A 44,651-nucleotide genomic window follows, 5' to 3' on the forward strand; every position below is an offset into this window, starting at 1 on the left:
AATATAACAATCAGAGAAGACAACGAAGATTAAATAGACTATCTCCAGTCAGTTTTAGACATCAACAACTAGCTTCTTAAGCACGGAAAAACTAGTTAATAGCTCAACATGAACACAAAAGAAAGAGCTATTTCCAAAAGGAAATAACTCAGGTTTTTTACATCTCCACTTTTTGGGGTCTTGACCAACTGATCTCAGGTTTTTTCAGTGTGTTGAAATATGAATGAAGAAATTTTGAAAACTAGAACACTAAGTGAATAATTTATTGAAAAAGTTGAGTTTTGTTTGAATCGGTAAGTTGTACCCTTCTCTATTTCTTCATGAATAATGGTCCTGCTTGCAAATTTCTAATTATTATTAAAGATCTGCTTTTTTAATTGAACTTCTATTTATTGAATTCTTAGTCTAAGGGTTTAATTAACATGATTAATATTGATAACTAAAATTTAAATTTCTAAAAAATTAGCGACCTAATGACGTTTTAATAACACTTTACATCCAATCAAAGGTACAATAGCAATATCGAAAATCAAATTAAGGATGGTAAGGAATGAAGAAACAGCAATCAATTTTATTTTTCACCTGGATTGTAAGTATTATTGCAACACTAGGTAGTTTATCATTTTCAATTATTAATCATTGGACACCATGTTCATTATGCTGGTATCAGCGAATTTTTATGTACCCGATCGTTTTTATTATTGGAATCGCTTTTTATAAAAATAAAATAAAAGATGTAATTTATGTTTTACCTTTATCATTAATAGGTATGTGTATTTCAATCTATCATATTTTAATTCAAAAAGTTCCCGCACTGAAGGAAACAGCAACGCAGTGTGGTCCGGTCCCTTGTACTGGAGATTATTTAAATTGGTTTGGATTCATTACAATTCCAATGTTAGCATTTGTTGCATTCCTACTTATTAATATTTGCTGCATAACTCTTTTACGAAAATCAAATTAAAATAATTCAAGCTGCTCGGTAGAAGATGGTCCAAATTCAATACCTAGCAGCTTCATTAATTGTTTTGCATTATCAGCTGCATCTCCACCAGAATTATTATTAAACAGTATACAAATTTCTTTTGTGTTTTTTGATAACTGCTCAATTCTTTCTACCCATTCGTATAATTCCTCTTCATTATATCGGTATAAATAACGTACTTCACGCCAATTATCTTGTCCATTGTGATTCCATCCATATATATTTCGACCATGGAACCGGATTAAAGTTAATTTCGGATTTGTCGGATGTAACACGATTGGTATGCTACCATTACCTGCTTGTGGCTCATCACAAATTGAATGAATCCATCCTTCATCCTCCATAAACTTCAAAGTTTGATCATAAAAACTCGGATAAAACCAAGTCTGATTTCGAAATTCTAAAATTGCAGGAAGTCCTTTAAGTTTACTTTTCAAGGTTCTTAATATTTCAACATTTTCTTTTTTACAATTAAACCATGGTGGAAACTGAAATAAGATCCCTTTTAACTTATTCGCTTCAATTAAAGGCTGAATAGATTCCAAAAATGGCGTCAACAGTAAAATTTGCTCCTCTTTCGAATAATTTTGCCTTGAATGGCCAGTAATTCCACCATATGCTTTAACGATAAATGAAAAGTCAGCAGTTGTTTGATTTACCCATTTTTGATAGTTTGATTGTGGCATAATACTATAATAGGAAGAATCAATTTCAACAATTGGAAAATGCATACAATATTGTCTCAATTTTTTTGAAGAGTGAATCCGATCAGGGTATAAACTATCATGATCGCCCCACCCAGTAACTCCAATTTTTATTTCCATACTTCTCTCCCATTAGTTCTTTCATTACTAATTAATTATTTCTAATTTTCATTAAAATAAACGAATTAGTTTGATATAATGACTACAGTATAATCTTATTTTAGTAGAAATTGGAGTATAGTGTAAATGATTAACGAGACAGTACAAGAACTTAAAAATAAAATTACCGAACTTGAAGAAAAAGTAAAATCGTATGAAACAATTTTAAATACAATAACTTCCGGATCTATATTTTCAAATGAAACTCGTGAATTATCTTATTCGAATCATTTAACTAGAAATACAACCTTATATCATACAAATAATGATACAATTCCATTACATACTAAATTTTCTAACTTTTTATTTAATAGTAGAAGAACTTTGCAATCGATCTACGATGCATTACCGCACCATATATTATTTATAGATAAAGATGGTATCATTACGCTATACAATCAGCAAGTTGCGATTGATTTTAAAATTACTAAATGCGAATTAATCGGACGACATATTAGAGAATTATTAAAAATAGACGATAAAGAAATTTGTTTATTACAAACACTTTATTCAGGCGAAGAATTTTATAATAAGGAAATTTTAAATATTAATTATGGCATTATCAATACTCGCATCATCCGTGATTTAAATGGAGAAATTTCAAGAGTAATTGGTGTTTTTCATAATTTAAACGAGGCAAGAGATTCTGAAAAGCTAGCATTGTCAGGTAGAATTGCTGCAGGTATAGCACATGAAGTCCGCAATCCACTTACAACTGTTAGAGGTTATTTGCAATTCTTGCAAGAAGAAGCTCCACCTAGGTATAAACAATTGTTTAATGATTTATTGATTCCAGAATTAGATCGAGCAAATGGAATTATTACAGACTTTTTATCGATAACAAAGAATGCGAACTATAAACCAGAGCCAATTAATATTAATGATTTTTTATCAAATCACATAAAACAGCTATTATTTAGCGAGACCGTTTTAAATAATGTTAAAATTGAATATTACCTATCTGAGGAATTAATAGGAGCACATATTTTCTTTGATAAAAACCAACTTGTCCAAGTAATTTTAAATTTATTTCATAATGCACTAGATGCAAAAAAAGAAGGTCAGCTTACAATTATCATTGCAACTTATATTGATAAAGATTTTATTTATATTGCAGTAAAAGATGATGGATCTGGAATTCCACCTTCAGATTTACCATATATATTTGATCCGTTTTTCTCAACTAAAGATGACGGTACTGGACTAGGTTTATCTCTAACTAAAAAACTGATTCAAAATCATAACGGGACCATTTCTGCAATAAGCGGTAATAATGGAACTACTTTTACGATTACATTACCAATTAAATAGCTTTATTCATAAAAAAAGACCAAAACATCAAAGTTTTGGTCTTTTTTATTAAACAGATAATATGATTTTTCCAGTTGATTTTCTACTTTCTAATAGATCATGTGCAAGCTTACCATCTTTTAAAGGAAACACAGTAGGTTGTTGTACGATTAATTGTTTCGTTGCAATCCAATTAAATAGCTCGCTACTTCTACGTAGTCTCTCTTCTTTCGAAATTAGTACATTCCACAAGTCTCCACCAGTTAGCGTTTTTGAAGTATCCATTAACATTCTTGGATCAATATGAACTGGATCTCCTCCAGCCATTCCATAAAATACAACTGTACCGTGAACTTTTGTTGCTTCAAAGCTATCCATTATTGTAGAGCCCACTGATTCATATACAACATCTACACCATTTTTTTCTTTTGTAAACTCTTTTATTTGTGAAACCCAATTATCAGTATATAAAAATACTTCTTTCGCACCGATTGATAAAGCTTTTTCTCTTTTTTCTTGTGATGAGGTTAAGCCGATTACCTCTCCACCTTTTAAAAGAATCATTTGAGTCAATAATTGGCCAACACCACCTGCAACTGCATGAACAAGTGCAACATCACCTGCTTTTATTTTATAACTATCATTAATTAAATAATGTGCAGTTAACCCTTGTAGCATAATAGACGCAGCAATTTCAAAGTTAATTTCATCTGGTATTGGTACAATATGCGATTCCATTGCAGCAACATACTCTGCATTCGAAAAAGGAACATCAGCAAACGCTACGCGATCTCCTACTTTATAGTCTTTCACATCAGAACCGACTTCGGTAATGATTCCAGAGCCTTCATAACCTAGAATATATGGAGGTTCACCTGCTAAATGATAATTTCCTTTACGACGATAAATATCTGCAAAATTAACCCCTACAGCCTTCATTTCAACTAATACTTCATCGTTTGAAATTTTAGGTGTTGCTATTTCTTCGTATTTTAATACGTCTGATTGACCAAATTCTCTAAAAACAAGTGCTTTCATTTACATACTTCCTTACATTTAAAATTCAAAGACAAAATCTTCATCTGTTAATTTTTCCACTGTAACTGCTTTTACATACCCATTACCTTTAACAGAGAAGAAATCATGATTTTTAGTATCCGTTTTTAAACCGTTTAAAACAATTGGATTAATATCTTCTTCATCAAAATAAGGATCAAATCCTAAGTTCATTAACGCTTTGTTTGCATTATATCGAATAAACTTATTAACTTCATCCACTAAACCAATTGAAGAATAAATTTCATCTGTATATTGTAACTCAATTTCATATAATTGAACTAATAATGACATTGTTTCATTGTAAAGTCGAGTTTTTTGTTCATCAGTAAATTGGTCATAAATTTGTTGCGCTAATAGTCCTACAAAAACACCATGAATACTTTCATCACGTAAAATTAAATTAATAATCTCTCCACTAGCAGTCATTTTACCTTGACCAGCTAAGTATAACGGGTAGAAAAATCCACTATAAAATAAGTAACTTTCTAAAAATACACTTGCAACCATTGCCATATACAACTCTTCATCCGAAACATCACGCTTTAATAGATTTAAATAATAAGAAGAAATTAATTCCGATTTTTTAGTTAAAATTGGATGCTCGTCTACCCATTTAAACAAATCTTCAATTTCATCTTCAGTAGCAAGAGTTGTAAAAATATGCGAATAGCTTTTCGCATGTACTTCTTCCATCGCACCCATAAAGGCTAGCACACTTTTAGCTTGTAAATTTTTAAGATGAACTAAGATTAAAGGCATACCTTCTCCGCCTTGCTTAGTATCTAATAATGTTAATCCGCCTAAAACCTTTTTAAATGCCGATTGCTCCTCTTTTGATAATGTATTCCAAGTATTTTTATCAGATGAAACGACAATTTCTTCTTCAGTCCAAAACTGCGATAGATTTTGCTTCCAAAATACTAAACTAAAATCATCCTCTTTTTTATTCCAGTTAACAGCTTTCATTTATATTTCCCCCTAATCATAAAGAAAGCTCGATGATATAGAACAATATGCATAAAGCATTCTATATTCGAGCTTTTCATTTAGATCATCAAGTAATTTATTTAGATTCAGGTTTAGATTATTCAACTCTTTATATACTAAAGTTCAATACTACTTTTTTATACTGAACAACTAATGCATTCTTCTACACTCAATTTACGAGTACGTGTGTAATATAAACTCTTTAATCCTTTTTTATTAGCATAAATATAGTATCTAGCAAGCTCTCGCGTTGAGATATCACTGTTTACATATAAAATTGTACTAATACCTTGATCGACATGCTGCTGAATTTCAGCAATTAAGTCAATTAACTTAAATTGGTTAATATCATATGCCGATTTATAATACCAGAAACTATTTTTTGATAAATATGGCATCGGATAATAAGTTGTTGAATTTGCGTAAGTTCTAGACTCTATAACATTTACAATCGGCATAACCGATGAAGTAGCATTTTGAATGTAGCTAATCGATTGAGTAGGTGCGATTGCTAAACGATAGCTGTTATATAATCCATACGCTTGTACTTGCTTACTTAATGTAACCCAGTCAAATTCATTCGGGATATAGATTCCATTAAATAATTCCTTTACTTTGTCTGTTTTAGGTTCAAATGATTTTGAAGTATACTTTTCAAAATAAGTACCTTTAGCATATTCACTCTTTTCAAAATCCTTAAACGTTTTACCAGTTTCCTTAGCAATTAGCATACTTTTTTCAATAGAATAAAAGTTTACCATCATAAAGAAAGTATTCGCAAAATCTTTAGCTTCAGTACTTTCATATGAAATTCCATTTTTCGCTAAAAACCCATGCAAATTCATTGCACCTAGACCAACAGAATGAAGTTCTTCATTTGCCTTTTTAACTGTAGGTGCATTCTCTATTTCCGTCATATCTGTTACAGCTGTTAATGCCTCAATTCCAACATGTACAGATTCTCTGATCGCTTTATTTTCCATTACATTTACAATATTTAATGATCCTAAATTACAATTCACATCACGTTTAATCGCATCTTCTTCACCATAGTTATTGATGACTGATGTTTCTTGAAGTTGAAAAATTTCTGTCTCATATATTCAATCAGGCCCGCTACGACCTAACCCGTTCTCTTATGAACTGCTACATGTCACCATGCAGGATAGACTATATCATCACCTTCAGCTCAACCTGGTAAGGTGCTCTGCTTTTCCACTCGCTTCGAGTGTACTCTACTCGCTTCTTCACTGGAGTTTTTCATCCAGCTATGCTTTCGATAGTCGTTAGGCATTTACTTATCTTAATCTTTCAGAAAGTCTCTTATAGGTAGGAAATTTATTGCGACCTTGTCTCCTGATGGGTTTCTTTAGACATTCCTAAATATTGTGCTACATTTTGATTAATGAATTAACACTTAATACCTATAAGACACTTACTATAAATAGTTTAGATTAACGAATTAAGATAAGATTTAGCACGGTAGATTACCTATTATAAGGCTTCTCCCGTTTAACAGAGTTTTCGACTAGAATTTCTTCTAGAAGGTGCTAGCTATTAACACAAATTAGACATTTTAATTTCGCCAATATCCTTCAATGCATGCTGCTGATTAGCATTACTCTTATACATCAAATATGGATAACCAGATTCTAACTGAATCGCAGCAATTTTTACTAAAAGATCTCGAGCATTTAAGTCTAGCTTTTTCTTTTTAATACGCTCATTATTTACTAACTCTTCATATCTTTCATCTATATCAAAGTCATCTAAATGAATTCCATATTCTTTATACACTGTATATGGTGCGAATACGTAGAATGGTTCATTTTTTTCTGCTAGTTCAAAGAATTTATTTGGAACTATTAAACCGATTGATAGTGATTGAATTCTACTTTTCTCATCAGCATTGATTTTTTTTGTATCAAGAAATTCAACTACGTCCCAGTGGAAAATATTTAAATAGGTTGCACCAGCACCTTTACGTTGTCCAAGCTGGTTAGCATATGAAAATGAATCTTCTAATAGCTTCATAACAGGAACAACACCACTTGCAGCGTTATCAATTTCTTTAATTTGCTCTCCACGAGCTCTAAGTTTTGATAGATTTAATGCAACACCACCGCCTATTTTTGACAGTTGCATTGCCGTATTAATTTGAAATCCTATTGAATTTAAACTATCGTCCATTTCTAATAAGAAACATGACACCAATTCGCCTCTTCTACTTCTTCCAGCATTTAAGAAAGTTGGAGTAGCTGGCTGATAGTTTTGTTGAATCATCATTTTTGCTAATTTCAATGCTTTTTCAATATTGCCTCTTCCTAAATATAGTGCAACGATCGCAATTCGATCCTCATATCCTTCTAAATAATGCTTTCCATCATTTGTTTTTAATGCGTAATCTTTAAAGAATTTTGATGCGGCCATATATGATTGAAAAGTAAATCCTGCATTGTATACTAACTCATATAATTTTTCTATTTCATCAAAGGAGTAATCCATCTCAACATTATAATAGTAGTTTTCTTGAATCATATAGTTTAAGCGTTCTTTTAATGAAGAAAACTGAATCTTTTTATCTTCAACTTCTTTCAAGAAACAAAGAAGCGCTTCTTTATCTTTTGCGAGATCAAAAAAACCATCTTTTTTAATCGTCAATTCATTATTCAGCTCAATATGTCTCAAGCTTTTCCACTCCCTCAATAAAATATTGTACATCTCGACTTGTCCCTGACAGTTCAAACTTTGATAACACTGGAACTTGATAGTCTGATGCTATTTTATCTGCACTTGCTGCAAAAGAATCTCCCCAGTTTTTATTACCACTTGCACTGACTGCTTTTAAATACTTTGAATTACTCTCCAAAAAAGTACTTACGTTTTCAGGTACGTTACCAAATCCTGTAGTATAGGTTACGAGAATATACGGTACTTCAATTGTTAGTCCATCTTTTATTTGGATTGACGGCATTCTAACTTTATTGACAAATCGCTTAACATTGCCAGTCATTGAACTGTAAACTATCACCATATTATCACCCTCGTTAATATGTAAGAATATTGAAAATACTTATATTATATACCTACATATTGTATTACCTTTTTAGAACAAACACAACATATAGGTACTGAATTTAGAAAATAAACATTTCGACAATATGTCTCGAAATAAAACAATATATGAAATTTAACAAATTATGGAGAAGAGTGCAATAAAGTGTAAAACAATTTTTTTGTCAAATGAGGTCATAACATTTTCACAAAAAAAGTACTCATTAAGACCTTGCGAAATAAGAAAAAAAGCTAAAAAAACTTTTTTTTTTCGCAAACTTTTAATGAGTACTCGATTAAAATAATATTATTTTGACTTTAGATTTTAACAAAAATTGTTAACTTCTAGCTTCTTCTAAGTAAGTATAAATTGCATGGCCACCATGCTGTGCAATCCCACGAAAGTGCTTAAAGTCCTCTCGATTAACAATTATTTGTCTAAATGTTAAAAAATCATCTTTTGTAACACTAATTTCTGATATCTCACCTTTTACTAGCTGATCAATCAAATTGATAAATTCATTTTGTTCCATACTATCACCCTTTATTATTTTGATCGCCACAAGAAATAAACTTCAAACCTTACATTAACAAAGAATGTACTTAATGGAAACTAAATAGTTACATCAAGAATTTTTTCCGTAACAGCTAAATTCATATTTTTATTATTTACTAAAATTACTTCACTTTTTCCATCTTTTAAAACTAAGAATGCTTTAGGAATTACTTCTACTCCAGTTCCGATACTCGCAAACTCGTATGATGAATGTGCTTCACCTAGCGCTAAAATCATTTCAAAAAATGGTACTAAAATAATTTTTTCAAAATATAAAATCGGATCACCTATAAGAGTATTACTACTAACCAAATTTTTAATTTCATTTGAAATTTCTACTTCAAACTCTTCAAACCATTCTTTCAACAAACTAACCTCCTGAAAGTGCTACAACCATTTTTGCCTTTCAAAAGGTTTTTAAACATAATTTCTTATGAAAAAAGACAAAATTGTAAAAAAATTTAAATTTTCTCTTTACCTTTAAACCGTTTTCATGCATTATAGAAGGTGTCAAGTCAAAACTTTGTTAGGAGATATGCTCATGAAAATTGCAGAAGCAGGAAATATCATTGAGTTTAAACAGGGATTGAAAGGTAGAGTACAAAAAGTAAATAAAAATTCTGTCATTGTTGACATATCCATAATGGAAAACTTCAGAGATTTAGAAATGGAACCGCTAACAGTCGTAAACCATAAAAATTATAAAATACTAAAAACAGCTGAATAGTTTAATAATAGTAATATCAGCTTATATTCATATTTTAAAAGGTTCGAACTACATAAATTTCAATTATATTAAAATTTTATTAGAATTCTTTACCAAATCAGTCTCAGGTCCCGTGTATATCACGGGACTTTTTTTTATGATTACAAATGATAATGTGATAAGTAATGATCACGATAAAAATCTAGTACCATTCACTCTTTAGTAAAGGAGATGGCTATTTTGTTTCTTTGTCCAATTCTTTAAACGATTTTACTTTATCATGTGGCTGTTGGTTCGACTTTCTTTCATTCCAAAATCGTTCCTTTTCTTTTTTTGATTTTGTCATTTTCTTTCCTCCTAAAATTAATCAATTTCTTGCCATCTTATCATTTCACAAAAAATGAAAATCTATGTTAATTATTTTTAGAAGGATTGAGCAAGAAAATCGTATAAAACGTTTAGATCTTTTTCTTTTTTTTTTAAAAGAGTTGAAATGAACATGTTTTTTCTCCAGAGAAATAACGACGTCTAAAGATTGAAAATTCGGATTATATTTTTTTATCACTTTATCACTATACATAGGAAGGAAGGTAATAAATGAACTTTTTAACAAAGTTTAGTTTAAAAAACTCTGTAGCAATTTTTATTATTTCGTTTTTATTAATATTTGGAGGACTATATTCCTATTCAAAATTAAAAGTTGAAGAGCTTCCAAATATCGAGTTTCCAGCTATTTCTGTTCAAGTTGTTTACCCTGGTACAGCACCAGATGATATAAATGAGCAGATTACAACAAAACTTGAAAATTCATTTAAATCAATTGAAGGAATTAAGACACTTTCAAGTTCTTCTTTCGAAAGCGTTTCTGTAATTAATGTAGAATTCCCATTTAATACGGATATGGATAAAGTTGAACAACAAATTAACACAACATTAAAGGATGCTGGATTACCTGAAAATGTATCAACAAAAGTAGACCGTTTTTCGTTTGGTTCATTCCCTATTTATTACATTTCAATGTTTTCAAAAGATGGTTCAAATATCGAAACAACTTTAAATGACGAAATTGTACCAGCTTTAAATAAAATTGAAGGCGTAAACAGCGTTTCGATCGGTGGAGGAAAATCTACTTCATTATCAATCGAAGTTGATAAGCAAAAAATTGCAAACTTAGGTCTTTCATTAACAAGTATAAAAGATCAAATTAATGCAAAATTCCTATCCTTCCCGGCTGGAAAAATAAATGATGGCGATATTAAAATTCCAATTCGTGTTGAAGAAAAATTAGACACACTTCAGAAACTAAAGGATTTAGAATTACAACCTGCATCTTTTACTTCTACTACACCAAATCAAAATGCTCAAACTCCAAAAGTTTTATTAGGAGACATCGCTAAAATTGAATCAGTAGACTCTAAAGACGAATTAATTCGTTATAATGACAATGATGCTATATCAATGGCAATAACGAAAAAACAAGATGCAAATACAGTTGAAGTAGCTGACAAAGTAATAAAGGTACTAGATAAGCATAAAAATGAAATTTCATATAAAGTGGGTTATAGTTCTGCTGAAGGTGTAAAGTCATCTGTTGAATCTTTAATTAAAGAAGGCTTATTAGGCGCAATATTTGCCTCATTAGCAGTATTGATTTTCTTACGTAACTTCAGAGCTACATTTATTGCTATTATATCAATACCTTTATCATTATTAATTACATCGATTTTCTTACTTAAATTAGATATAACGCTAAATATTATGACCCTAGGTGGTATGGCAGTTGCAGTAGGACGTGTAGTTGACGATAGTATCGTTGTAATTGAAAATATTTTCCGAAGAATACGTAAATCTAAAGAAGGCATTTCAAATTATTTAATTTTATCTTCTACAAAAGAAATATTAAAAGCAGTCACATCTTCTACTATTACTACAATTGTAGTTTTCTTACCTTTAGGTGTTGTCGGTGGATTTACTAGTAAAATATTCCTACCATTTGCTTTAACAATTGTTTTTTCCTTACTAGCTTCATTGTTAGTTTCGATTACAATCGTACCAATTTTAGGTCGCTATGCTTTTAAGAAAGTGCCACCTGAAGAAAAAGAAGATAAAATTCAAGTTTGGTACGGTAATGTGATCGAAAAATCATTAAATCGCAAATGGATTGTTATTGTACTAGCTATTGTATTACTTGCAGGTTCTTTCTCTTTAGTAGGTAGACTTGGGTTCACATTTATTCCAAATGAATCTTCACGATCAATCATTGCTTCATTAGAACTGCCATCATCAACATCATTAGAAAAAACAAATGAAGTTTCATTAAAAATGGAAAAGATGTTCTTAAATATGAAGCAAGTTAAAGAAGTTTCTACTGGTGTTGGTAGCCGTGACTTTATGACTGGACTAAAAACTGAGAATAAAGCTAGCTATTTTATTAATTTAAAACAAAGTGCAGATGTTGATCAATTCATTAAAGATACAAAAAGTAAAATGGAGAAAGTAGCAACATCTGAAGTTCAAGGTGCTAAAGTAGGATTACAAGAAAACTCATCTGGTGGTCCACCATCAAATAATAACGTGGACATCAATTTATATTCTAATAACTTAGTTGCACTACAAGAAAGTGCAAAAAAAGTTGAAGACTATATGAAAAAGAATGACCACCTAAAATATGTTACGAATAATTTCGCAGAAAAACAAAAACAAGTTATTGTTTCAGTTGATGAGAAAAAAGTTTCTGAAAATGGACTTTCCGCTGGAATGATCTTAGGTTTAGTTGCTGACCAAACAAATCCAGTCAATATGGGAACATTAAAAATTGATGGTAAAGATCAAAATGTACAATTAACTTACAATAAAGAACTCCAATCTGTAGAGGATATTAAAAATATTAAATTGTTTGGTAAATTAGTACCAATCAAATTATCAGATGTAGCCCAAGTTAAAGCAGTTGAAACATATTCAGCAATTCAAAAATTAGATGCTAAAGTATTTGCTAAGGTTTCTGCTCAAATAAAAGGAAAAGACATTGCAAAAGTAACAAATGAAGTAATCAATGATGTAAAAAAAGATGTAGACTTGCCAACTGATGTAACTTTAAAAGGTGGTGGCGGTAGTGATGATACTACTCAAACATTTAAAGATCTAGGTGTTGCAATGGGAGTTGCAATCGGATTAGTTTATTTAACCATGTTAATTACTTTTGGCAAAGCTCGAATTCCATTTATTATTTTATCTGCATTAGTATTTGTACCAATCGGTTCATTTGTTGCACTATTCCTAGCTGGCGAACCACTCTCAATTAGTGTAATGATTGGTTTACTAATGTTAATTGGAATCGTAACAACTAATGCAATCGTACTAGTCGATCGAATCGGACAAAATTTAGAACAAAAACGATTACCTCTTCGCCAAGCAATCATCGAGGGAGGTAAAACACGTCTAAGACCTATATTAATGACCGCATTTGCAACAATAGCTGCTTTACTACCTTTAGCATTAACAAAGTCTAGTGGTACACTTATTTCGAAAGGATTAGCTATTACAGTAATTGGTGGTTTAACTTCATCAACATTATTAACGCTAGTATTTATTCCGGTTGTATATGAACTGTTCTTTTCTAAGAAAACAAAGAAGCATGCTAAGTCTGAAGATACTGCCAAAGTTGTTAATAATTAAATTTGATAAATAGTAAAAGAGAAAGGGGGCAATCCTTTCTCTTTTCATGCTGTTGAAAAAAAAAATTGTCAATTAATTGTTGGAATTATCATTGATAAGTAAGTTGAATCTTGATTTCCACTACAGTGTGCTCGCTTTCCATGGGGCGAGACCTGAGCCTCCTCGGCTACGCCTGCGGGGTCTCAGCCTTCCCGCTAATCCCATAGGAGTCGAGCACCCTTCCGTTCCAATCATGTTCCATATAAAAAATAATAATCTTAAAAATAAAAAAATAGTCAATTGAACGAATGGATTACCCTTTACTAATCAAGTGTAACTTATGATGACGACTTACACATCTTTACAAATAATGATCGTTAAAAAAGAAGAAATTTTAATTTTTGCAAGTTAGTTAAAACATTTATAAACAAACCAAAAACACTTGGTTACCAATAAGATGTCAGATAAAACAATAATAAATAATCTATAAATTCATAGAAAATCATATAATGTTTGTATTTTTCAATATTGACTACTATATATTTCAACCTCTGAAAAGAGAAAGGTAATAATCCTTTCTCTTTTTGTGTTTTTTAATTGGTTCTACTAGAAACTTTCTAACGCATTTATTTCTAGATAAAAAAACTCCGACTTTTAAAAAGTCGGAGTAATTCCTTATAAGTTTTGATCGTTAACTCCTGCTAGCCATTTTCTAACAGGTTCTAGTGTTTCCTCAATACAGCCATCATTAAATGGTGATTCAAGTTTAGCCTCTTTAACTAAGCCTAAAAATGATTTACTTCCTCCTAATTGGCAAAGTCCAACATAATCAGACCACGCAGAATTTCGATCTTCATGCATTTTATTCCAGAATTGTAATGCACAAATTTGAGCTAATGTATAATCAATATAATAGAATGGTGATTGGTAAATATGCCCTTGTCTTTGCCATAAACCACCTTTTTCTAAATAACTATTTCCGTCATTTGCTCGATGAGGTAAATATTTTTCTTCTAGGCTCTTCCAAAGTCCGTGGCGTTCCTCAGGTGTTAAATCAGGATTTGCGTAGATTTCATGTTGGAATTCATCTACTGCCACACCATAACTAATAAAAGTAATTGCACTACTTAAATGTGTAAAATAATATTTTTGTGTATCCTCTTTAAAGAATTCTTCTTGCCAAGGCCATGTGAAAAATTCCATACTCATTGAATGAATCTCACACGCCTCAAAAGTTGGCCAGTTATACTCAGGTGTTTCAAATTTACGACTTTCATAAACCTGGAATGCATGCCCAGCTTCATGTGTTAGTACGTCAATGTCACCAGATGTTCCGTTGAAGTTCGAGAAAATAAAAGGAGCTTTATAGTTTGGAATATAAGTACAGTATCCCCCACCTTGTTTTCCTTCCTTAGCAACTAGATCTAGTAAATTTTCCTTTAACATAAAATTGAAAAACTCACTCGTTTCTTTCGATAATTCATCATACATTTTTTTACCATTCTCAATAATCCACTCAGGATTACCTTTAGGCGTCGCATTACCAGTTACAAATTCGAATTTATCGTCATAGTAATAAAGTTGTTCTACACCGATTCGATTAGCTTGTCGTTCTCTTAATTCGGTAGCGATTGGAACAATTGTTTCAAGAACTTGTTCTCTAAACTTCTTAACATCATTTGCATCGTAATCCGTCCTCATCATACGAGCATATCCTAGTTCAATAAAGTTTGAGAAACCCAGTTTGTTTGCTATACGAGTTCGAATTTTTACTAATTTATCGTAAATCTCATCAAATTTATCTTGATTCTCCGAGAAGTATCCAAAGTATGTATCGTAAGCTGTCTTTCTAACCTCTCGATCTTTATCCTCGAAATGTGCTGAAATTTGTGCTAACGTTTTCACTTCACCATAAAACGGAAGTTTAGCAGCCGCTACTAACTTAGCATATTCAGTCGTTAGTTTATTTTCTTCTTGTAAATCTGGAATTACTTCTTCACTTAAAATTTTCACTTCACATTCAGCTAAAGCAAATAATTGACGGCCATATTTTTCTTCAAGTTGCTCTCTAAATGGTGAACCGATTAATGCTTTATAATATTGTTGCCCATATGATTGAACAATTGGAGTGTTCTCATCAAAAAACGCTTGCTCATCCTCATAAAACTGATCGTTTGTATCAACTGAATGGCGAACTGCACATAAATTTTCCATTGTTGAAAATTCATTTCTTAAATCATTGATTTCATTCATTGCTAATTCTTGTTCATAGACCGTTGAAGCATCATAAAAATTTTGTAATGAACGTTTAAATTGTTCCCCAAAGTTCTTAATATTTGGTCTAGAATACTGGTAATCTTGAAAACCCATGTTAATCCCTCCATTTTTTGTGATATTGCTATTATATAAAAAATCTTCTTGTAAAAAAACCTAAATTTAAATAAATTTCTGAAAATTTAAAAATTATTTACTTAGAAACATAAAATTTAATTCCAGAGAAATAGTTTTTAACAGCTTAAATAAGTGTTAATTCAATATATTTTTAAATAGATAATTGTTTAAAAATAAAAAAAGCTCCATCAAATGAGAGCTTTTTTAATTAGACCCATGGTACCCAATTTTCTTCAATAAGTGAATTAGGAAATTTTTTTCTTCATTAGATAGATCACTCATTTGCTCATGTAAAAATTCTTCGTGCACCGGAAAAATTTCTTCCATCAGTTTATTTCCACTTTCAGTTATTTCAGCATAGATTACTCGACGATCTGCACTACAAGGATTTCGATAAACTAGACCTTTTTTCTCAAGTTTATCTACTACATAAGTAATACTTCCACTTGCAATTAATATTTTTTCTCCAATATGTTGAAGTGGTTGGTTTCCTTTATGATACAACAGCTCAAGAACTGCAAATTCAGTTGGATTTAAATTAAAACTAGCAATCGATTTATTTGCAGAATCATTTATTTTTCTATGAGCTCGCGATAATACAATAAATAGCTTTAAAGAAAGCTCTATATCTTTTCTATTTGTCTCTTCCATAATAATACTCCTTCAATTTCTTTTACATTGTTCATTCTATATTATTATTTTACACTTATAAATCAATCTTAAGATTATTTCAATGAAAATGACTTATTTAATTCAGTTAGCAATTTTTTTTGGTATGAAATAATTAACTCGTCCAATTCTTGACTGGCCTTTAAGGTTAAATGTTCGTTTAACCCTTTAGTTTCCGCAAAAAATACCATTTCTTCCCTTTTTAATGAAATAGATAATAATAAACGGCTGAGTTGATATTCATTCATTAGACAGATTCCCTTCTACAGGATGTTTTTTAACAAACCTTTTCATTCAAACTCGAATTAATTCTATTATTCATTCTATCTAAATTATTTAAAATAGATACAATATGAAACCTACTAAGCAAAATTACCTAGTAGGTTTATTTTTTTTATGAAATAGCGCTTTTATCGTTCTTACTTTATAAATTAGACGACTTTTTATTAAATCCTGCTTAAAATGATTAATTTTGATTTAAGTGATATTCTATAGGCAACTTTATCTAAAGTTTAGTAATTTGTAGCTATGAACAAATAGTATTGTTCAATTCCTATAAATACTGTATACTCTAAAAAAAATTTATATTTAGCATAAGCTACTAGAAAAGATCCTAATTCAATAATAGTATAATTTTATTATAAAATAAAAAAGCTGAAATGTAATGGAATTTATTTACCACTACTATTTCAGCTTTTTCACTTCTATTTAGTTGCCTGCTTTTATTTTATGACCTTGAATCATCATTAGTTTTACTTTATAACTTATTAGAAATTCTATTCCTTCTAGCCACTTCTTCGTTTCTAGTGGGCTTCTTCCCCAAACAGTGATCCCGTGATTCCTAACAAGAACAGCCCCAAAATCCTTTGTTAAAAATGGAGTGTATGCACGATTAAAAGTTTCCATGTCTTGTGCATTCTCAATGATTGGAACTATTATTTTATTTTCAAAATAAGAACTCGTTAATATATGAATCATTTCATTATTTTCAAGTTCTACCTGCCCCTCATCACCAAATAATTCAGAAATTACATTATTATCTACAGTATGTACATGGAGCACACAAGTAGCAGATGTTTTTTCGTAGATATTTGCATGAACCAATGTTTCAAGTGATGGCTTTAATACCGTATCAAATACTGGTTCACCCAGGTTATTAACTACAATAAATTCTTCATCACAGCGCGCTCTCTTATCCTTCTCATCCGCAGTTACAAGAAACAATAATGGATCGTCTGAAATTTTCATTGACAAGTTTCCACTAGTACCATAAAACCAATCTCTTTTAGCCAAATCACATTTAATATTCGCAAGCTTTTTCCATTGTTCTAAAAATAAACTCATATTTACACCTCCACTTATTTAGACTATCTATTTGGACACCGTAAAAATTCAAACTATTCATACTATTTAATAAAATTATGTCATGTGTCGGTCTTCATTGTCAATAGTTCTAAGTAAATGAACAATCACCAATTTTCTACAACTTTTTTCCATTTTTGATAGTAACTAATGATTTAATACTTTTTTTACATCTTGATTTGACAGCACTCCTATTTTATTACACAAATACGTAAAAAATAATACTTTCCTACTCATTTTGTTGTTCCTTTCTTTCCCTAGGGAAACTTTTTTGTATTTAGTAAATCATATGTCTTTTTATAAAAAGTGTGAGGAAAATCTACTATAAAATAGAGCAAGATTCTGCTTACTTTATTAGCGGATTTTAGTCCGAATCTTCTCCAAAATAATCCACCCTAAATTGATTTCGCCTAATAATTAGATAGATGGATCGCTTCTTTTTTTCATTCATTTTCTATTTCGCTTTTGAAAATTTAGTAATCTCAATATTTTATGATAAAATAAATCGATAATAATTTAGAACGAGGTATATCAATGAACATTGTTTTAGCAACATTAAATGCAAAATATATCCATACTAATTTGGGTATTCGATACATTAAAGCGTATGCTCAGCCTGAATATGATATTGAGCTTGCAGAATATACAATTAAAGACCCAAGCCTTAATATCATCACTGACTTATATAAACGCAAGCCAAAAATTCTTGGCTTTAGCTGCTATATTTGGAATATCGAACAAACAATTGAAGTAATCCGTATGTATAAAAAAATTGATCCTTCAGTTATTATTTTTGTTGGCGGACCAGAAGTAAGCTATGATGTGAATTATTGGTTAGATCGCGTAAAGGAAATTGACATTATTACGATCGGTGAAGGAGAAATTACCGTTAAGAAATTAATTAAAGCTATTGAAAATGGGAATGATTTCACTTCCATAAATGGCATTGGTTATCGAGATGAAGGAAAAAATATCATTAAACCACAAACCGAAAAATTAGATTTAACAACTATTCCTTCCCCTTATCGCTTTAAAGAAGATTTACCATTTCTAAGTAAAAGAATTCAATATATCGAAACAAGCAGAGGTTGTCCATTTAATTGCCAGTTTTGTTTATCTTCTATTGAAGTTGGGGTTCGATATTTTAATCGAGAGGTTATTAAAGATGATATTCGTTACCTTATGGCAAACGGAGCGAAGGTTTTTAAATTCGTAGACAGAACTTTTAACATAAGTCGTAGTTATGCAATGGATATGTTCCAATTTTTAATTGATGAACATGTCGAAGGAACAGTATTCCAGTTTGAAATTACTGGTGATATTATGCGACCAGAAGTTATCGAATTTTTAAATCAAAATGCACCTAAAGGCTTATTCCGATTTGAAATTGGTGTTCAATCTACAAATGATGCTACAAACGAACTAGTTATGAGAAGACAAAACTTTGAAAAGCTATGCAGAACTGTCACACTTGTACGGGATGGAGAAAAAATAGATCAACATTTAGATTTAATAGCTGGTTTACCAGAAGAGGATTACAATTCATTCCGTCAAACATTCAATGACGTTTTTGCTTTAAGGCCGGAAGAGTTGCAACTTGGGTTCTTAAAAATGCTAAGAGGCACTGGAGTACGATTAAGAGCACATGAACATGATTACGTATATATGGATTATGCTCCGTATGAAATATTAAGTAATAATGTACTATCTTTCGATGATATAGTAAAAATTAAGCAAGTTGAAGACGTACTCGAAAAATATTGGAATGATCACCGTACAAATAGTACGATTGAATATTTAATTAAAAATGAATTTGAAAGTCCATTTGATTTCTTCCAATTATTTGGTTCATATTGGGAAGAAAGAGGGTGGTCAAGAATAGGCCACCAGCTTGAAGATTTATTTAAGCGTCTAAATGAGTTTTTAACTCAATATCAAATTAAAAACGATACGATTGTTAAAGATATTATGAAGATTGATTATTACTTAAATCATAAATATAAACCGCGTAAACCATGGTGGGACGAAGTAACAAACCATGATTTTACGAAGGAAGTTTATAAACGAATTATCGAAAATCCTGAATTTTTAGGTTCCGATTTTATTTCACTTAATTTAAATGAAAAAGAGATCTATAAACACACAATGATTGAATCACTTTCATTTGATATCGAACATTTCTTACTAACTGGAGAATATAGAACCGGTAATTATGCAATGCTAGTTTATTTCTCACCAAAAACATTATCGCCTTCATTTTTTACAATTGAAGTATAAGTACAAGAGGACAATATTCATTTTGGATATTGTCCTTTTTGTATTGATTTTACTATTTAGCAAATAATAATTTGTAAGTAGAGGTGATATATAATGAAGAGAAAAAATGACAAATCTAAAATCGATTCACCGGTATTGCATGATACTTTACCCCATATTTCAAATTTTCCATCTTTTAAAGGAACAGACATTAAAATGGAAGAACCTTTTGTAAATTCAAAAGGTGTAGTTATTGGAGACAGTAAGTATAGCTCCCCTAACTCTCCATTAAATAATTGGTCTGACGATGTTGATCCATCAGTTATGGCGGGCGACGAATGGGTTCATCCAACAAATGATATTGGTTGGGCAAGTGCAGAAAACGCCGACCTATTAGAATCAAAAAAGCGAGAACAACCAGCAAAACAATTTATGCATCCACAGCACGAAACCAAAGACTGATTATGTGCAAGTTTTAGGGGATAGAAAAGAGTTATCATTTCTTCTATCCCCTATTTTTTTTTAAAATAGTGCGATATTTATATTGCCCTTTTTTTGAACTAGTAGCATATATAATTGCGCTCTGTGGTGTGTGAAGTGGACTAAAATCTCTAATAACCATTCGAATTTAGAATATTGAAGACCCCAATATGAAGTAGTTTTTACAACTAAATCATTTTCTTTCATATTAAAATAGCATTCCTTTAATTCCTGAAAGTTTTTTTGTAATAAACTCTTCATTTCAACGAAAGATTTACATTCAACCACGGTATAGTAATTAACCATCATTTCTTGACTTGCACCGCTCATAATTTCCATATCAGCACCAATAAGTTCACATAGATGCTGCACTAACTCCCCGATCGATTTCTTATCATCAACCGGTCGAAAATTTAAATCTTCCTCATTAATTAAATCAATCATTTCTAAAACACTCTTTACACATATACTTAACTGATTAATCACATTTTCAATATACATACATTGTGCGGGAAAAGAATGGCAGAATTTTTTGGATTGGAATATTTGTATTCTTGATCAATCACTCCATAATTTCTAAGCTCCTCCCTTTTCCTCCTTCCTACTTAACCTCTAATTTTTTATCCGTCATATAACCCTTTCCTATTGAATAGACTTGTACAATAGAGGAGGGATATTGAATGAGAACATTAGCTTGGCATGAAACTTTAGAATTACATGAAATTATTGCTACAACTACTTACTATTTATATAAGCTTAAAACAAATATAAAAAATATAACAGATTCAGGATTAAAAGAATTATATAAAACTTCTATTACATTATTTGAAAATAACTTACGTGAATTACTTAAATTTATGAGCAATATTACGATTGGGGAACGGGATGCAGCAAGCGATAAATTGGCCAGCGAAATGAGTGCTGAAGATTTATTATCAGCAACAAAAGTATTAACAAAAATGTATGCACATGCACTTACAGAAACCGCTACTCCTGACTTAAGTAATTTATTTATAAAGCAACTAGTATCGGTGAATAATTTACATGTTCAAATTTTTAGCTATTTATCAAAACAAGGTCAATATTCAGTATTTAATATTAATAAGTTAATCGAAAACGATGCTAAAAAGGCTATGGATGTCTTAAAAATGCCGTATTAAAAAATGGACGTTCTATAACGTCCATTTTTTAATCTTTATTGAAGTTTTTATTAGATAAGTCTGTGACTTTCTCAGCAGCTATGTGATGATATCTTTGAGTATTTTCAACTAATTTTATCAAATTCAGATATGTTTGCTTTGCACCTAATACAAGTAACGGAACGCCAATAAAATCGATATGTAGAAATCTTGATGTAAATCCACCTAAAGTCATAGCTATTGGTACAGTTGGCGATGTACTTGATAAGATGATTTTATCATCTTCATTTAATAAAACCTTTCCTAAACCTTCTATGGCAGTAGGCACATTTTTTGTATATCTTTTTGCTACTGTATATACTTGGTCTCCATTTTCGTCTTCACCGTGAAAAAATAGTTTTCCACCATCTTTTGGTTTTAGTTTATTAAATAAGTAGGTATTTTTTACTTCTTCAGTTGTCGGCTGGCGATCAAGTGGTAATTGTTTTAAATGATATGCTGCTGCTAAGGGTGAAGAATGTGTACCTCCAAAACAGTAATAAATATAATATTTCATTTATCTCATCCTCAAATTTTTAATTAATACGTATGTAAATGTAATTGCTTCGAATCCCATTCTGCGAAGCATACTTGTTTAAGTGATAAATTTGACTCAGAAAGTTTTTTATGTACCCACTTTTCATCTTTTTTAAGCGAGTTAAGTGCTCTTTCAATTATTTTTCCATCACTAATTACTACGACTGGTAAAAATTCTTTTTCCATTTGAATTTTTAAATCCTGTTTCGTAGGCGTATCGAAATTTGATTTCTTCAAGACACTAATTGTACCGTCATTTTCTAAAATAGCATACGCTACTTCACTGACTGCAAAAGTATCCTTAGCTCTTAGTAATTGCATCAATTGATCAGTATCCAAACGGTTTCTTTTCAATTCTTTCCACTGGATTGCCCCATGCTTAATAACGACCGAAGCATCACCTTCTAAGAACTTCCTTGCCCACATTGACTTTTGTGTCCAGACCTCAGTAAAAAATATTAATGCACCCCAAACAAAAATACTAAAAAGAATTTTTGGTAGATTCGCTTCTTTATCATATATTCCATCCCCTAGTATATTTCCTAGCACAAGAGATGAAATCAAATCAAATGGCGTTATTTGCGTGATTTGTGTTTTTCCATTAATTTTAACGACAATAAAAAGAGCTATATATCCGAAAAACAACTCACTAAACATTTCAAGATAATTCATGTGATACACTCCTAAAATTTTATTACCTATTAAAATTTTCTTACTATTTTACTCTTTTTATTCATAAAACTGGCAATTAATCTTTGCTCTAATTAATTTTTAATTTTCCATATAAAGATATGCATCTGGATGAGACCCGACCGTAACTAGATCTTTTAATATTTTAGCTAAAATATAACTATAAACCGTTCCATTGCCACCATAGGCCATTAAAAAAAGGCAATTTGGATATTCATTATATTGCCTAATCATCGGTAAGCCATTATGTGTTCCGCCAAATGTGCCAGTCCAATAATATTCTGCATAAGCATCTTTATAGTTAGGAAATAACTCTATTAAATTTTTTATAAGCTGTTCTTTTTTATGAAATAACATGGATTCACGTTTTTCTGGTATGATTGTAGGTTCGTCAAGTCCACCGACAATTATTCTCCCATCAACCGTTGTTCGAAGATATAAATATGGCCTAGCTGTCTCCCAAATTAAGCAATTCTCATACCATGCATTGTTTTTCTCAATTAAAGGCTGAGTTGCAATCGCAAATGTTGATGTTAAAATAGCATTTTTCTCACTTTTTACTTCTTGGGATTCATAGCCCCCAGCAAAAATAACTTTTTTGGCACGAATGGTATGTTTATTTTTAGTAAATAATTGTACCCCTTGCTCTGTACCGATCATCCGAGTTACTTCTGTATCTGAATATACCTTCAAACCTCGTTTCAGAGCATATAAAAGCAAGCCGTGAGCGCATTTATATGGATTTACTTCGGCGTCATCACCTGTGTAAAGTGCAGCTTCTTTCGTAAAATTAAACTTTTCTTTAATTTGCGATTTTGTAAATCGTTCAACAATAAAACCATTTTCTTTTAAAACTTTATATTCCAAATCAATCATTTCTTTTCCATCTAAATCACTAGCATAATATAAACTTTTTCTTTTTATAAAATCAGGATTAATATCGATTTTTTTTGACATTTCTTCAAGACCTTTAATTGCCTCTACACATAATTGATAATGACGGACAGCTTTTTCTTTTCCATATGAATTTATAAATGAATTTAAAGTTTTGTCATTTGAATACTGCAAGAGTCCCGTATTTGCACTAGTACTACCTTGTACAACTTGTTTTCGTTTATCTAGTAAAACGACCTTGGCACCCGTTTGACTTAAGAAATATGCACATAAACTTCCTGATTCACCACCCCCAATGATGACAAAATCACAATCTAGATCTTCGTCTAATGGCGTTATATTTTCCAGTTCGGGTTGCGAATTAGTGTAAGTCGTTGGCCAATACAAAACTCCGCTAATACTTTTCACTTTCTAAACTCCTTTCAACAGATCATATTTAAGGTAGTTTTTGTCAGTTAAATAAAAAAAATCCCACTTTTTTAAAAGTGAGATTTTTTAAGTACAATATAATGATATTTATTTAAAGGTTTTCTAGAAATTTACTGAAATTATGATCTTTCAGCTAACCATTTACCAATTGTCGGATATGTTGTTTTTAATGAAACTGGTCCAAACATGATTGATACATGGCCCGATGGAATCGAAACATACTGCTTATCTACACTTGAAATATGCTCATTTAATGCTTCAACTTGGCAAGGCATCGCAATATGGTCTTTCGTAGCAGAAATATTTAAAACATTAGCTTTAATGTTAGAAACATCTACTTTTCTACCTCTAATTTCTAAGTCACCGCTTAATAATTTATTTTGTTGGTAAAATTCTCTAATCCATTGGCGATATGCTTCACCTGGGAATGGAATACCATCTGTTACCCATTTTTGCATTAACTGCCACGATTTAATAAATTTTGTATTATCAGAGCGATCCAGTAATGTTACATAAGGTCCAACAAAATTAGTAACTGGTTTTAACATTTTGTTACCAAAATCGATCATTTCAGGAGGAATATTCCCTAATGTATCAACAGCTTTATCAAGTGCAAAGTATTTTTCATTTAAAAATGCACCATATAATCCTGTATCTGAAAAATCGAATGGACTAGTTACAAAAATTAAGTTTTTAATTGGCGCATTTTCATAAAGTGATGCGTAAATACTAGTTAAAGTACCACCCATACAATAGCCTAATATTGATAATTCTTCTGCACCTGAGAAACGAAGAACCTTATTTACTGCTTTTGCAATATAGTCGTGAATAATATCGTCAAATTTCAAATGACGATCTTCATGACCAAAAGTTCCCCAATCTAATAAATAAACATCAAACCCTTCATTAACAAGATACTCAACAAAAGAGTTCCCCTTTGTTAGATCAAGAATATAAGGTTTATTAATTAGAGCATAAACAAGAAGGATTGGAGTCTTTTTTACCTTTTTAGTTGTTGGAATATAATGATATAGTTTACTTTTATTTTTAGTCCAAATCACTTCTTTAGGAGATTGACCTACTAAAGGTTCTCCCTCTTTTATAAGAATATCTGCGGTTTTCTTCAATCTTTTGTATGATTCTTTTAATCCGCTCGGAAGCGATTCCGTAGCTTCTTCTAACATTTGTGAATTAAACACACTTTTCCCCCCTTTTGATCTGAAAAAAGGTCATCTATAAGTAAGACTTAAACGTAAAGTCCGCCATTTACATTAATCTGTTGGCCAGTAATGTACTCTCCACCTTCACATAAGTAAATTACAGCTTTAGCAATCTCTTCTACAGTACCAAATCTTCTTTTTGGTATTCTTGATTTAATTTGCTCTTTTACATTTTCAGGAATTTCGTTTACCATGTCAGTTTCAATAAATCCAGGACATACAGAATTTACTGTAACGTTTGTTTTTGCTAATTCAAGAGCTAAAGATTTAGTAAATCCGATCATTCCAGCTTTTGCAGCAGAATAGTTTGTTTGGCCGAATCCGCCTGCCTGACCAATAACTGATGAAATATTAACGATACGAGCGTTATCAGATTCAAGTAAGTATGGTAAAGCAGAATTACATGTGTTATAAACACTGCTTAAATTTACATCAATAACCTCATGCCAATCTTCTGCACTTAGTTTTTTGAAACTACGGTCTCTAGTAATACCAGCATTATTTACAATAATGTCTAATCGGCCAAAATGCTCAACCGTGCGATCAATTAATGCTTTCGCTTGATCTAATTCAGCAACATTAGCTTGCACTGCTAACGCTTCATAACCATTTTCAAAAAGTTCATCTACCACTGCTTTTGCGTGTGCTTCACTATTATTATAATTGATTACAACTTTTGCGCCTTTTTCTGCTAAAGCAAATGCTATCCCTTTTCCTATCCCTTTTGCTCCACCTGTTACGATCGCTACACGATTTACTAAATCCATTATCATTTCTCCTTTTTTAACTAATTATTGTTTTGTTGGCTGTTTAGTCGTTAATTGTTGTAAAAGTTGTTCAATGTTAGCCATTGAAGACTTTAATTGCTCAATGTTTTCCATTGACGACTTTAATTCACTAACTTGTTGATGAATTGATTTGGTTTCAGCTTTCAATTTTGTAAGATCTCGTTTAACTGTCACAATGTCTAACTCTTTTTTCAATGCTGCTACATCTAACTCAGGTTGGGAATCTAAATATAATTGATCTTCTAATGTATCTACTTTCGATTCTAAATTGATCACTAAGCTAGCTACATTTGCAATATCTTCTTTAGAAGCAATATTTGAAGCCTCTAAGAATGTTTTGGATTGATCATTCAACATCTTTTTACAGAATAGATTAAAATCTATTACAGAACCCATCCACTCGGAAAATTCTTCTTTCTGAACATATTCGTTCATCATTTTTCCAAAGTATTTTTCATTTACATCATACATTTGCTTCCACATTTTCAATGGATCTGAATAATTTTGCTCTGACATGTTAATCCCCCTCACTACTTTTAAGTATAGAAAACAAGCTAACGACAAAACAATCCAATGTTTTCGTGATATTTCTACATCTGTTGTCGAAATTTGTTTTTTAATATTCATTATATTTAAAATACATTGACAATAAATTTAACTAAGTGTAAATTACACCTAAGGGATGATGATTCCATTACTACGATATAGGGGGGAACATAACTTTATGACAACAAATGAAAAGGAAACAAGTAAAAAAAATAAACCCGAAACCTCTGAATCGATTACATTGCCTAAAAACTTCTTGGTTCCCTTTCTACTTCTTAGCCTTAAGCAATGGAATATGCATGGCTATAAATTAATGCAAGTATTATTTGATTTAGGTTTTACTACGCTTGATTCAAGTAATGTTTATCGGATTTTAAGACAACTTGAAAAAGAAAGTTATATTAAATCTAGTTGGGAATATGGAATTGAAGGTCCGGCAAAGCGAATTTACTCCATTACAGATGCCGGTGAGGAATATCTAAAAACTTGTCATAATTCATTTACTCAATATAATCAGATGCTCCAAACATTTTTTTCGATTTACACAAATTCATTCTTTCCATTTAGCAACTCTGATCAAAGTTTTAAAGACGATTGAAATTGCAGCAATGCATTCAATAATAAATTTTTTTGGAGGAAACACTAATGACTGAAAAAACAATCGAATTACAAACTGAACTTGCAGCTGAGAATTTTCAAAAAATGCTTCAATATTTATTAGACAATCAATTACAAATTCAACAATGGACAGAGTCTTTATTTCAAGAACAAGCAAAACAATGGAAAACTTTAAACGAGCAAGTGCAAGTTCAACAACAAGAGTCTTACGAGCAGTTTCAGGAAATGATTAAGTTATTAAATGAAATTAAGCCTACAATTAATCAAGAGACTTATGAAAAAACTTGGAAAAAATTATTTGATCAGTTTGCTCCATTTCAATCTTTATGGACAAATATGAATCAAAACCCATACCAATCGTTTTTTCAAGCTATGAGTACATTTTCAAATCAACAACAACAATTTTTCCAACAATTTTTTAAACAACCATTAAATAACACACCTTACACTGCTTGGACGAACATGTATCAACAGTTCCAAAAAACTCAAGAAGATTGGTTTAAAAACTTACAAGAATTCTCATTCACAAAACTATAATCGATATTTATTAAACAATTTTCTTGATTAGCTAGACATTTCATCAAGGAGAGGATGAAACAAAATGAATGTTTTCGAAAGTGCAAGAAATGTACAGGAAGTTCATTTTGACTCCATTTCAGTTGGTGACGAAGCTACTCTTGAAGTTAAAATTACTGCAGAGTTAATTGAACAATTTGCTGCAATTTCAACAGATGTAAATCCAATTCACTTATTAGATGATTTTGCAAAAGAAAGCATCTTTAAAGAAAGAATTGCACATGGCATGTTGATTTGCAGCTTTATTTCCTCAGTACTAGGTACAAAACTACCCGGCAAAAACACCATCTACTTATCTCAAGAAGTATTTTTCAAAGCACCTGTAAAAATAAATGACACAATTAAAGTGATTGTCAGTGTTGTGCGTAAAAGAGATGATAAAAAATTATTAACGCTTCAAACGAATGTATATAATCAAGAAGATGTACTTGTCGTTGAAGGATCAGCATTGGTTAAAAAGTTAACATAACCCTAATATGACTGTATTTACCAAGCATGAGAAAACCCTAAATGTAAAAAATAGAATTGTAAGCTATTACTTACAGAAAGGGAGATCAACATGACAAGAACAAATAAATTATTAGTTCCAGGTGTAGAACAAGCACTAGATCAATTTAAATATGAAATCGCTAACGAATTTGGTGTAACTTTAGGATCAGATACAACTGCACGTTCAAACGGATCAGTTGGTGGCGAAATCACTAAACGTTTAATTGCTCAAGCGCAAAGTCATTTAAAGGGTCAATGATTAAAGAACAACAAACTATATAAAATGGCTTAATATAGGGGAAGAATTAATTCTTCCCTTTTTATTTTTAATTTTTTTGGAAGAAAATAGCAATTTTTATCTTAACTAGTTGTATAGACAAGTAGTGCTTTTTAAGTTAATATTGAAAGCGTAATCATTATAATAATTTTCGGAGGGAAAATAATATGCTTAGTTTCTTACAACGTATTGGTAAAGCATTAATGCTTCCAATCGCTGTCCTTCCAGCTGCAGGACTTTTACTGCGCTTTGGACAACCTGATCTACTAGACATTCCGTTTATGGCGGCTGCTGGTAATGCAATTTTCTCTAATCTTCCATTAATCTTTGCGATCGGTGTTGCAATCGGTATTTCAAAGGATGGAAATGGAGCCGCTGGTCTCGCTGGTGCAATCGGTTACTTCGTACTAACAGCGGGAACAACTACTATAAATAAAGATATTAATATGGCTGCCCTTGGTGGTATTATTACAGGGGTTGTAGCTGGTCTTCTTTACAACCGATTCAGTGGTATTAAATTACCTGAATGGTTAGGTTTCTTTAGTGGACGACGATTCGTTCCAATTATAACGTCTGCTACTATGCTTGTATTAGCAGGAATATTTGGTTATGTATGGCCAACAATTCAAGATGCAATTAACTCAGTTGGTAACTGGATTATTGATATCGGTCCAATCGGAGCTGCAGTATTCGGTTTCTTAAACCGTATTTTAATCCCATTAGGATTACATCACGTATTAAATACAATTTTCTGGTTCAACTTAGGTGACTTTACTGATGCTGCTGGTAAATTAGTTCACGGTGACTTAAACAGATTCTTCGCTGGTGACAAATCTGCTGGTGCATTCATGACTGGTTTCTTCCCAATTATGATGTTTGGTCTTCCTGCTGCTGCATTCGCAATGATCGCTGCTGCTAAACCAGAAAAACGTAAAACTGTTGCAGGTATGTTTATTGGTCTTGCTTTAACATCTTTCTTAACAGGTATTACTGAACCAATCGAATTTGCATTCATGTTCATTGCTCCAGTACTTTATACGTTCCATGCAATCTTAACTGGTTTATCAATGGGTATCGTAAATGCTTTAGGAATTAAAGATGGCTTTACATTCTCAGCTGGTTTTATGGACTACATTCTGAACTACAATATTGCAACTAAGCCTATTCTGTTACTCCTAATCGGTTTAATCTTTGGTGTAATTTACTTTGTAGTGTTCTACTTTGCAATTAAGAAATTTAACATTAAAACACCAGGTCGTGAAGACGACGAAGTTGAAACTGATGAAGTAACAACTGAAATTGGTGATTCATTATACCTACAAGCTTTAGGTGGAAAAGAAAACTTAACAAATATTGATAACTGTACAACTCGCTTACGCTTACAAGTTAAAGATGCTTCTAAAGTAAATGAAGCACTTCTTAAAAAAGCAGGTGCTCGTGGAGTTATTAAATTAGATGATAAAAACGTACAAGTAGTTGTAGGTACAAACGTAGAGTTTGTTGCTGAAGACTTGAAGAAAGAAGTTAAATAATTGAAATTAAAAGCTTGTCCTTATGGGCAAGCTTTTTTTTGTTTATTTTTACTGATTAGAGGGCTTCATGAGGAACTATATTAGCTAAATCATAAATTATACTTACTCATAAAGGGCTTCATGAGGAACCAAATAACCTAAATATCGAAATTTACTTACTCATAAAGGGTTCATGAGGAACCAAATAACCTAAATATCGAAATTTACTTACTCATAAAAGGTTCATAAGCAGCCTTAAGTAACTAAATAAACTAATCCCCAAATCTTGCCCCCTCATAAAAGGTTCATGAGTAGTGAAAAAAGTACGATGAAAATACCTTTATTATATTCAATCGAATATTACATTAAATGAATATTTCTTTAATAAAATAAACAAAGAGATTCAATCTACATATAGTAGGGGGTTAGAATGGAAAGAACATATTTTATTACTGGTTTTCCCGGATTTATTTCAAAACATTTAATTCACAAAATTCTTGATAATGAACTGTCTTTTCAAAAGATTTATTTACTCATCCTTCCTAATACCGAAAAACAATGCCGCGAATTTTTACTTACATTAGATCAAAAGTATCCTGATTATACACTTTCAAAATTAGAACTACTAAGTGGAGATATTACACAGAAAGATTTTGGACTCAATTTAAAAACCTTAAATGTACTTATTAATAATGTAACGGATTTATTTCATTTAGCTGCAATATACGACCTTGCTGTTCCTAAAAAAATTGCATATGAAGTAAATGTGAAAGGAACAATAAACGTAAATGAAGTCGCGCTTAAATTGAAATCTTTGAAGCGTTACACCTATTTTAGTACTAGCTATGTCTCGGGAACTCGTGAAGGAAGAATTTATGAACATGAGTTAGAAATGGGACAAACATTTAAAAACTTTTATGAAGAAACGAAGTATTATGCTGAAATAGAAGTTGAGAAACTAAAAACCCAACTTCCAATCACCATTATAAGACCTGGAATTGTAGTTGGTCATTCAGAAACTGGTGAGACAAGTAAATTTGATGGACCATATTTCATTTTAAATTTCTTCACAAAACTTCGCTATTTACCTATACCACGAATTGGTAAAAACGATGCTTATTGCAATTTCATTCCCATCGATTACTTAATTAATGCTGTTTACTATTTGAGTCATGCAGAAATCGGAGTTAACAAAACTTATCAAATTACAGATCCCTCTCCTTACCCTGTACAGGATGTTTATAAAGACTTTCTTTCCTATTATTTAAACAAAACTACAGTAGGAATTATTCCAATTAAATTTATTAGCCCCCTCCTTTCGATACCATTCATTAGACGATTACTGAAAGTTGAAAAAGAAGTTTTATCTTATTTTAATTGTAAATCTGAATATGATTGTACTAATACGTTAATCGATTTACAAAATACAAATATTAAATGTCCAGACTTTAAAGAAGTACTCCCTGTTATTACAAACTATTATAAAGCGAATAAAACTGTATTAGAAAAGCATGTGTTAATTAAATAATGTTGGTTTTGTAATTTTGTTTCTATATATATGAAGGAAAATTGAAAAGGACACTATCATAATTAGTGTCCTTTCATTAATAACTCTTCTTTGTAATTTTAGTCTTTTGTTTCTTTTCTTCTATTATTAATGATTTAATTTCATTTTCCATTTTAAAAACACCAAATGAGTCATCGCTATGTAAATTTATGTGTGGTACATAATGACCTTCTTTAATAAACCTCTTAATAAAGTCTAATCCATTTTCTTTTCTGAAGCCTAAATTATAATCTAGCGATATTAGTTCGAATTGTTGATGTTTGCATTGTGTTAATGCTTCTTCAACGGATTTAGCCAATATAAATCCGTATGGAACTTGCCTTGTATCATCAATAAATAATTTCAAATTATTCACCCTCAATACGTTCATTACAGAATGATTACATTCGTAACTGGATAACAACAAAACTGGATTTTTCTTCCTGTATTATAACGTGGAAATATGACGTTTTCTTAACTTCAAGTTTTTTTTATGGAAATTTTAAGCAAAATTATATGATACTTATTTAATATTATTCTAGTAAAATAGTTGTAGTAACAACGTTTTTTTTTGTTTCTGTATTAAAACAGTACTACCAAAAAAATCCTCAAATTTAGCTCCCCATTATTTCCCATAATTATGTCATGCGTTTTCATGCTAAAGTATTACTTGTACAGCGAGACAATAACCAACCAAATGGAGGAGAAAGAACATGAAAAAAATCGTTACTTTATCAACTGTGGCTGCTACTCTACTAGTAGGTGCTCCTGTAGGTGCCGTAAATGCAGCAACTATTACTAAGGATACAACTAAATCATATACACAACATATCAACTTAAATAATTTAAACTCTTTATATAATTATTTTAATCTACCAAACTCAACAACTTCAAATGGTACTATTAAAATCGATTTAAGTAAATTATTAAATAGCAATGGTATGGATATGAATAAACTTCAAGATGCTATTAAGCAACAATTAGGACAAGCATCAAAGCCAGCTAACTCAGGAACTACACAACCATCAGCACCAACAACGCCGGCTAAACCTGCAACACCAACAACAAAACCGACGGTACCAACTACACCATCTAAACCAACAACACCGTCAACATCAACACCATCTAAACCATCAACATCAACACCATCAGATACAACATCAAATTCAGCATCATTATCAGCTTATGAATCAAAAGTAGTTGAATTAACAAATGCTGAACGTACAAAAGCTGGTTTAAAACCGTTTACTGTTAATGCAACATTATCTAAAACAGCACGTTTAAAATCACAAGATATGACTGACAAAAATTACTTTGATCACACTTCACCGACTTATGGATCACCATTTGATATGATGAAACAATTCGGAATCACTTATAGCTATGCAGCAGAAAACATTGCTAAAGGTCAAAAAACACCTGAAGAAGTAGTTACTGCTTGGATGAACAGTGCTGGTCACCGTGCAAATATCTTAAATCCTAACTTAACTCAAATCGGTGTTGGTTATGACTCAAGATCAAATGCTTGGACTCAACAATTTATCGGTAAATAATAAATAAAATTTGTATAAAGCTGTATTTTAAGTAGTCCGTTTTTGCGGACTACTTTTTTATTATGTGAAAAAAATGTTGATGTATTCATACATTAATTAATTTATCCTCTTACTAATCTGCTACGCAAACTCTCCATTAAGGAAGAATCAATTTCTTCGATTGCAGAGTTATTTTTTCGGATCCCTGAACCAAAATGAATTTCTTCTACATTCGTAAATTCAATGAAGTCTGAAACATTTTCTATGGATAATCCGCTTCCAGCTAAAATTTTTATATTGGATTTATTTGTAAGTTCGATCATATTTTTTATTGTTTCTTTTCCATCAATAGCACTAGCAACCCCACCAGATGTTAACACATGCGTAATCTCAGGGTATTGTTTTAATGTATTAATAGCTGTTAGCAAATCATTTGATTCATCTATTGCTCTATGAAACGTAAAGTTTATACCTTTTACTCGAGCTGTTACTTTTTTTAAAAGATCTTCATCAATTGTATTCTCCTTAGTCAAGGCACCAAAAACGATACCAGCTGCTCCGAGCTCATTACAAACATCAATATCGTTTAAGATTACTTCTTGGTCATACTGATCATATAAAAAAGAACGACTATGTGGGCGAATCATTACATGTACTGGAATTGAAACACTTTGAACAACATGCTTTATTGTCGCGTAACTTGGTGTCAAACCACCCTCTTTTATTCCGGTAACTAATTCGATTCGATTTGCCCCAAACCTTTCTGCATCTAATGCATCTTTTACGTTTGTGGCAATGACTTCTAATAACATTTCATTCATCTCACTTTTCGTTAAGTATTTGTTTTATGTCTGAGGGGAATGGGATATGAATCGAAACATTTTCTTTCGTAAAAGGATGCGTAAATTGTACATTACTAGCGTGTAATCCTTGACGTTTCAATAATTTCTGTTTCCCACCATATAATAGATCTCCAATTAATGGATGACCTAAAAAACTTAAATGAACTCGAATTTGATGCGTACGACCAGTATCTAACTGACATTCTAAAATCGTTACATTCAAGTTTGATATGTATCTTATTTTTTTATAATGCGTAATTGCATGATCTCCTTTTGGTGAAACCCTTCTTCTTGTAGGATGATGTCGATCTCTTCCAATCGCTTCATTTATTGTACCTTTAGGTGATTTCACATTCCCTTCAACTATAGCTGTATAAGTACGTTTTATTTTACGTTGATTTAACATCGAATCTAGAATTGCACTACTTAATGCATGTTTAGCAAATACAACTCCACCAGTAGTGTCTTTATCGAGGCGATGTATATGGCGTACTTTTGTTTTTAATCCATTTTTTTGAAAATGAAATGCTACCCCATTTGCTAATGTATTTAACTGTCCTTTTTCATTCGGATGTGTGTCGACTCCAAACGGTTTATTAGCAATTAATAAATGTTCGTCTTCGTAACAGATTTCATTCGATTGTTCTTGTGGAATTACACCATAATCTTCCTCTATGAACAATAGCATTTCAACTTGATCACCACTTAAAAGTATCGTATTCCAAGGTTTAGCTTCTCCGTTTATCTTAAACCCTTTTGCCATCCTTAATTCATGTAACAATTTCTTAGGAAACTGCCATACATTTTTTAAATACGATTCTACTGTTTGATTTTTATGTTCATCTCCTATTTTCACCTTGAACCATGGACTTTGTTGCTTTAATTCCATTTTTAATCACCACTTTCAATATGACTATTATATCAAAATAATTAGCAAAAAAAGAAGCACCTGTTTAGGTGCTCCTTCTTCAATCTATTTTAATTCATTAACATCCTTTGAATGCATTCAGATAAACTTCTTCTAATTCTTTTACTAGAGGTAGTTTTGGATTAGCAGTAGTACATTGATCTTCAAAAGCACGATCAGCTAAATAGGATACTTTTTCTAAAAATTCTTTTTCAGTAATCCCTTGTGCTTCGATACTCATATTTATATTTAATCCCTTACCTAACTTAATAACTGCTGCAATTAAACTTTCAACACCCTCCTCAGTTGTTGAGGCTGGTAGGCCTAGGAAACGAGCAATTTCAGCATATCGTTCATCTGCAATGAAATGCTTATATTTAGGGAAAGCTGTAAATTTAGTTGGTTTTTTTGCATTATATCTTATTACATGTGGCATTAAAATCGCATTTGCTCTGCCATGAGGGATATGGAATTCCGCTCCAATTTTATGCGCTAAGCTGTGGTTAATTCCTAAGAATGCATTTGCAAATGCCATACCTGCGATTGCTGATGCATTATGCATTTTTTCACGTGCTTCAAAATCGTTTCCATTTTCATAAGCTTTAGGCAGATATTTAAATACTAATTTAATAGCTTGTAATGCTAATCCATCTGTATAATCATTTGCTAATACACTTACATAAGCCTCAATTGCATGTGTTAATACATCCATTCCTGTATCTGCTGTAATGCTTTTAGGAACAGTTGTTACGAATTGAGCGTCAATAATTGCAACATCTGGTGTTAATTCATAATCAGCTAATGGATATTTAATATTATTAGCTTTATCAGTAATTACAGCAAATGGTGTGACCTCTGAACCAGTACCTGAAGTCGTTGGAATCGCTACAAACTGAGCTTTACGACCCAATTTAGGGTATTTATATGCTCTTTTTCGAATATCTAAGAATTTTTGTTTAGGCCCATCCAGAGTAGTTTCTGGGTATTCATAAAACATCCACATACCCTTGGCTGCATCCATTGCAGATCCACCACCGAAAGCAATAATTGTATCCGGTTCAAAAGATTTCATTCTGTCTGCACCCTTCATAACAGTAACATCTGAAGGATCTGGTTCTACATCTGAGAAAATTTCAATCTGAACATTTTCTTGTCTTTTTTCTAAATAATATTTAATCACGTCAACATAACCTAGTTTAACCATTGCTTCGTCTGTTACAATAAATGCTTTTTTAATTTTTGGCATTTTTTCTAAATATTGAGTTGAATATTTTTCAAAATAAATTTTTGGTGGCAGTTTGACCCATTGCATATTCATATTTCTTCTTCCCAATTTTTTAATATTTAATAAATGAACTGTTGTTACGTTAGTCGATACAGAGTTTTTACCGTGTGATCCACAGCCTAATGTTAAGGAAGGAATAAATGCGTTATATAAATCCCCAATTCCACCATGAGCTGAAGGAGCATTTGCAATTACACGACACGCTTTCATTCTTAGTCCAAACTCTTTTTGAATTTCTTCATTATTACTATGAATAACTGCCGAATGTCCTAATCCTCCAAGCTCTAGCATTTCCTCACAACGTTTAAATCCTTCTTCTTTACCATTTACTTTAATTGCAGCTAAAACCGGACTTAGTTTTTCTCTTGTTAAAGGTTCATTCGCACCCACGCTATCACATTCAACGATCAGAATTTTTGTATCTACGGGTACATTTACGCCAGCTAATGTTGCTATTTCATATGCAGATTTACCAACAATGTCACCATTTACAGCACATGTAGCTTCATTTATGACAAGCTTTTCTAATTTCTTTTTATCTGCTTTTGTAGCAAAATAACAATTATTTGCTATTAACTCAGATTTCACATCGTCATAAACTTCTTTATCTACAATAACTGCTTGTTCAGATGCACAAATCATTCCATTATCAAATGTTTTTGAAAGAATAAGATCATTTACTGCACATTTTATTTCAGCAGATTTCTCGATATAGCATGGTACATTACCAGGTCCAACACCTAAAGCAGGTTTTCCTGTACTATAAGCCGATTTAACCATTCCAGCACCACCTGTTGCTAAAACAAGTGCTACTCCTTCATGATTCATTAAACACTTAGTTGCTTCAATAGATGGGACTTCAATCCATTGTACGCAATTTTCAGGTGCTCCAGCATTAACCGCCGCATCACGAACGATTCTCGCCGCTTCCCTACTACATTTTTGTGCCGAAGGGTGGAAAGCAAATATAATTGGGTTTCTCGTTTTTATCGCTATGATTGCTTTGAATAATGTCGTTGATGTCGGATTAGTTGTTGGCGTTACACCTGCAATTACCCCAACAGGTTCAGCTATTTCAGTTATTCCTGTTTGTTGATCTTCACTTATGATTCCAACCGTTTTATTATCTTTTATTGAATTCCATATATATTCTGTAGCAAATATATTTTTAATAATTTTATCTTCATAGACTCCACGCCCAGTTTCCTCAACTGCCATTTTTGCAAGTGGCATATGTTGATCCAAACCTGCTAGAACCATCGAATGTACAATTTCATTGATTTGATCTTGATTAAAGCTTTCAAATTCCTTTAATGCTTTTTGTCCTTTTAAAACTAACTCATTTACCATTTCAGAAGCGATAGATATTTCATTTACAGTTTTCTCTTGAACAGCCATTTGGCTCTCCTCCTCTGATGTTGGACTTTAATCATCCTAGTTTAAGGTTCATTAAGTCTTTTTTATCATTTTTATTTGTGAAATACTTCACAATTTCGTTTACAAATATACTATATATCGTTTTCATTGAAAATGCTATGTCTAATTTGTGAAATATTTCACATTATTATAGCGAAACATGTTTCAAAACTACTTATTCCTTCCCTACTTCAAACATTTTGTAGATTTTTGTTAATTCTTTTCTTTTTTCAAATATTTTCGCATATGATAAAATTAAGAATAAGTTCTTATAGGACTTATTTTTCACCTGTTAGATTTTTCTAACAAAACTGGAAAAAAGGACGTGTAACCATGATTGCTCGAAGGAGCATTTGGCAACGTAAAGATTTATCCTACACTTAGCGGTTTTTATTTAGAGAACCAAAAGAACTCTAAAATAAAACTGAAGGTAGGCGAAACTATGGTTGACAGGCGATTATGTTATTTCTTCAATGATATATAGCTGTGTAGTTAGAAAGATAAAAAACTAACTACGAGCTCTATATGTACGTAGTTAGTTTAAAGCTGAACTTTTTAACTACTAACTACGAAAAGAGGAAATAACAATGAGTAACAATCGTTTGGGTGAGACCTTAATGATTTTAATTGGTTCATTTATTTTGGCCACTACACTTTATCATTTTCATTATCAAAATAATTTAGCTGAAGGTGGATTTATTGGTATTGCTTTATTAGTAAAAAACGCACTAAATATATCACCTTCAATTACAACTTTGCTACTCGATATTCCAATTATTCTGATCGCTGGATTGTATTTAGGTAGAAAGTTATTAATCAATACTACGATCGGAGCCATCTCATTTTCTGCTTTTTATTCTATAATTGAAAAAACATCCAATATTACATTTAACTTTGGAAATCATCTTTGGATACCAGCTATTTTAGGTGGAATTTTCGCTGGACTTGGTTTAGGTTTAATTCTAAGAAGTGGCGGTGCAACTGGTGGAGATGATTTAATAACAATTATAATGAGCAAAAAATCTAAAATATCGATCGGTAAAGTATACTTTATTTTTGACGCTGTGATTCTTCTTTGTTCACTAACTTATCTATCATGGAATCAAGTAGGATATACAATTCTTTCAGTTGCAATCTGCGCGAAAGTAACTGAATTTGTCTATGAAAGTAAATTTCAAAAAAAATCTGTTACAATTAAAACTAATGAAAAAAGATTACATGCTTAATGCATGTAATCTTTTTTTGAGTTTAAAAATTAATGCATGTAATCTTTTTTGGATTCAGAAAAATCTGTGAGCTCATTTAGAACATTTTCAGCAGCTAAATCGTATAGGCAATCTTTAAAAAGTATTGCCAGTCTTCGATAATCATTGTATTTATCTAATAGCTCGTCCACGGATGAAGCTTCACCCATGCTTGTTTTCTTTACTTCTTCTTGCTTTTTAGCAAACTTAATTGTAAATGTACCTAGTTTTTCAAACATTGAACCGTAGAATTCATCAAAGTTCGATACGCTTACTAATTCTTCTTCTTCAGCGTCAACTTGAAGACCATCAAATTCTCGTAAGAGTTCGTAAATAATGCTATTGTACTCATCATTTAAATAAATACTTTTTTCGATCCTGTACCCGATCACTCGATAGAAATGACCATCGTTCTTCACAAATTGAACAGTATCATTTATTTTAAACTTAAAATACTTAAACATTGAACTTCACCCCTACCAATGTCTCTTTTATCATACTATTTACAAAACACTATAGATACTATACAGCCAAAACTTGACAAATTTAAAAATCTTACTTAAATTCCTTTCATTCTTGAAAATGATTTAGATAATTGGTAACCTATACGTGCAATACTCCTAATGATTAACATCCTTTAATCTTAAAATAGAAGGCTAACAACAGTTAATGTAAATTTACTAAAATTTATAAAAATATCACAATCTGTTCTAATTGCGAATCATCCCTTGTGTTTAAATATACATGAGGTGAGTAATTTGAAACTTGCAAAGAGAGTAAGTTTAAAGCCAACTAAAGAAAAAAGACACACAGTTATGGAAATCAGAAGTGCAGAGAAACGCCTACGTAGGTTGCAGCGTCAAGTTTCTCGTAAATATGAAATGAATAAGGAGGGAACCGTTACTTCAAAACAAGCAACATTATAAAAATCAAAAAAAGATACATCTATTCTATAGAAGGTTTCCAAATATCAGAATAAACCATCTTCATCATTCCTCGCGCGAGATCGTGAAAACCAAACCTTATCGCAAATGGATAATATAAATATCAAGAGAATGGTGAAAATAAGTAACTGTCAACAGCATTCGCGTAGCAGTATTTCTTTAAATTCAAACGCCAAATTCAAAATAAATGTAATTGATATGGCATTGAATTTATTGAAGATGATAAATGGTTCTTCAAAACGTGTTCAAGTTGTAGAATTTGAAAAATGATTTAAAATGTCAGACCAATTTTACAAATGTGAATGCGGTCAAGAAATAGATCAAGATGTAAACGCAGCAATCAACTTGTCACGATATAATTAGTAATCTGACACCTAGACGTCATTACTGATATGTAGGATTCGTTGTATCCGAATTTACGCCCTTGGAGTGTTAGATCAAACGAAAGTAGCCTAATTAGGCAAAACCGGACACGTAGAACAGGGAAATAAACAAAATCTATAAAAATAATAGATATTTATTGATTTTTATAAGTTTTGGCAACGGTGGATTCTGCCTTGTTAACCGAAAACGACAAACTTCTTCTAGATGATTTAACAAGTTTAATGATTCGAGTTCGAAAAAACTGGCAAAAAACTGATGAAGAAGTAAAAAACTCCTTAACTCCACCAAAATATTTGCTCTTATATTTAATATATAAAAATCAAAAAATTACTGCTTCTGAACTTGGAAGACAAATTGGATTATCTTCAGGTTCTATTACAACCGCTGTCAATAAATTGGTTAATAATCATTTAATTTCTCGAAAAAGGGATAGCCGGGATCGAAGAGTTACTTGGCTCGAATTAACAGATGAAGGAAAGCGTTTGATTGAAGAAAACTTCAATTTCCGTCAAGAATTGTGGCTAACTTTATTCGAAAACCTATCACATAGTGAAAGAGACCAATTTCGATTTTTATTAAACAAATTAATCTCAAACTAAAAAGGTTATCTCTTAAGAGATAACCTTTTTAAATTGAAATATTATTTGCCAGTTTTTAATTCTGTCCAATACTTATCATATAATTCTGTTTGGTCCCCAACGTCCTTAATCCAATTGGTTGCATCAGTTTGTTCTTTTGTTACATTAATATACGGATTTTGTTTATACTCCGCCGAATGATATGGCCCTGATTTACTATTTGGATCAGCATAACCAATCGCCTCATAATTTTGTGCACTTACTTTTGGATCATATATATAGTTTATAAACTTTTCAGCTAGATCTTTTTGTTTAGCATCTTTTGGTATTGCCAAAGTATCTGCCCATCTTGAAGAACCTTCTTTTGGTACAACCCATTTAACATCTTTAAGCTCTTTTTGAATATAAGCAGCATCTCCGGACCATACTTGACCAATCCAAGCATCTTCGGTAATAAACTTTTGTTTTACTGTATCTGTATCGAATGCTAATAAGTTAGGTGTTAATGTTTTTAAATTGTTATAAGCTTTTAGCAATTCGTCCTCATTTGTTGAACTATTTGAATAGCCATTTTTAATTAATCCCATTCCAAATACTTCTCTATTGTCATCAAGTAAAGTAACATGACCTTTGTATTTTGGATTCCATAGATCATCCCAGCTATCTATATTTTCTTTTACATATTTTGGATTATAAGCAATCCCTGTTAATCCTCCAGTATAAACAACTGAGTAATCACCCTTTGGATCAAACTCTTGATTTGTATATTGTGGTGAAATATTATTTAAATTTGGCATCTTACTTTTATCTAATTTAGCCAACATATTTTGATGAATCATTAGTTTAACCATATAATCTGAAGGCTGGATTACATCATAATTTGAACCACCAGCTTTTAGTTTTGCATACAACTCTTCATTACTTGCAAAAACTTGATAATTAATTTTAACATCATATTTCTTTTCAAATGATTCTAAAACTTTCTCGTCAAAATTATCTGCCCAGCTATAAATATTTAATTCTTTTTTTCCAACTGAACAAGCAGATAAAAGCAAACTTACTAAGCCTAAAGAAACCATTATTGTAGCAGTTTTTCTAAATATACTCATAATGCCTACTGACTACCTCCTTATATTTTGGCACGCACATAAATCCAGTATGCCTTGGTTGATTTCTAATCCAGAAACCTCGTTTTTTAGTGGAACTAGACCTAAAAAGGTCACTAGAAAACACTTATACTTTAAACGATATAGGATTTTTTCTCTGATTCTTCTTGATTGTTAATACCTTTTGTACGATAAACCTCTGAAATTACCATTAAGAATATAATTGTAACAATTAAAATCGTCGAAATTGCATTTATTTCAGGCGTTACACCTTTTTTAACCATTCCATAAATATAAATTGGCAATGTAGTTGAACTCGGTCCTGAAACAAAAAAGCTTATGACAAAATCATCAATACTTAATGTAAAACATAAAAGTGCTGAAGCGATAATTCCAGGCATTAGCGCTGGTAAAGTTACAAATCTAAATGTCTGCCATGGTGTAGCACCTAGGTCACTTGCAGCATCTTCTAAATCAGTTGACATTCCTGACAGTCTAGCCGCTAAAAGAATAATTACATATGAAATACAAAAAGTGACATGGGCAATAATAATTGTGATACTACCTAATTCAATATGGAAATTAGTAAATAGTATTAGTAATGAGAGTCCCATTAATATATCTGGAACGACAATTGGTAAGTAAACTAGCCCACTAATAAAATTTGAAAATTTATATTTATGCTTATGTAAGGCTAGTGCACAAATAGTACCAAGAATTGTTGAAAGGATTGTAGTTACAATTGCAATAAATAGACTATTCATAAAGGCATCAATGACTTGCGGGTTATGAAATAAATTTATGTACCAGTCAAACGTAAAACCAGACCACTGTGCATTAATCTTTGATTTATTAAATGAAAATAGGATTAAAATCAAGATTGGTAAATATAAGCAAATCAAGATAATTGTTGAAAATCCAATAAGTATAGGTTTTTTCATTTATTTTTCACCTCTACTTTTATCAGCACCAATATTTTTTGTTGCTAAATAGTAAAGTCCTATTAAACCGATTGAAGTAAGTACTAAGAATATTGAAAGTGCAGAACCAAATGGCCAGTTCCTTGCTGCTAAGAATTGATTTTGAATGACATTTCCGATCAAAGCAACTTTTGATCCACCCATTACATCAGAAACGACAAACATACCAAATGAAGCAACAAAAACTAAAATACTGCCTGCAAAAATCCCCTTCATCGTCAATGGAAGAGTTACATATAGAAAGGTTTGAAATGGAGTAGCTCCTAAATCGTTAGCAGCATCCAATTTTCTGTTATCCAATTGTTCAATGGCAACAAAGATCGGTAACACCATAAATGGTAATAATGTATAGACCATTCCCATTATGACTGATGGCGTATTATAAAGCAGTTGTAAAGGTTCTTTTATAATCCCAAGTTGGATTAATAATGTGTTAATAATCCCTTTTGAGCGAAGGATAACAATTAAAGCATAAGATCTAACTAAGAAATTTATCCAAAAAGGAATTGTGATTAATAATAGTAAAATCCTCTGCCATTTTTCATTTACAACTGTAGCTGTATATGCATAAGGATATCCAATCAATAGAGTAATTATTGTAGTTACTAAAGCAATCCAAAAAGTTGTCCATAAAACTTTTAAATAAAGTGGGTCAAAAACTTTTACAATATTTTCTAGTGTAAATGTTTTTTCTATTTCTCCATACATTCCATTTTTCATAAATGCGAAACCAAAAATTAATAATAAAGGTACTAGAAAAAAAACTATTAACCAGATAATCGTAGGTGCAATTATGTACTTTTCATTTCTCAATACATAATCACCTCATCTTCTGACTTCCAACTAATTTCAACTTTATCATTTCTATTAAAACTTGTTTGGTCTGGCATTTGGTAGACAATGATTGTTTGTTCGTGTTTATGTAAATCAATAAAGATTTTATTTAAAGTACCAACAAATTCTACATCTCTTATTACGCCTGAATAAGTATTTTTTTCATTTGTAGCATGAGAAACTTTAATATTTTCTGGTCTAACAGCAATTTCTTTTACACCTTTATCAAAGAAATTATTTTCACCAATAAATGTAGCAACAAACTTGCTTGCTGGATCTTGATAAATTTCTTTCGGTGTCCCGATTTGTTCGATTTCCCCATTATTCATAACGACAATTCGATCACTCATACTCATCGCTTCTTCTTGATCATGAGTTACATAGATAAAAGTAATACCTAATTCGCGTTGAAGATTTTTTAGTTCTCTTTGTAAATCTTTACGAAGCTTAAAATCAAGTGCTCCTAATGGTTCATCTAATAATAAGACTTTTGGATTGTTCACTATTGCACGAGCAATTGCAACCCTTTGCTGTTGTCCACCAGATAACTGACTAGGTTTACGATTTCTAAATTCAGTTAATTGAGTTAATCTCATCGCTTCGTTAGCACGGACTTTTTGCTCTTCTAATGAAATACCTTTCATTTTTAATCCAAATTGAATATTTCTTTCAACATTCATATGAGGAAACAATGCATAGTGTTGGAATACTAAGTTCATATCCCTTTTATATGGAGGTAAACTATTAATTGCTTCTCCATTTAGTTTAATCACACCTGATGAAGGTTCTTCAAAACCAGCAATCATTCTTAAAAGTGTCGTTTTCCCACAACCACTTGGTCCTAAAATTGTTAAGAATTCTCCAGAAAAAATTTCTAATGAAAGTGGAGAAATCACATTATTTTCACTAAATTTTTTCTCGACTTGTTCAATTTCAATTATATTTTTCATTTTCCCGTCCCATCTATATTAATATTTTATTATTATGT

General features: G+C 31.3%; 43 protein-coding genes and 3 pseudogenes. 17 read left to right on the top strand and 29 right to left on the bottom strand.

The features are described from left to right. Window positions 1-550: 550 nt before the first annotated feature. Entirely contained in the window at window positions 551-964 is a 414-nt protein-coding gene (locus tag ACFWM3_RS22685) for a disulfide oxidoreductase (protein WP_056474150.1), read from the top strand. Here the strand turns inward: ACFWM3_RS22685 and ACFWM3_RS22690 are convergent. Next, a complete protein-coding gene (locus ACFWM3_RS22690) occupies window positions 961-1,809 on the bottom strand; it encodes a DUF72 domain-containing protein (RefSeq protein ID WP_056474145.1) in 849 nt (282 codons plus the stop codon). The genes ACFWM3_RS22685 and ACFWM3_RS22690 overlap by 4 nt on opposite strands. Before the next feature lie 126 nt (window positions 1,810-1,935). Between ACFWM3_RS22690 and ACFWM3_RS22695 the strand changes: the two genes are divergently transcribed. Further along, window positions 1,936-3,159 (top strand): two-component system sensor histidine kinase NtrB, encoded by a 1,224-nt coding sequence (locus tag ACFWM3_RS22695; protein WP_390313011.1) that lies wholly within the window; start codon window positions 1,936-1,938, stop codon window positions 3,157-3,159. Window positions 3,160-3,207: 48 nt separating this feature from the next. Here ACFWM3_RS22695 and ACFWM3_RS22700 read toward each other — a convergent pair whose 3' ends face one another. The 7 genes and pseudogenes from ACFWM3_RS22700 to ACFWM3_RS22730 form a co-directional block, all read right to left on the bottom strand. Beyond that, the gene (locus ACFWM3_RS22700; protein WP_390313012.1) at window positions 3,208-4,176 is read right to left on the bottom strand and encodes a quinone oxidoreductase family protein; all 969 of its coding nucleotides are present in this window, start codon (window positions 4,174-4,176) and stop codon (window positions 3,208-3,210) included. Between the two features lie 18 nt (window positions 4,177-4,194). After that, a complete protein-coding gene (nrdF, locus tag ACFWM3_RS22705; protein ID WP_056474139.1) occupies window positions 4,195-5,163 on the bottom strand; it encodes a class 1b ribonucleoside-diphosphate reductase subunit beta in 969 nt (322 codons plus the stop codon). A gap of 158 nt (window positions 5,164-5,321) precedes the next feature. Beyond that, window positions 5,322-6,278: pseudogene (locus tag ACFWM3_RS22710) on the bottom strand (ribonucleotide reductase large subunit); the annotation flags it as partial. A gap of 466 nt (window positions 6,279-6,744) precedes the next feature. Continuing rightward, window positions 6,745-7,872: pseudogene (locus tag ACFWM3_RS22715) on the bottom strand (ribonucleotide reductase N-terminal alpha domain-containing protein); the annotation flags it as partial. After that, window positions 7,859-8,218: a class Ib ribonucleoside-diphosphate reductase assembly flavoprotein NrdI gene (gene nrdI / locus ACFWM3_RS22720; protein ID WP_056474136.1), complete on the bottom strand. Its 360-nt coding sequence runs from the start codon at window positions 8,216-8,218 to the stop codon at window positions 7,859-7,861. The pseudogene ACFWM3_RS22715 and the gene nrdI, both read right to left, overlap by 14 nt. A 358-nt stretch (window positions 8,219-8,576) precedes the next feature. Next, a complete protein-coding gene (locus ACFWM3_RS22725; protein ID WP_056474133.1) occupies window positions 8,577-8,771 on the bottom strand; it encodes a hypothetical protein in 195 nt (64 codons plus the stop codon). An 80-nt stretch (window positions 8,772-8,851) separates the two neighbouring features. Beyond that, on the bottom strand, window positions 8,852-9,160 hold the full coding sequence (locus ACFWM3_RS22730) for a spore germination protein GerW family protein (RefSeq protein WP_056474132.1): 309 nt from the start codon (window positions 9,158-9,160) through the stop codon (window positions 8,852-8,854). 175 nt (window positions 9,161-9,335) lie between these two features. Between ACFWM3_RS22730 and ACFWM3_RS22735 the strand changes: the two genes are divergently transcribed. Beyond that, entirely contained in the window at window positions 9,336-9,521 is a 186-nt protein-coding gene (locus ACFWM3_RS22735; RefSeq protein WP_056474129.1) for a YkvS family protein, read from the top strand. Window positions 9,522-9,735: 214 nt separating this feature from the next. On the opposite strand, the gene ACFWM3_RS22740 is transcribed toward ACFWM3_RS22735, so the two are convergent. Further along, the gene (locus ACFWM3_RS22740) at window positions 9,736-9,846 is read right to left on the bottom strand and encodes a DUF6254 family protein (protein WP_220270703.1); all 111 of its coding nucleotides are present in this window, start codon (window positions 9,844-9,846) and stop codon (window positions 9,736-9,738) included. A 251-nt stretch (window positions 9,847-10,097) separates the two neighbouring features. Here ACFWM3_RS22740 and ACFWM3_RS22745 point away from each other — a divergent pair, with 251 nt between their 5' ends. Then, entirely contained in the window at window positions 10,098-13,175 is a 3,078-nt protein-coding gene (locus ACFWM3_RS22745; protein WP_390313013.1) for an efflux RND transporter permease subunit, read from the top strand. Between the two features lie 654 nt (window positions 13,176-13,829). Here the strand turns inward: ACFWM3_RS22745 and ACFWM3_RS22750 are convergent. The 4 genes from ACFWM3_RS22750 to mtnB form a co-directional block, all read right to left on the bottom strand. Continuing rightward, the gene (locus ACFWM3_RS22750) at window positions 13,830-15,524 is read right to left on the bottom strand and encodes a M3 family oligoendopeptidase (RefSeq protein WP_056474123.1); all 1,695 of its coding nucleotides are present in this window, start codon (window positions 15,522-15,524) and stop codon (window positions 13,830-13,832) included. A gap of 225 nt (window positions 15,525-15,749) precedes the next feature. Continuing rightward, complete coding sequence (locus ACFWM3_RS22755) at window positions 15,750-16,196, bottom strand: MarR family winged helix-turn-helix transcriptional regulator (protein WP_056474121.1); 447 nt, start codon at window positions 16,194-16,196, stop codon at window positions 15,750-15,752. 74 nt (window positions 16,197-16,270) lie between these two features. Next, complete coding sequence (locus tag ACFWM3_RS22760; RefSeq protein WP_056474119.1) at window positions 16,271-16,462, bottom strand: aspartyl-phosphate phosphatase Spo0E family protein; 192 nt, start codon at window positions 16,460-16,462, stop codon at window positions 16,271-16,273. A gap of 460 nt (window positions 16,463-16,922) precedes the next feature. Then, window positions 16,923-17,558 carry a methylthioribulose 1-phosphate dehydratase gene (mtnB, locus tag ACFWM3_RS22765; protein WP_056474118.1) on the bottom strand — a complete coding sequence of 212 codons (636 nt, stop codon included), beginning with the start codon at window positions 17,556-17,558 and terminating at the stop codon, window positions 16,923-16,925. A gap of 552 nt (window positions 17,559-18,110) precedes the next feature. On the opposite strand from mtnB, the gene ACFWM3_RS22770 reads away from it, so the two are divergent. Then, window positions 18,111-19,853: a B12-binding domain-containing radical SAM protein gene (locus tag ACFWM3_RS22770; protein WP_390313014.1), complete on the top strand. Its 1,743-nt coding sequence runs from the start codon at window positions 18,111-18,113 to the stop codon at window positions 19,851-19,853. A 93-nt stretch (window positions 19,854-19,946) separates the two neighbouring features. After that, complete coding sequence (locus tag ACFWM3_RS22775; protein ID WP_390313015.1) at window positions 19,947-20,294, top strand: DUF3905 domain-containing protein; 348 nt, start codon at window positions 19,947-19,949, stop codon at window positions 20,292-20,294. Between the two features lie 60 nt (window positions 20,295-20,354). Here the strand turns inward: ACFWM3_RS22775 and ACFWM3_RS22780 are convergent, their stop codons facing one another. Beyond that, the gene (locus tag ACFWM3_RS22780) at window positions 20,355-20,813 is read right to left on the bottom strand and encodes a DinB family protein (protein ID WP_483867287.1); all 459 of its coding nucleotides are present in this window, start codon (window positions 20,811-20,813) and stop codon (window positions 20,355-20,357) included. A gap of 179 nt (window positions 20,814-20,992) precedes the next feature. Here ACFWM3_RS22780 and ACFWM3_RS22785 point away from each other — a divergent pair, with 179 nt between their 5' ends. Then, complete coding sequence (locus ACFWM3_RS22785) at window positions 20,993-21,472, top strand: spore coat protein (RefSeq protein ID WP_056474106.1); 480 nt, start codon at window positions 20,993-20,995, stop codon at window positions 21,470-21,472. Between the two features lie 28 nt (window positions 21,473-21,500). On the opposite strand, the gene ACFWM3_RS22790 is transcribed toward ACFWM3_RS22785, so the two are convergent. From ACFWM3_RS22790 to ACFWM3_RS22815, 6 genes are all read right to left on the bottom strand, one after another. Further along, window positions 21,501-22,007, bottom strand: a complete 507-nt coding sequence (locus ACFWM3_RS22790; protein ID WP_056474102.1) for a DUF3189 family protein — start codon at window positions 22,005-22,007, stop codon at window positions 21,501-21,503. Window positions 22,008-22,030: 23 nt separating this feature from the next. Then, window positions 22,031-22,699 carry a DUF421 domain-containing protein gene (locus tag ACFWM3_RS22795; protein WP_056474099.1) on the bottom strand — a complete coding sequence of 223 codons (669 nt, stop codon included), beginning with the start codon at window positions 22,697-22,699 and terminating at the stop codon, window positions 22,031-22,033. A gap of 99 nt (window positions 22,700-22,798) precedes the next feature. Further along, the gene (locus ACFWM3_RS22800; RefSeq protein WP_390313017.1) at window positions 22,799-24,019 is read right to left on the bottom strand and encodes an NAD(P)/FAD-dependent oxidoreductase; all 1,221 of its coding nucleotides are present in this window, start codon (window positions 24,017-24,019) and stop codon (window positions 22,799-22,801) included. Window positions 24,020-24,159: 140 nt separating this feature from the next. Further along, entirely contained in the window at window positions 24,160-25,224 is a 1,065-nt protein-coding gene (phaC, locus tag ACFWM3_RS22805) for a class III poly(R)-hydroxyalkanoic acid synthase subunit PhaC (RefSeq protein WP_390313028.1), read from the bottom strand. 62 nt (window positions 25,225-25,286) lie between these two features. Beyond that, complete coding sequence (locus ACFWM3_RS22810; RefSeq protein ID WP_390313030.1) at window positions 25,287-26,030, bottom strand: 3-oxoacyl-ACP reductase; 744 nt, start codon at window positions 26,028-26,030, stop codon at window positions 25,287-25,289. A 21-nt stretch (window positions 26,031-26,051) separates the two neighbouring features. After that, entirely contained in the window at window positions 26,052-26,564 is a 513-nt protein-coding gene (locus ACFWM3_RS22815) for a hypothetical protein (protein WP_056474094.1), read from the bottom strand. A 208-nt stretch (window positions 26,565-26,772) separates the two neighbouring features. Between ACFWM3_RS22815 and phaQ the strand changes: the two genes are divergently transcribed. The 6 genes from phaQ (at window position 26,773) to ACFWM3_RS22845 (ending at window position 31,593) form a co-directional block, all read left to right on the top strand. Continuing rightward, on the top strand, window positions 26,773-27,192 hold the full coding sequence (gene phaQ / locus ACFWM3_RS22820; protein ID WP_056474092.1) for a poly-beta-hydroxybutyrate-responsive repressor: 420 nt from the start codon (window positions 26,773-26,775) through the stop codon (window positions 27,190-27,192). A 47-nt stretch (window positions 27,193-27,239) separates the two neighbouring features. After that, the gene (locus ACFWM3_RS22825; protein ID WP_056474090.1) at window positions 27,240-27,749 is read left to right on the top strand and encodes a hypothetical protein; all 510 of its coding nucleotides are present in this window, start codon (window positions 27,240-27,242) and stop codon (window positions 27,747-27,749) included. Between the two features lie 64 nt (window positions 27,750-27,813). Next, complete coding sequence (locus ACFWM3_RS22830) at window positions 27,814-28,257, top strand: MaoC family dehydratase (RefSeq protein ID WP_056474085.1); 444 nt, start codon at window positions 27,814-27,816, stop codon at window positions 28,255-28,257. A gap of 90 nt (window positions 28,258-28,347) precedes the next feature. Further along, entirely contained in the window at window positions 28,348-28,536 is a 189-nt protein-coding gene (locus ACFWM3_RS22835) for an alpha/beta-type small acid-soluble spore protein (protein WP_056474082.1), read from the top strand. Window positions 28,537-28,721: 185 nt separating this feature from the next. Continuing rightward, entirely contained in the window at window positions 28,722-30,086 is a 1,365-nt protein-coding gene (gene nagE / locus ACFWM3_RS22840) for an N-acetylglucosamine-specific PTS transporter subunit IIBC (protein ID WP_056474079.1), read from the top strand. A 409-nt stretch (window positions 30,087-30,495) separates the two neighbouring features. After that, the gene (locus ACFWM3_RS22845) at window positions 30,496-31,593 is read left to right on the top strand and encodes an SDR family oxidoreductase (protein WP_390313018.1); all 1,098 of its coding nucleotides are present in this window, start codon (window positions 30,496-30,498) and stop codon (window positions 31,591-31,593) included. A 76-nt stretch (window positions 31,594-31,669) separates the two neighbouring features. On the opposite strand, the gene ACFWM3_RS22850 is transcribed toward ACFWM3_RS22845, so the two are convergent. Then, the gene (locus ACFWM3_RS22850; protein ID WP_390313019.1) at window positions 31,670-31,978 is read right to left on the bottom strand and encodes a cyclic-phosphate processing receiver domain-containing protein; all 309 of its coding nucleotides are present in this window, start codon (window positions 31,976-31,978) and stop codon (window positions 31,670-31,672) included. Between the two features lie 346 nt (window positions 31,979-32,324). Here ACFWM3_RS22850 and ACFWM3_RS22855 point away from each other — a divergent pair, with 346 nt between their 5' ends. Continuing rightward, window positions 32,325-33,164 (top strand): CAP domain-containing protein, encoded by an 840-nt coding sequence (locus ACFWM3_RS22855; protein WP_390313020.1) that lies wholly within the window; start codon window positions 32,325-32,327, stop codon window positions 33,162-33,164. Between the two features lie 101 nt (window positions 33,165-33,265). On the opposite strand, the gene ACFWM3_RS22860 is transcribed toward ACFWM3_RS22855, so the two are convergent. The 3 genes from ACFWM3_RS22860 to adhE all read right to left on the bottom strand — a co-directional run bounded on the left by ACFWM3_RS22860 (window position 33,266) and on the right by adhE (window position 37,575). Next, the gene (locus tag ACFWM3_RS22860; RefSeq protein WP_390313021.1) at window positions 33,266-33,955 is read right to left on the bottom strand and encodes a copper homeostasis protein CutC; all 690 of its coding nucleotides are present in this window, start codon (window positions 33,953-33,955) and stop codon (window positions 33,266-33,268) included. Between the two features lie 10 nt (window positions 33,956-33,965). After that, on the bottom strand, window positions 33,966-34,874 hold the full coding sequence (locus ACFWM3_RS22865; RefSeq protein WP_056474071.1) for an RluA family pseudouridine synthase: 909 nt from the start codon (window positions 34,872-34,874) through the stop codon (window positions 33,966-33,968). 97 nt (window positions 34,875-34,971) lie between these two features. Further along, window positions 34,972-37,575, bottom strand: coding sequence for a bifunctional acetaldehyde-CoA/alcohol dehydrogenase (gene adhE / locus ACFWM3_RS22870; protein ID WP_390313022.1), 2,604 nt, complete (start codon window positions 37,573-37,575; stop codon window positions 34,972-34,974). A gap of 605 nt (window positions 37,576-38,180) precedes the next feature. Here adhE and ACFWM3_RS22875 point away from each other — a divergent pair. Further along, window positions 38,181-38,819, top strand: a complete 639-nt coding sequence (locus tag ACFWM3_RS22875) for a YitT family protein (protein ID WP_056474059.1) — start codon at window positions 38,181-38,183, stop codon at window positions 38,817-38,819. Between the two features lie 283 nt (window positions 38,820-39,102). Here the strand turns inward: ACFWM3_RS22875 and ACFWM3_RS22880 are convergent. Then, window positions 39,103-39,301: pseudogene (locus tag ACFWM3_RS22880) on the bottom strand (histidinol dehydrogenase); the annotation flags it as partial. A 294-nt stretch (window positions 39,302-39,595) separates the two neighbouring features. On the opposite strand from ACFWM3_RS22880, the gene ACFWM3_RS22885 reads away from it, so the two are divergent. After that, a complete protein-coding gene (locus ACFWM3_RS22885) occupies window positions 39,596-39,763 on the top strand; it encodes a hypothetical protein (protein WP_390313023.1) in 168 nt (55 codons plus the stop codon). A gap of 575 nt (window positions 39,764-40,338) precedes the next feature. Then, window positions 40,339-40,764, top strand: a complete 426-nt coding sequence (locus ACFWM3_RS22890) for a MarR family winged helix-turn-helix transcriptional regulator (protein ID WP_056474052.1) — start codon at window positions 40,339-40,341, stop codon at window positions 40,762-40,764. Window positions 40,765-40,805: 41 nt separating this feature from the next. Here the strand turns inward: ACFWM3_RS22890 and ACFWM3_RS22895 are convergent, their stop codons facing one another. The 4 genes from ACFWM3_RS22895 to ACFWM3_RS22910 all read right to left on the bottom strand — a co-directional run bounded on the left by ACFWM3_RS22895 (window position 40,806) and on the right by ACFWM3_RS22910 (window position 44,613). After that, complete coding sequence (locus ACFWM3_RS22895) at window positions 40,806-41,852, bottom strand: polyamine ABC transporter substrate-binding protein (RefSeq protein ID WP_390313024.1); 1,047 nt, start codon at window positions 41,850-41,852, stop codon at window positions 40,806-40,808. Between the two features lie 131 nt (window positions 41,853-41,983). Further along, window positions 41,984-42,790 carry an ABC transporter permease gene (locus tag ACFWM3_RS22900; protein ID WP_056474046.1) on the bottom strand — a complete coding sequence of 269 codons (807 nt, stop codon included), beginning with the start codon at window positions 42,788-42,790 and terminating at the stop codon, window positions 41,984-41,986. After that, window positions 42,791-43,642, bottom strand: coding sequence for an ABC transporter permease (locus ACFWM3_RS22905; RefSeq protein ID WP_390313025.1), 852 nt, complete (start codon window positions 43,640-43,642; stop codon window positions 42,791-42,793). After that, window positions 43,639-44,613, bottom strand: a complete 975-nt coding sequence (locus ACFWM3_RS22910) for an ABC transporter ATP-binding protein (protein WP_390313026.1) — start codon at window positions 44,611-44,613, stop codon at window positions 43,639-43,641. Before ACFWM3_RS22910 ends, ACFWM3_RS22905 begins: the two co-directional genes overlap by 4 nt. Window positions 44,614-44,651: the final 38 nt, after the last annotated feature.

The organism is Gottfriedia sp. NPDC058432 (assembly GCF_042721555.1).
In the GTDB taxonomy this organism is placed as follows: domain Bacteria; phylum Bacillota; class Bacilli; order Bacillales; family Bacillaceae_G; genus Gottfriedia.

Bases quoted from the DNA above. Each gene is read 5' to 3' on its own strand.
- ACFWM3_RS22685 (WP_056474150.1), top strand. From the start codon at position 551: ATGAAGAAACAGCAATCAATTTTATTTTTCACCTGGATTGTAAGTATT.
- ACFWM3_RS22690 (WP_056474145.1), bottom strand. From the start codon at position 1,809: ATGGAAATAAAAATTGGAGTTACTGGGTGGGGCGATCATGATAGTTTA.
- ACFWM3_RS22695 (WP_390313011.1), top strand. From the start codon at position 1,936: ATGATTAACGAGACAGTACAAGAACTTAAAAATAAAATTACCGAACTT.
- ACFWM3_RS22700 (WP_390313012.1), bottom strand. From the start codon at position 4,176: ATGAAAGCACTTGTTTTTAGAGAATTTGGTCAATCAGACGTATTAAAA.
- nrdF (WP_056474139.1), bottom strand. From the start codon at position 5,163: ATGAAAGCTGTTAACTGGAATAAAAAAGAGGATGATTTTAGTTTAGTA.
- nrdI (WP_056474136.1), bottom strand. From the start codon at position 8,218: ATGGTGATAGTTTACAGTTCAATGACTGGCAATGTTAAGCGATTTGTC.
- ACFWM3_RS22725 (WP_056474133.1), bottom strand. From the start codon at position 8,771: ATGGAACAAAATGAATTTATCAATTTGATTGATCAGCTAGTAAAAGGT.
- ACFWM3_RS22735 (WP_056474129.1), top strand. From the start codon at position 9,336: ATGAAAATTGCAGAAGCAGGAAATATCATTGAGTTTAAACAGGGATTG.
- ACFWM3_RS22740 (WP_220270703.1), bottom strand. From the start codon at position 9,846: ATGACAAAATCAAAAAAAGAAAAGGAACGATTTTGGAATGAAAGAAAG.
- ACFWM3_RS22745 (WP_390313013.1), top strand. From the start codon at position 10,098: ATGAACTTTTTAACAAAGTTTAGTTTAAAAAACTCTGTAGCAATTTTT.
- ACFWM3_RS22750 (WP_056474123.1), bottom strand. From the start codon at position 15,524: ATGGGTTTTCAAGATTACCAGTATTCTAGACCAAATATTAAGAACTTT.
- ACFWM3_RS22755 (WP_056474121.1), bottom strand. From the start codon at position 16,196: ATGGAAGAGACAAATAGAAAAGATATAGAGCTTTCTTTAAAGCTATTT.
- ACFWM3_RS22760 (WP_056474119.1), bottom strand. From the start codon at position 16,462: ATGAATGAATATCAACTCAGCCGTTTATTATTATCTATTTCATTAAAA.
- mtnB (WP_056474118.1), bottom strand. From the start codon at position 17,558: ATGAGTTTATTTTTAGAACAATGGAAAAAGCTTGCGAATATTAAATGT.
- ACFWM3_RS22770 (WP_390313014.1), top strand. From the start codon at position 18,111: ATGAACATTGTTTTAGCAACATTAAATGCAAAATATATCCATACTAAT.
- ACFWM3_RS22775 (WP_390313015.1), top strand. From the start codon at position 19,947: ATGAAGAGAAAAAATGACAAATCTAAAATCGATTCACCGGTATTGCAT.
- ACFWM3_RS22780 (WP_483867287.1), bottom strand. From the start codon at position 20,813: ATGTATATTGAAAATGTGATTAATCAGTTAAGTATATGTGTAAAGAGT.
- ACFWM3_RS22785 (WP_056474106.1), top strand. From the start codon at position 20,993: ATGAGAACATTAGCTTGGCATGAAACTTTAGAATTACATGAAATTATT.
- ACFWM3_RS22790 (WP_056474102.1), bottom strand. From the start codon at position 22,007: ATGAAATATTATATTTATTACTGTTTTGGAGGTACACATTCTTCACCC.
- ACFWM3_RS22795 (WP_056474099.1), bottom strand. From the start codon at position 22,699: ATGAATTATCTTGAAATGTTTAGTGAGTTGTTTTTCGGATATATAGCT.
- phaC (WP_390313028.1), bottom strand. From the start codon at position 25,224: ATGTTAGAAGAAGCTACGGAATCGCTTCCGAGCGGATTAAAAGAATCA.
- ACFWM3_RS22815 (WP_056474094.1), bottom strand. From the start codon at position 26,564: ATGTCAGAGCAAAATTATTCAGATCCATTGAAAATGTGGAAGCAAATG.
- phaQ (WP_056474092.1), top strand. From the start codon at position 26,773: ATGACAACAAATGAAAAGGAAACAAGTAAAAAAAATAAACCCGAAACC.
- ACFWM3_RS22825 (WP_056474090.1), top strand. From the start codon at position 27,240: ATGACTGAAAAAACAATCGAATTACAAACTGAACTTGCAGCTGAGAAT.
- ACFWM3_RS22830 (WP_056474085.1), top strand. From the start codon at position 27,814: ATGAATGTTTTCGAAAGTGCAAGAAATGTACAGGAAGTTCATTTTGAC.
- ACFWM3_RS22835 (WP_056474082.1), top strand. From the start codon at position 28,348: ATGACAAGAACAAATAAATTATTAGTTCCAGGTGTAGAACAAGCACTA.
- nagE (WP_056474079.1), top strand. From the start codon at position 28,722: ATGCTTAGTTTCTTACAACGTATTGGTAAAGCATTAATGCTTCCAATC.
- ACFWM3_RS22845 (WP_390313018.1), top strand. From the start codon at position 30,496: ATGGAAAGAACATATTTTATTACTGGTTTTCCCGGATTTATTTCAAAA.
- ACFWM3_RS22855 (WP_390313020.1), top strand. From the start codon at position 32,325: ATGAAAAAAATCGTTACTTTATCAACTGTGGCTGCTACTCTACTAGTA.
- ACFWM3_RS22860 (WP_390313021.1), bottom strand. From the start codon at position 33,955: ATGTTATTAGAAGTCATTGCCACAAACGTAAAAGATGCATTAGATGCA.
- ACFWM3_RS22865 (WP_056474071.1), bottom strand. From the start codon at position 34,874: ATGGAATTAAAGCAACAAAGTCCATGGTTCAAGGTGAAAATAGGAGAT.
- adhE (WP_390313022.1), bottom strand. From the start codon at position 37,575: ATGGCTGTTCAAGAGAAAACTGTAAATGAAATATCTATCGCTTCTGAA.
- ACFWM3_RS22875 (WP_056474059.1), top strand. From the start codon at position 38,181: ATGAGTAACAATCGTTTGGGTGAGACCTTAATGATTTTAATTGGTTCA.
- ACFWM3_RS22895 (WP_390313024.1), bottom strand. From the start codon at position 41,852: ATGAGTATATTTAGAAAAACTGCTACAATAATGGTTTCTTTAGGCTTA.
- ACFWM3_RS22900 (WP_056474046.1), bottom strand. From the start codon at position 42,790: ATGAAAAAACCTATACTTATTGGATTTTCAACAATTATCTTGATTTGC.
- ACFWM3_RS22910 (WP_390313026.1), bottom strand. From the start codon at position 44,613: ATGAAAAATATAATTGAAATTGAACAAGTCGAGAAAAAATTTAGTGAA.